This is a genomic window from Streptomyces aureus, from assembly GCF_000725495.1.
Taxonomy (GTDB): domain Bacteria; phylum Actinomycetota; class Actinomycetes; order Streptomycetales; family Streptomycetaceae; genus Streptomyces; species Streptomyces aureus_B.
Map to the genome: position 1 here is coordinate 1 of NZ_JNZD01000005.1, position 57,219 is coordinate 57,219.

50 protein-coding genes (1 of these 50 only partly in view) are annotated in these 57,219 nt (G+C 72.3%); 26 read left to right on the forward strand and 24 right to left on the reverse strand.

Annotated elements, in window-relative coordinates:
• Window positions 1–249: 249 nt before the first annotated feature.
• Window positions 250–2,346, forward strand: a complete 2,097-nt coding sequence (locus IO36_RS10030; protein WP_037618646.1) for a molybdopterin oxidoreductase family protein — start codon at window positions 250–252, stop codon at window positions 2,344–2,346.
• Window positions 2,347–2,364: 18 nt separating this feature from the next.
• Here IO36_RS10030 and IO36_RS44315 read toward each other — a convergent pair whose 3' ends face one another.
• The 3 genes from IO36_RS44315 to cutA all read right to left on the reverse strand — a co-directional run bounded on the left by IO36_RS44315 (window position 2,365) and on the right by cutA (window position 3,603).
• Window positions 2,365–2,556, reverse strand: a complete 192-nt coding sequence (locus IO36_RS44315; RefSeq protein ID WP_078943106.1) for a twin-arginine translocation signal domain-containing protein — start codon at window positions 2,554–2,556, stop codon at window positions 2,365–2,367.
• A 193-nt stretch (window positions 2,557–2,749) separates the two neighbouring features.
• A complete protein-coding gene (locus IO36_RS48025) occupies window positions 2,750–3,205 on the reverse strand; it encodes a gamma-glutamylcyclotransferase family protein (protein ID WP_037619339.1) in 456 nt (151 codons plus the stop codon).
• 71 nt (window positions 3,206–3,276) lie between these two features.
• Complete coding sequence (gene cutA / locus IO36_RS48030; protein ID WP_037619340.1) at window positions 3,277–3,603, reverse strand: divalent-cation tolerance protein CutA; 327 nt, start codon at window positions 3,601–3,603, stop codon at window positions 3,277–3,279.
• Between the two features lie 176 nt (window positions 3,604–3,779).
• On the opposite strand from cutA, the gene IO36_RS10045 reads away from it, so the two are divergent.
• From IO36_RS10045 to IO36_RS10055, 3 genes are all read left to right on the forward strand, one after another.
• On the forward strand, window positions 3,780–5,426 hold the full coding sequence (locus IO36_RS10045; protein WP_037618647.1) for a M4 family metallopeptidase: 1,647 nt from the start codon (window positions 3,780–3,782) through the stop codon (window positions 5,424–5,426).
• 498 nt (window positions 5,427–5,924) lie between these two features.
• Window positions 5,925–6,443: a hypothetical protein gene (locus IO36_RS10050; RefSeq protein ID WP_037618648.1), complete on the forward strand. Its 519-nt coding sequence runs from the start codon at window positions 5,925–5,927 to the stop codon at window positions 6,441–6,443.
• Window positions 6,444–6,610: 167 nt separating this feature from the next.
• Window positions 6,611–7,234, forward strand: coding sequence for a class F sortase (locus IO36_RS10055; protein WP_037618650.1), 624 nt, complete (start codon window positions 6,611–6,613; stop codon window positions 7,232–7,234).
• A gap of 84 nt (window positions 7,235–7,318) precedes the next feature.
• On the opposite strand, the gene IO36_RS10060 is transcribed toward IO36_RS10055, so the two are convergent.
• From IO36_RS10060 to IO36_RS42995, 4 genes are all read right to left on the reverse strand, one after another.
• Entirely contained in the window at window positions 7,319–8,101 is a 783-nt protein-coding gene (locus IO36_RS10060; RefSeq protein WP_037618651.1) for a sulfite exporter TauE/SafE family protein, read from the reverse strand.
• A gap of 111 nt (window positions 8,102–8,212) precedes the next feature.
• Window positions 8,213–8,860: a response regulator transcription factor gene (locus IO36_RS10065; RefSeq protein WP_037618653.1), complete on the reverse strand. Its 648-nt coding sequence runs from the start codon at window positions 8,858–8,860 to the stop codon at window positions 8,213–8,215.
• 20 nt (window positions 8,861–8,880) lie between these two features.
• Entirely contained in the window at window positions 8,881–10,176 is a 1,296-nt protein-coding gene (locus IO36_RS10070) for a sensor histidine kinase (protein WP_037618654.1), read from the reverse strand.
• A 10-nt stretch (window positions 10,177–10,186) separates the two neighbouring features.
• Window positions 10,187–10,771: a hypothetical protein gene (locus tag IO36_RS42995; RefSeq protein WP_051900274.1), complete on the reverse strand. Its 585-nt coding sequence runs from the start codon at window positions 10,769–10,771 to the stop codon at window positions 10,187–10,189.
• A gap of 318 nt (window positions 10,772–11,089) precedes the next feature.
• On the opposite strand from IO36_RS42995, the gene IO36_RS10080 reads away from it, so the two are divergent.
• From IO36_RS10080 to IO36_RS10100, 4 genes are all read left to right on the forward strand, one after another.
• Window positions 11,090–12,364 (forward strand): NAD(P)/FAD-dependent oxidoreductase, encoded by a 1,275-nt coding sequence (locus IO36_RS10080; protein WP_037618655.1) that lies wholly within the window; start codon window positions 11,090–11,092, stop codon window positions 12,362–12,364.
• A complete protein-coding gene (gene nirB, locus IO36_RS10085) occupies window positions 12,364–14,961 on the forward strand; it encodes a nitrite reductase large subunit NirB (RefSeq protein WP_037618656.1) in 2,598 nt (865 codons plus the stop codon). Before IO36_RS10080 ends, nirB begins: the two co-directional genes overlap by 1 nt.
• Window positions 14,958–15,320 carry a nitrite reductase small subunit NirD gene (gene nirD, locus IO36_RS10090; protein ID WP_037618658.1) on the forward strand — a complete coding sequence of 121 codons (363 nt, stop codon included), beginning with the start codon at window positions 14,958–14,960 and terminating at the stop codon, window positions 15,318–15,320. The genes nirB and nirD overlap by 4 nt, the downstream gene beginning before the upstream one ends.
• Before the next feature lie 508 nt (window positions 15,321–15,828).
• Window positions 15,829–16,920 (forward strand): hypothetical protein, encoded by a 1,092-nt coding sequence (locus IO36_RS10100; protein WP_037618661.1) that lies wholly within the window; start codon window positions 15,829–15,831, stop codon window positions 16,918–16,920.
• Here the strand turns inward: IO36_RS10100 and IO36_RS43000 are convergent.
• The 7 genes from IO36_RS43000 to IO36_RS10135 form a co-directional block, all read right to left on the reverse strand.
• Complete coding sequence (locus IO36_RS43000; RefSeq protein ID WP_158997281.1) at window positions 16,887–18,395, reverse strand: hypothetical protein; 1,509 nt, start codon at window positions 18,393–18,395, stop codon at window positions 16,887–16,889. The two genes, IO36_RS10100 and IO36_RS43000, sit on opposite strands and share 34 nt — an antisense overlap.
• Before the next feature lie 110 nt (window positions 18,396–18,505).
• Window positions 18,506–20,245, reverse strand: a complete 1,740-nt coding sequence (locus IO36_RS10110; protein ID WP_037618662.1) for an LCP family protein — start codon at window positions 20,243–20,245, stop codon at window positions 18,506–18,508.
• Window positions 20,246–20,463: 218 nt separating this feature from the next.
• Window positions 20,464–20,991 (reverse strand): hypothetical protein, encoded by a 528-nt coding sequence (locus tag IO36_RS10115; RefSeq protein ID WP_158997283.1) that lies wholly within the window; start codon window positions 20,989–20,991, stop codon window positions 20,464–20,466.
• Window positions 20,992–21,062: 71 nt separating this feature from the next.
• Window positions 21,063–22,841, reverse strand: coding sequence for a trypsin-like serine protease (locus tag IO36_RS10120; protein WP_245173229.1), 1,779 nt, complete (start codon window positions 22,839–22,841; stop codon window positions 21,063–21,065).
• Window positions 22,842–23,159: 318 nt separating this feature from the next.
• The gene (locus tag IO36_RS10125; RefSeq protein ID WP_158997285.1) at window positions 23,160–24,623 is read right to left on the reverse strand and encodes a hypothetical protein; all 1,464 of its coding nucleotides are present in this window, start codon (window positions 24,621–24,623) and stop codon (window positions 23,160–23,162) included.
• Window positions 24,624–24,854: 231 nt separating this feature from the next.
• A complete protein-coding gene (gene ppdK, locus IO36_RS10130; RefSeq protein WP_037618666.1) occupies window positions 24,855–27,596 on the reverse strand; it encodes a pyruvate, phosphate dikinase in 2,742 nt (913 codons plus the stop codon).
• 451 nt (window positions 27,597–28,047) lie between these two features.
• The gene (locus IO36_RS10135; RefSeq protein WP_037618668.1) at window positions 28,048–29,250 is read right to left on the reverse strand and encodes an ROK family transcriptional regulator; all 1,203 of its coding nucleotides are present in this window, start codon (window positions 29,248–29,250) and stop codon (window positions 28,048–28,050) included.
• 143 nt (window positions 29,251–29,393) lie between these two features.
• On the opposite strand from IO36_RS10135, the gene IO36_RS45840 reads away from it, so the two are divergent.
• On the forward strand, window positions 29,394–31,172 hold the full coding sequence (locus IO36_RS45840) for an MGH1-like glycoside hydrolase domain-containing protein (RefSeq protein ID WP_425535519.1): 1,779 nt from the start codon (window positions 29,394–29,396) through the stop codon (window positions 31,170–31,172).
• The gene (locus tag IO36_RS10145; protein ID WP_037618670.1) at window positions 31,169–33,106 is read left to right on the forward strand and encodes an amylo-alpha-1,6-glucosidase; all 1,938 of its coding nucleotides are present in this window, start codon (window positions 31,169–31,171) and stop codon (window positions 33,104–33,106) included. The genes IO36_RS45840 and IO36_RS10145 overlap by 4 nt, the downstream gene beginning before the upstream one ends.
• A gap of 173 nt (window positions 33,107–33,279) precedes the next feature.
• On the opposite strand, the gene dusB is transcribed toward IO36_RS10145, so the two are convergent.
• A complete protein-coding gene (dusB, locus tag IO36_RS10150) occupies window positions 33,280–34,434 on the reverse strand; it encodes a tRNA dihydrouridine synthase DusB (protein ID WP_037618672.1) in 1,155 nt (384 codons plus the stop codon).
• Window positions 34,435–34,531: 97 nt separating this feature from the next.
• On the opposite strand from dusB, the gene IO36_RS10155 reads away from it, so the two are divergent.
• The gene (locus IO36_RS10155) at window positions 34,532–35,992 is read left to right on the forward strand and encodes an MFS transporter (RefSeq protein ID WP_037618674.1); all 1,461 of its coding nucleotides are present in this window, start codon (window positions 34,532–34,534) and stop codon (window positions 35,990–35,992) included.
• Window positions 35,993–36,112: 120 nt separating this feature from the next.
• On the opposite strand, the gene IO36_RS10160 is transcribed toward IO36_RS10155, so the two are convergent.
• On the reverse strand, window positions 36,113–37,195 hold the full coding sequence (locus IO36_RS10160; protein ID WP_078943108.1) for a helix-turn-helix transcriptional regulator: 1,083 nt from the start codon (window positions 37,193–37,195) through the stop codon (window positions 36,113–36,115).
• A 101-nt stretch (window positions 37,196–37,296) separates the two neighbouring features.
• Between IO36_RS10160 and IO36_RS10165 the strand changes: the two genes are divergently transcribed.
• From IO36_RS10165 to IO36_RS47675, 4 genes are all read left to right on the forward strand, one after another.
• Window positions 37,297–38,727: an MFS transporter gene (locus tag IO36_RS10165; RefSeq protein ID WP_037618677.1), complete on the forward strand. Its 1,431-nt coding sequence runs from the start codon at window positions 37,297–37,299 to the stop codon at window positions 38,725–38,727.
• Between the two features lie 192 nt (window positions 38,728–38,919).
• Window positions 38,920–39,126, forward strand: coding sequence for a hypothetical protein (locus IO36_RS10170; RefSeq protein ID WP_037618679.1), 207 nt, complete (start codon window positions 38,920–38,922; stop codon window positions 39,124–39,126).
• A 126-nt stretch (window positions 39,127–39,252) separates the two neighbouring features.
• Window positions 39,253–40,053 carry a hypothetical protein gene (locus IO36_RS10175; RefSeq protein WP_245173197.1) on the forward strand — a complete coding sequence of 267 codons (801 nt, stop codon included), beginning with the start codon at window positions 39,253–39,255 and terminating at the stop codon, window positions 40,051–40,053.
• A gap of 148 nt (window positions 40,054–40,201) precedes the next feature.
• Window positions 40,202–40,885, forward strand: a complete 684-nt coding sequence (locus IO36_RS47675; protein ID WP_245173198.1) for a Fic family protein — start codon at window positions 40,202–40,204, stop codon at window positions 40,883–40,885.
• Between the two features lie 162 nt (window positions 40,886–41,047).
• On the opposite strand, the gene IO36_RS10185 is transcribed toward IO36_RS47675, so the two are convergent.
• Complete coding sequence (locus IO36_RS10185) at window positions 41,048–42,430, reverse strand: glycine--tRNA ligase (protein ID WP_037618681.1); 1,383 nt, start codon at window positions 42,428–42,430, stop codon at window positions 41,048–41,050.
• Window positions 42,431–42,627: 197 nt separating this feature from the next.
• Here IO36_RS10185 and IO36_RS10190 point away from each other — a divergent pair, with 197 nt between their 5' ends.
• From IO36_RS10190 to IO36_RS10205, 4 genes are read left to right on the forward strand one after another with little or no spacing between them, the layout of a single operon-like run.
• Entirely contained in the window at window positions 42,628–43,590 is a 963-nt protein-coding gene (locus IO36_RS10190) for a metal ABC transporter substrate-binding protein (RefSeq protein ID WP_037618682.1), read from the forward strand.
• A gap of 17 nt (window positions 43,591–43,607) precedes the next feature.
• Window positions 43,608–44,375, forward strand: coding sequence for a metal ABC transporter ATP-binding protein (locus IO36_RS10195; protein ID WP_037619352.1), 768 nt, complete (start codon window positions 43,608–43,610; stop codon window positions 44,373–44,375).
• Window positions 44,375–45,277: a metal ABC transporter permease gene (locus IO36_RS10200; RefSeq protein WP_037618683.1), complete on the forward strand. Its 903-nt coding sequence runs from the start codon at window positions 44,375–44,377 to the stop codon at window positions 45,275–45,277. The genes IO36_RS10195 and IO36_RS10200 overlap by 1 nt, the downstream gene beginning before the upstream one ends.
• 58 nt (window positions 45,278–45,335) lie before the next feature.
• Window positions 45,336–45,752 (forward strand): Fur family transcriptional regulator, encoded by a 417-nt coding sequence (locus tag IO36_RS10205; RefSeq protein ID WP_037618684.1) that lies wholly within the window; start codon window positions 45,336–45,338, stop codon window positions 45,750–45,752.
• Window positions 45,753–45,781: 29 nt separating this feature from the next.
• Here IO36_RS10205 and IO36_RS10210 read toward each other — a convergent pair whose 3' ends face one another.
• From IO36_RS10210 to IO36_RS47350, 5 genes are all read right to left on the reverse strand, one after another.
• A complete protein-coding gene (locus IO36_RS10210; RefSeq protein WP_037618685.1) occupies window positions 45,782–46,321 on the reverse strand; it encodes a YcxB family protein in 540 nt (179 codons plus the stop codon).
• 75 nt (window positions 46,322–46,396) lie between these two features.
• Window positions 46,397–47,242, reverse strand: coding sequence for an isoprenyl transferase (locus tag IO36_RS10215; RefSeq protein ID WP_037618686.1), 846 nt, complete (start codon window positions 47,240–47,242; stop codon window positions 46,397–46,399).
• 124 nt (window positions 47,243–47,366) lie between these two features.
• Entirely contained in the window at window positions 47,367–48,113 is a 747-nt protein-coding gene (recO, locus tag IO36_RS10220) for a DNA repair protein RecO (RefSeq protein ID WP_037618687.1), read from the reverse strand.
• 96 nt (window positions 48,114–48,209) lie between these two features.
• Window positions 48,210–48,434, reverse strand: a complete 225-nt coding sequence (locus IO36_RS10225; protein WP_037618688.1) for a hypothetical protein — start codon at window positions 48,432–48,434, stop codon at window positions 48,210–48,212.
• Entirely contained in the window at window positions 48,431–48,589 is a 159-nt protein-coding gene (locus IO36_RS47350) for a hypothetical protein (protein ID WP_167347388.1), read from the reverse strand. The genes IO36_RS10225 and IO36_RS47350 overlap by 4 nt, the downstream gene beginning before the upstream one ends.
• A gap of 240 nt (window positions 48,590–48,829) precedes the next feature.
• Here IO36_RS47350 and IO36_RS10230 point away from each other — a divergent pair, with 240 nt between their 5' ends.
• Together IO36_RS10230 and IO36_RS10235 are read left to right on the forward strand one after the other, a co-directional pair.
• Window positions 48,830–49,663, forward strand: a complete 834-nt coding sequence (locus tag IO36_RS10230; protein ID WP_037618689.1) for a helix-turn-helix domain-containing protein — start codon at window positions 48,830–48,832, stop codon at window positions 49,661–49,663.
• On the forward strand, window positions 49,645–49,866 hold the full coding sequence (locus IO36_RS10235; protein WP_037618690.1) for a DUF397 domain-containing protein: 222 nt from the start codon (window positions 49,645–49,647) through the stop codon (window positions 49,864–49,866). Before IO36_RS10230 ends, IO36_RS10235 begins: the two co-directional genes overlap by 19 nt.
• Before the next feature lie 19 nt (window positions 49,867–49,885).
• On the opposite strand, the gene IO36_RS10240 is transcribed toward IO36_RS10235, so the two are convergent.
• Together IO36_RS10240 and IO36_RS10245 are read right to left on the reverse strand one after the other, a co-directional pair.
• Entirely contained in the window at window positions 49,886–50,413 is a 528-nt protein-coding gene (locus IO36_RS10240) for a protein-tyrosine phosphatase family protein (RefSeq protein WP_051900285.1), read from the reverse strand.
• Window positions 50,414–50,444: 31 nt separating this feature from the next.
• On the reverse strand, window positions 50,445–51,176 hold the full coding sequence (locus IO36_RS10245) for a FadR/GntR family transcriptional regulator (protein ID WP_245173200.1): 732 nt from the start codon (window positions 51,174–51,176) through the stop codon (window positions 50,445–50,447).
• A 279-nt stretch (window positions 51,177–51,455) separates the two neighbouring features.
• Between IO36_RS10245 and IO36_RS10250 the strand changes: the two genes are divergently transcribed.
• The 5 genes in view from IO36_RS10250 to IO36_RS10270 are tightly spaced (at most 19 nt apart) and all read left to right on the forward strand, a layout consistent with a single transcriptional unit that may run on beyond the window.
• Window positions 51,456–53,084, forward strand: a complete 1,629-nt coding sequence (locus IO36_RS10250; protein ID WP_037618692.1) for an ABC transporter substrate-binding protein — start codon at window positions 51,456–51,458, stop codon at window positions 53,082–53,084.
• Window positions 53,085–53,103: 19 nt separating this feature from the next.
• Complete coding sequence (locus IO36_RS10255) at window positions 53,104–54,063, forward strand: ABC transporter permease (RefSeq protein WP_037618694.1); 960 nt, start codon at window positions 53,104–53,106, stop codon at window positions 54,061–54,063.
• Window positions 54,063–56,039, forward strand: coding sequence for a dipeptide/oligopeptide/nickel ABC transporter permease/ATP-binding protein (locus IO36_RS10260; RefSeq protein ID WP_037618696.1), 1,977 nt, complete (start codon window positions 54,063–54,065; stop codon window positions 56,037–56,039). The genes IO36_RS10255 and IO36_RS10260 overlap by 1 nt, the downstream gene beginning before the upstream one ends.
• Entirely contained in the window at window positions 56,036–57,127 is a 1,092-nt protein-coding gene (locus tag IO36_RS10265) for an oligopeptide/dipeptide ABC transporter ATP-binding protein (RefSeq protein WP_037618698.1), read from the forward strand. Before IO36_RS10260 ends, IO36_RS10265 begins: the two co-directional genes overlap by 4 nt.
• Window positions 57,124–57,219 carry the 5' portion of a dihydrodipicolinate synthase family protein gene (locus IO36_RS10270; protein WP_037618699.1) on the forward strand. 840 nt of this gene lie beyond the right edge of the window, so only the first 96 of its 936 coding nucleotides appear in the window; its start codon is at window positions 57,124–57,126; the stop codon falls past the right edge of the window. The genes IO36_RS10265 and IO36_RS10270 overlap by 4 nt, the downstream gene beginning before the upstream one ends.

Below are 57,219 nucleotides of genomic sequence, written 5' to 3' on the forward strand. Positions count from 1 at the left end.
CGCTCCCCCGAGCTCTCGGCTTCGCTCGAGCAGGGGGCACCCCCATGACGCCGCCGGGCCGCCCTCCGGGCGACGACGCGAATTGTCAGACAGGCCCTAGACCGCGTCCCCGGGGAGCGCACAGGAGCCCCGGGCCGGGAGAAGTCCCGGAGGACCTCACCGCGGGAGCGGTGCGGACGGGAGGTGTCCGCCCCGCCCGTGTAACGCCCTCCTGCCCGGCGCGTAACACGCCCGCCGCAGGCTGGGGCCATGACCGCCTCCGTGACGCCCACCCACTGCCCGTACTGCGCCCTGCAGTGCGGGATGAACCTGACGCCCGTGCCGGGCGGCGGGGTCGCGGTCGCCGAACGCGCCGACTTCCCGGTGAACCGGGGCGCCCTGTGCGGCAAGGGCCGCACGGCGCCGGCGCTGCTGTCGTCCCGGGTGCGTCTCACCTCGCCGCTGGTCCGCACCGGGGGTGTCCTCGTGCCCGCGGGCTGGGACGAGGCACTGGCCCGGATCGCCGAGGGCCTCGCCCGCACCCGCGCGGACCACGGGCCGGACGCGTGCGCGGTGTTCGGCGGCGGCGGGCTGACGAACGAGAAGGCCTACGCCCTCGGGAAGTTCGCCCGGGTCGTCCTCGGGACCTCGCAGATCGACTACAACGGCCGTTTCTGCATGTCGTCCGCGGCGGCGGCCGGCATCAGGGCGTTCGGGCTCGACCGGGGGCTGCCCTTCCCGCTGGAGGACGTCCCGCGGACCGGCTGTGTGATCCTCGTCGGCTCCAACCTGGCCGAGACGATGCCGCCCGCGCTGCGGTTCGTCACCGAGCTGAAGGAGAACGGCGGCACCCTGATCGTCGTCGACCCGCGCCGCACCCGCACGGCCGAACAGGCCGACCTGCACCTGGCACCGCGCCCCGGGACGGACCTGGCGCTCGCGCTCGGGATGCTGCACCTGATCGTCGCCGAGGGGCGCACGGACGAGGAGTACGTCCGGGACCGCACGAGCGGCTGGGAGGAGGCGCGGGCGGCGGCGATGGCGCATTGGCCGGAGTACGTGGAACGGATCACGGGGGTGTCCGTTCCCCTGCTCCGCCAGGCCGTGCGGATGTTCTGCGAGCCCGGGAACGCGATGGTCCTGACCGCCCGCGGACCCGAGCAGCAGTCGAAGGGCACCGACACGGTGGGCGCCTGGATCAACCTGTGCCTGGCCACCGGGCGGGCGGGCCGGCCGCTGTCCGGGTACGGCTGTCTCACCGGGCAGGGCAACGGGCAGGGCGGGCGCGAACACGGCCAGAAGGCAGACCAGTTGCCCGGGTACCGCAAGCTCACCGACCCGGCTGCGCGCCGTCATGTGGCCGAGGTGTGGGGCATCGACCCGGACACGCTGCCCGGGCCCGGCCGGAGCGCGTACGAACTCCTCGACGCGATGGGGACGGACATCCGCTCCCTGCTGCTGATGGGCTCGAACCCGGTGGTGTCCGCGCCCCGCGCCGCGCACGTCGAGGAACGCCTGCGGTCGCTGGACTTCCTCGCGGTCGCCGACGTCGTCCTCTCCGAGACGGCCGAACTCGCGGACGTCGTGCTGCCGGTGACCCAGTGGGCCGAGGAGTCGGGCACGACGACGAACCTGGAGGGCCGGGTGCTGCTGCGCCGGCGGGCGGTCGACCCGCCCGAGGGGGTGCGCGGCGACCTCGACGTCCTGCACGGTCTCGCCGCGCTCCTCGGGGTGGAGAAGGGCTTCCCCACCGATCCGGGTGAGGTCTTCGAGGAACTGCGCCGGGCGAGCGCGGGCGGCCCGGCGGACTACTCCGGGATCACCTACGACCGGCTGGCACGGGAGAACGGCGTGTTCTGGCCATGCCCGGCGGACGACGACGGCGCAGACGGCCCGCAGCACCCGGGCACGCCCCGCCTCTTCCTCGACCGGTTCGCCACCGAGGACGGCCGGGCGCGCTTCGTTCCCGTGTCTCACCGGCCCGTCGCCGAGGAGCCGGACGACGAGTACCCGGTGCTGCTCACCACCGGCCGGGTGGTGGCGCAGTACCAGTCGGGGGCGCAGACGCGGCGCGTCGACGAACTGAACGCCGCCGCGCCCGGCCCGTTCGTGGAGATGCATCCGCGGCTGGCCGAACGGCTCGGCGCGGCGGACGGGGACGCCGTGACGGTGGTGTCCCGGCGCGGCCGGGCCGTGGCACCGGCCCGGATCACGACGGCCATCCGCCCGGACACCGTGTTCATGCCCTTCCACTGGCCCGGGGAGGGCCGCACCAACACGCTCACCAACCCCGCCCTCGACCCGGTCTCCCGGATGCCGGAGTTCAAGGCCTGCGCGGTCCGGCTGGAGGCGGTCCGGAAGGACTGAGAACGTCGGCGGAGCCGGTCAGCGGGGGTCCCGCCCCGATGGCGCGGAATTCCCCGGGGTCCCGGGCGCGCCCGTCGGGGCGGAGCCGGAGTTCCCGCCCGGCTTCGGGTCCTTCGCCGAGCAGGAACTGATGCCGACGCCCAGGGCGGCGCCGACGGCCGCCCCGCTGAGCGCGAGGACACGTCGTCTGGTCAAGTCGCGGTCGGTCATGGCCGGACCCTAGGGGCGACGGCGGCCCCGGCCCCGGCGGCGCACACGACGGCCACCCGCACGGGTGCACGACGGGTACGGCGGCGACGGCCGACACGCGCCACGCCGGTCAACCGCCTGGGCGTTCACGGCGGTCGACCGCGCGCTCCCCTCAGCCCTCGGCGCGGTCCCTGCCGGCCTCCGCTCGACCCGCTCAACCCTCCGCTCGGGCCCCTCGGGCCTCCCGGCGGGCCGGGGCGGAGGTCCGGGCTCCGCGCCAGTCGCCGTGCTCGATCGGGGTGCCGCCGGACCGCAGGCGGGCGGCCACCGCGGGCGCGGCCACGTACACCCAGGCCCGGACGACGGTGACGCCGTCCGCGAGCACGGCGTCCCGCGCGACGCGTTCGTAGAGGCTGCGCGCGTCGCCCGGCACGTACTCCTCCAGCGCGTCCAGTTCCGCGAGGAGTTCCGCGTACGACCCGGGCCTCGCGGTCACGATCTCGCCGAGCACCGAGCCGCCGGGCCCGTCGACGGCGTACGGGTATCCGGGGCCGGCGTAGAGCACGAGCCCGCCCATCCGTCCCGGTTCCTCGGAGCGGGTGCGGCCGCGCAGGAACAGGTCGTGGTTGTGCTCGCCGGGGCGCAGGGTGCCGTAGACGAAGAAGGGCAGTTCGGGCTCGCCGGGCGGGTCCGGATGGTTCGCAGGCGGGTCCGGCCGGTTCAGGAGGGGGTCCGGGTGGTTCAAGGGGACGTCTCCTGCTCCACCCAGCGCAGGTAGTCCGGGCTGCCCGCCACGACCGGCGTCGCGATGATCTCGGGCGTGTCGTAGTCGTGCGCCTCCAGGAGGTACGCCTCCAGCGCCGGGTAGCGCGCCTCGGTCGTCTTGAACTGGATCCGCCACTCGGAGGCCGTCTCCACGGCTCCCTGCCAGCGGTAGACGGAGACGACGGGTCCCGAGATCTGCGCGCAGGCCGCGACGCGCGCCGCCACCGCTCCCCGGGCCAGTGTCTCGGCCTTCTCCTCCGCGTCCGTCGTGGTCAGGACGGCCAGGCAGACCGGCAACTCCATGATCGCCTCCATTCGTGAGGGTACGGAAACGATTCTCGCCGCATCCGGTACGCACCATGCGGGGGGTATGGACATGACATGTCATGCACCTTTAAATCGGATGCAGCTCTCAGCGACTCCCCCACGGGCCCCACCCCCCACATGCCCTTCCCCAAGGCATCTTCCCAAGGAGACCGATGAGTCGAATACGGCACATCCGAGGTTCCTCCCTCGCGGCCGCCGGAGCGGCCGTGACCACGGCCACCCTGCTGGCCGCCGCGCTCGCCCCGGCCGCGAGCGCCGACAGCGGCCGGCCGAGCAGGACGACCGCGATCGAGCACGCGGCCTCGGCGCTGACGGCCCACGCGACGGCCCTGGGCCTCACCTCCGCGCAGCACACCACCGTCCGCGACGTCGTCGTCGACAAGGACGGCACCCAGCATGTGCGCTACGACCGGACCTACCGTCAACTGCCCGTGCTCGGCGGCGACTTCGTGGTGCACCTGACCCCGGACGGCACCTACCGGGGCGCGGACCGCGCGACACGGAAGGGCATCTCCCTGAGCAGCGTCACCCCGGAGCTCTCGGGCTCGAAGGCGGCCGGCCTCGCAGTGGCCGCGCTGCGGGCCGCCAACCCCGGCGAGACGCTGAAGAGGGTGACGGCGAGACCGCGGCTGGTCGTCGACGCCCTGCACGGGACGCCCAAGCTGGCCTGGCGCACCGACGCGGTGGCCCAGGACTCGCTCGGCAACCCGGTGGCCCGCACGGTCCTGACCGACGCCCGCACCGGCGCGCGGATCGACGCGTGGGACAGCGTCGAGACGGTGACGGGCGACGGCAGTTCGCTCTACAGCGGCACGGTTGCGCTGGAGACGACGCAGTCCGGCTCGTCCTACCAGCTGAAGGACCCGACGCGCGGGAACACGTACACGGGCGACGCGGCGAACAAGACGGACCTGTGCATCTTCGGGATCTGCTTCAGCCGGGCTCCCGCGACCCTGTTCACCGACGCGGACAACCACTGGGGCACGGGCGCGTCCGGCGACCGCTCCTCCGCGGCGGTGGACGCGCAGTACGGCACGAACGAGACCTGGGACTACTACAAGAACGTCCACGGCCGCACCGGCATCGCGGGCGACGGCAAGGGCTCGTACAACCGCGTCCACTACGGCAAGAACTACAACAACGCCTTCTGGGACGACACGTGCTTCTGCATGACCTACGGCGACGGTGACGGCTCGACGTTCGGGCCGCTGGTCGCCCTGGACGTCGCCGGGCACGAGATGTCGCACGGGGTCACCTCGAAGACGGCGGGGCTGACCTACTCGGGCGAGTCCGGCGGTCTGAACGAGGCCACGTCCGACATCTTCGGGACCATGGTGGAGTGGTACGCGGACAACGCCTCGGACCCCGGTGACTACCTGATCGGCGAGGAGATCGTCCGTCCCGGCTTCGGCAAACCGGCCCTGCGGTTCATGGACAAGCCCTCCAAGGACGGCAACTCGGCCGACTGCTGGAGCAGTTCGGTCGGGAACCTCGACGTCCACTACTCCTCGGGCGTCGCCAACCACTTCGCCTATCTGCTCTCCGAGGGCAGCGGGGCGAAGACCGTCAACGGCGTCGCCTACGACTCCCCCACCTGCAACGGCTCCACGGTCGCCGGCATCGGCCACGACAAGGTGGGCCGGATCTGGTACCGCGCGCTGACGGTCTACATGACCTCGTCGACGAACTACGCCGGAGCGCGCACCGCCACGCTGAACGCGGCCAAGGACCTGTACGGGGCGGGCAGCGCCGAGTACGCCGCCGTGGCCGCCGCCTGGTCGGCGGTCTCCGTGGGCTGACCGCCCGTCGGTCCGGGCTTCCTGTGTCGCCGTGGGCAGACGCCGTCAGGTTCGTCTGCCCACGGCTTCGCCATGAGCATGTCCGCCCCGGGCGGGTCCTAGTCCTCCCGCGCCGGACGACACCCGCCCCCGCCCGCGCCCACCCTCCCGGCGGCGACGGAAACGCGTTCGAGCGGGCGTTTCGTCCTCTCCCGCCGCACCGGCACCCCGAGGGACCGCGAGCGCGGCCGGGCGGTCCCGGGTCACCCATTCACACCCTCGGACCGCCCCGTTCGGGTCCCCGTGCCCCGTACACCGGGTTCACACCGGTGACCTGCCGGAATGCCGGGGGTTCCACCCCGTCCGGCGCACCGCCTGACACCCGTTCACATCATTTCTGACGCTCCATCAGAGAGCGCCCGCGGCCCGGTGCCACTTACCTCGGAAGGGCAGGGGCACGACCTACGCTGCGGCACCTGGGGGTGCCGCGGGCCGGGCCCCCTCGGAGGAGCTGGCACGATGCGACGTACCGCCCGGCTGCTGACCGGTACCGCGCTAGCCGTAGCCGCCGCGGGCCTGGCCGCCGCGCCCGTGTACGGCGGGGACACCGGGAGTCTGGAGGTGTACCCCTCCAGTGTCGTCCCGGGCGCCGACGTCACCGTCAACACGGCCGCGTGCGGCTCCGACGGCACCGCGAGCGGGGACGCGGACGCGGTGGGCGGCGGTACGTTCACGCTCGCCGCCAGCGCGCACGAGCACGAGGCGATCGGCCAGTTCCAGGTGCCGCCGAGCGCGCAGCCGGGGACGTACGAGATCGTCGCGACCTGCTCCCACGGCCGGCACGTCACCGGCGACCTGCTGGTGACCCTGGCCGCCACGCGCGAGCAGGTCGAGCCGCGCGGGCATGTGAACACGGGTGTCGGCGGCGCGCTGGGCCCCGACCCCGTTCAGACCGCGGCGGGAGTGGCGGCGCTGGCCGTCGCCGCCGCGGGCGGTACCTGGCTCCTGCATCGCCGGGCGAGAGGCGACGGGATCTGACGGACACCCTCCGCTGTCCGTCCGCCGGTACCGCCGTCCCTCCCCCCTCCGTGGCCCGACGCCCCTCGTGGCCCGGAGGGGGAAGGGACCGGCTTCGTCAGCACATCCCCGGCCGTCACGGGTGCCGGCCGGTCCCGTCCCCGGAAGGGAACCGTGAGGAGGCTCGCGTGCGCCGGGTCAGCAATGCCGTCATAGCGTCGGTCACCCTCGTCGCCCTGTGCTCGGGCGCCTGGCTGCTGGGCAGCGGCGCCGAGGCGCACCCGCCGCCCCAGCCGTCCCCGGCCCAGGCGGCTGCCTCCGGGGGCGCGGCCCGGTCGGCCGCCCCCGCCCTGCCGCACTCCCCGCCGGACCGCATCCGCATCCCCTCGATCGGCGTGGACGCCCCGCTGATCGGGCTCGGCCTCACCCCGCAGGGCAGCCTGGACGTGCCGCCCGCGCGGAAGAAGAACCTGGCGGGCTGGTACGAGGCCGGGACCAGCCCCGGCGAACGCGGCACGGCGATCGTGGCCGGGCACGTCGACAACGCGGAGGGCCCGGCCGTCTTCTACGACCTCGGCTCGCTCCGCAAGGGCAGCACGGTGGAGGTCGACCGGCTCGACGGCAGGACGGCCGTGTTCACCGTCGACGCGGTCGAGGTGTACGACTCCCGGTCCTTCCCCGACGCGAAGGTGTACGGCGCCGCGCGCCGGCCCGAGCTGCGGGTCATCACCTGCGGCGGCGGCTACTCGCGGACGACGGGCTACCAGGGGAACGTGGTCGTCTTCGCCCACCTCACGGGCAGCCACCACTAGGGCCTGTCTGACAATTCCCGTCTGCCCGGCCCTCGTCCTGCCGGGCCGCGGAGCCTCGCCCGCCGTTCCGGCCCGGCTCCGGACTCAGGCGAGCCACTGCTGGTAGGCCATGTTCGCCACCAGGGCGAACACCACCGTCAGCAGCACCGCCCGGACGAAGCCGCTTCCCTGCTTCAGCGCGGTCCGCGCCCCCAGCATGCCGCCCGCCAGGTTGAACAGGGCCATGAGCGCGGCCAGCTCCCAGAACACCGTGCCCTTGAAGGCGAAGGTCGCGAGGGCGCCCGCGTTGGTGCAGCAGTTGACGATCTTGGCGGTGGCGGAGGCCGTCACCAGGTCGAGGTGGAGGAGCGCGGTGAGGGCGAGGACGAGGAAGGTGCCCGTGCCGGGCCCGATCAGCCCGTCGTAGAAGCCGATGCCGAGGCCCGCGAGCCCGATCGCGGCGAGGACGCGGCGCGCGCTGACAGGGGTGGTCGGCGGCGCCGTGCCGAAGGCGGGCCGCAGGATCACGAAGGTCCCGACGGCGAGCAGGACGACCATGACGACCGGCTTGAGGACGTCGGTGCTGAGCCCGGCCGCGACGAAGGCGCCCGCCGTCGAACCGGCGAGGGCCGCGAGCCCGATCCGTACGGCCAGGCGCACGTCCACGGGCGTCTTGCGCACGTACGTCACCGCGGCGCCCGTGGTGCCGACGATCGCGACCGCCTTGTTCGTGCCGAGCGCGAAGGCCGCCGGGGTGCCGGCGGGCAGCCCGAGCAGCATGGCGGGCAGCAGGAGCAGCCCGCCGCCGCCGACCACGGCGTCGATCCAGCCGGCCGCCAGTGCGGCGGCACAGAGTACGAGCATCATGGTCAGCGATATGTCGGGCATGATCGCGACCTTAAGCGACGGGTGCGTGTGCGGTGCACGGACCCCGGGAGGCTTGAGCGTCTCCAGAGGTTCGGGCGGGAATCGCCTCGCGTGGTCCGGCCCGGCGTCCGGTCAGTTCACCGAGTCCAGGTAGCGCAGGACCGCGAGGACCCGCCGGTGGCCGGTGTCCGACGGGGGCAGGTCGAGCTTCAGGAAGATGTTGGCGATGTGCTTCTCGACGGCACGCTCGGAGACGGTGAGGGCGGCGGCGATCGCGTGGTTGGTGCGGCCCTCGGCCATCAGCTCCAGCACCTCGCGCTCGCGCGGTGTCAGGGCGTCGAGGGCACTGGCGCGCCGGCTCGCGCCGAAGAGCTGGGAGACGACCTCGGGGTCGAGGGCCGTGCCGCCCGCCGCGACCCGCTCCATGGCGTCCACGAACTCGCCGATGTCGACGACGCGTTCCTTGAGGAGGTACCCGAACCCCGCCGGATCGCCGAGCAGCCGGGTGGCGTACCGGGTCTCCACGTACTGCGAGAAGACCAGCACCCCGGTGCCGGGGTGCTCCTCGCGCAGCCGCACGGCCGCCCGGATGCCCTCGTCGGTCTGGGTCGGGGGCAGCCGGATGTCGACGACGGCCACGTCCGGCCGGTGCTCGGCGACCCGCTCCAGCAGGGACTCCGCGTCGCCCACGGCCGCCGCCACCTCGACCCCGCGCAACTGGAGGAGCTGGACCAGGCCGTCCCGCAGCAGGGCCGAGTCCTCGGCGATGACGACGCGCATGGGGCTCCCGTCCACCAGGGTCAGCAGGGCAGTTCGACGGTGACCACCGTAGGCCCTCCCGGCGGGCTGTCGCAGACCAGCGTGCCGTCGACGGTCCGCACCCGGGCCAGCAGACCGGTCAGGCCGGAGCCTGCGCCGATCACCGCTCCCCCGCGCCCGTCGTCGGACACCCTCAGCCGCAGCAGCCCGTCCCGGGCCGTCACGGTGACGCCCGCCCGCGCGGCCCCGCTGTGCTTGACGGCGTTGGCGAGGAGTTCCGCGGCGCAGAAGTAGGCGATCGACTCGACCGCCGGGACCGGCCGCGACCCGATGGCGACGTCCACCTCGACGGGCAGCGCGCTGTCGGCGGCGAGGGTCGCCAGCGCCGTGTCCAGGCCCTGGTCCAGTACGGGCGGATGGATGCCCTTGACGAGATGGCGGAGGTCGGCGATGGCCTGCCGGGCGTTGCCCTGCGCGGTGTCGACGACGGCGAGGATCCGTTCCTCGGAGGCCCCGGCGCCGATCAGCTCCCTGATCATCGTGAGGTGCATCGCGAGGCCGACGAGCCGGGCCTGGGTGCCGTCGTGCAGGTCGCGTTCGATGCGGCGCAGGGTCGCCGCGGCGTCGTCCACGGCCTGGGCGCGGGTCTCCTCCAGGGTGCGGATCCGCCGGTCGGCCGGGTCGGGGCCGAGCAGCGTGGCGATCCAGGACCGGTGCGGGGCGAGCGCCTGGCGCAGCAGCCAGGCGGCGCTCGCGAGGAGCAGCAGTCCGACGGTCACCGGGATCAGCCAGCGCGGCCAGGTGTCGACCTGGAACCCGAAGAACTCCAGCGACACCCGGCGCTCCGTGCCGTCGGCCGCCCGCCGGGTGTCGTAGTTCCAGTGTTCTAGGACGGGGTGGAGGGTGAGCAGGACGCCCCAGGCGTAGCCGACGATCACGGCGAGCCAGCCGAAGACGGCGGTGAAGGGGGCGGCCAGCGCGCAGGCGACGGCCCGCCAGCCGGCGCGGTCGGCGAGCAGCGCCCGGCGCCGGCCGAGCACCCCGGTGCCGGGGCGGCGCCCGGGTTCCTCGATGTCCAGGCCCAGCAGGTGCCGGGCCAGGGCGCGTTGGAGCGTGCCGAGGGCGAGGGCCCCGCGGACGGTGGCGGCGATCAGCCACAGTCCGAGGGTGGTCACCGACAGCGCGCCGCCGACCAGCAGGCCCACGAGCGTGAGGACGAAGCCGGCCAGGGCGAGCGGGAAGGCGATCAGCGCGTAGAGGAGGGCCGCCAGGGCCCGCCGCCCGAAGGGGAAGCCCAGGACGGCGCGCAGGCGGTTCACGGACCCCGACCGGTTCATGGACCCCAACCTAGGAGAGGAGCGCCGCCGCGAGGCGGAGCTGGACGGCGGCCATGGCCCGGCCGAGCCACGGCATGAGGAGCAGGAAACCGCCCGCTCCGACGAGGGCGTGGAAGGCCCAGGCACCGGCGAAGGTGGGGCCGCCCCAGGAGTCCGCGTAGTCGGAGCCCGCGCGCAGCGGCCAGCCGAGGTTCATCGGCACGATCGACCAGCCGTACACGGTGACGGCCAGGACGAGGAGGTTCAAGGGGGCCGCGAGCAACGCGTGGGCGAGCCCTCTCGCGGGCGCCGGCGGCCCCGGGGTCCCGGGCAGGCCCAGGAACCGCTGGGCAAGACTCCGCTGCCACCGCCCGGTCGGGGCGCCCACGAGCGACAGCGGGACGCAGACGAGCCCGGCCGGGAACGCCAGCAGCGCGTAGTCGACCCGCCGCCAGGTCCCCGCCCGGAACGGCTCCCGCACGACCCTCCAGACCTGGACGGATGCCTCGTCGCGGACGGGCGACTCGTTGCGGACGAGCGGCGACTCGTCGCGGACGGGGGCGGTCCCCGGCCGGGGGTCGTACTCGGGATGCCCGGGTGTGCGGGTGGTCGCCATCGCTGATCCCTTCGTCGTGGACGGGTGGGTCGAGGCGTCTCGTGGACGGGTACGACCCTGGACCGGGGCGGGTCCGGCCCTGAACCGAACGGGTCCGGCCCTGGACCGGGACGGGTCCGGCCCTGAACCGAACGGGTCTCGCCCTGAAAAGGATTCCGTTCCGGGGCGTCCCGGGCGATGGTGTCCGCACGTGGACCGGGGGTTCGGTTCACCCCACCCCGGCCCTCACATCGCCGCCCCGCTCCCGCTGAGGGCAGCGTTCCTCCCGGGAAACAGAGGTGATGCCACCGGGTAACACCGGCACCGCACGGTGGGGTCATGACCTCGAATGCGCGTGTGGTGGTGATCGGCGCCGGGCTCGCGGGCGTCCGGCTCGCCCGGCGGCTCGGTGAGCTCGGCAGGCCCGCGCTGCTCGTCGGCGAGGAGGAGCACCGGCCCTACAACCGGGTACTGCTCGCCGAGGTGCTGGCCGGACGCTACGAACCGGAGGTGATCTCCCTCCCGGCCCCGCCGGAGCTGGTCCGCGCCAAGGTCACCGGCATCGACCGCGCCGCGCGGACCGTGCGCTGCGCGGACGGCACGGAGATCGTCTACGAAACGCTGGTCCTGGCCACCGGCTCCAACCCGGTGCTGCCCCCGCTGCGCGGTCTGTTCACGGACCTCCACCGCGCGGGGCACGGCGCCCCCGGCCACGGACTGCCCGAGGGCGTCCACGCGTTCCGCACGATGGACGACTGCCTCGGGCTGTCGAAGGCGGTGCGGCCCGGGGTACGGGCGGTCGTCGTCGGCGGCGGTCTGCTGGGGGTCTCCGCTGCCCGGGCGCTCGCCGTGCGCGGCGCCCAGGTGGTCCTCGCCCAGCAGGCCGAGCGGCTGATGGAGCGCCAGCTCGACCCGGGCGCCTCGAAGCTGGTGCTGCGGCATCTGCTGGACCTCGGCGTCGAGGTGCACACCGAGTGCCGGGTACGGGACGTGCGCTGCCTCGGCGGCGCGGTCCGCTCGGTGGAACTGGCCGACGGCTACGCGCTCGACGCCGATCTCGTGGTGCTTGCCTGCGGGGTGCACCCGCGGGCCGGTCTGGCCAAGGAGGCCGGACTCGCCGTCCACAAGGGCGTCCTGGTCGACGACGAACTGCGCACCAGCGACCCGCACATCCGGGCCGTCGGGGACTGCGCCCAGCACGCCGGCACGGTCTACGGCCTCGCCGCGCCCGCGCTCGAACAGGCCGACGCGCTGGCCGAGTCGCTCGCGGGCGACGCGAACGCCCGCTACACCGGCACCCGTTCCCTGACCCGGCTCACCCTGACCGGACGGGACACCGCCACCGGCCCGGCGGCCACCGGCCCCGCGCCCTTCGACCTGGCCGCGTTCGGCGAGACCGAGCCGCGCCCCGGCGACGACGTGGTCCAGATCGCGGACGCCACCCGCGGGACCTACCGCAAGGTCGTCGTCCGCGACGACCGCCTGGTCGGCGGGGTCCTCGTCGGCGAACTCGGCACCGTCGGCGCGCTCGCCCGCGCCTGGGAGGGAGCAGAGCCGCTCCCCACGAACGGCGCCCCTCTGCTCCACCTGCTCACCAACGACGGAGGCTCCTGATGACTGCCACCCCGGGGGCCACCCCCACGATCGTGCTCGTCGGCCACGGCATGGTCGGCCAGCGCTTCCTCGAGGCGCTCGCCGAACGCGGTCTGACCGCCACGCACCGCGTGGTCGTGCTGTGCGAGGAACCGCGCCCCGCTTACGACCGGGTCGCCCTCACCTCGTACTTCTCGGGCCGGACGCCCGAGGAACTCTCCCTGACCGACATGGAGTTCATCCGGGAGCACGGCATCGAGCTGCGCCTCGGCGACCCGGCGGAGTCGATCGACCGCGCGGCCCGCGAGGTCACGGCCCGCTCCGGTCTCGTCGTCGGCTACGACACCCTGGTGCTCGCCACCGGCTCCTTCCCCTTCGTCCCGCCGGTGCCCGGCAAGGACGCCGAGGGCTGTTTCGTCTACCGCACGATCGAGGACCTGCTGGCCATCGAGGAGTTCGCGAGGTCGCGGGCCACGACGGGAGCTGTGGTCGGCGGCGGACTGCTCGGCCTGGAGGCCGCGGGCGCTCTCAAGGGCCTCGGACTCACCAGCCACATCGTGGAGTTCGCGCCCCGGCTGATGCCCGTACAGGTCGACGAGGGCGGCGGGGCCGCGCTCCTGCGCACGATCGAGAACATGGGCCTGGCCGTCCACACGGGGGTCGGCACCCAGGAGATCCTGGTCGGCGACGACGGCGCGGTCACCGGGATGAAGCTCTCCGACGGCTCCGAACTCGCCGCCGATCTGGTGGTGTTCTCGGCCGGTGTCCGCCCCCGCGACCAGCTGGCCCGGGACTGCGGCCTGACGGTCGGCGAGCGCGGCGGCATCACGGTGGACGAGCAGTGCCGTACGGTCGCCGACCCGCACGTGTTCGCGATCGGCGAGTGCGCGCTGGCGACGGACGGCCGCGTGTACGGCCTGGTGGCGCCCGGCTACGAGCAGGCGGAGACGGCGGCCGCGACGATCGCCGAGGACGAGCGGGCGTTCACCGGCGCGGACCTGTCCACCAAGCTCAAGCTCCTCGGCGTCGACGTGGCGTCCTTCGGCGACGCCCACGGCACCACCGAGGACTGCCTGGACGTCGTCTACTCCGACTCCCGCGCGGGCCTGTACAAGAAGCTGGTCATCGGCCGGGACGGCACGCTGCTCGGCGGCATCCTGGTCGGCGACGCCGAGGCGTACGGGACCCTGCGGGCGTTCACCGGCTCGGTCCCGCCCGTCTCGCCGGAGTCGCTGGTCCTGCCGGCCGGGGCGGGCGCCCCCGTGCAGCTCGGCCCGTCCGCGCTTCCGGACGAGGCGGTCGTCTGCTCCTGCCACAACGTCACCAAGGGCACGATCCGCGGCGCGGTCACCGAGCACAGCTGCACGACGGTCCCCGAGGTCAAGAAGTGCACCAAGGCCGGTACGGGCTGCGGCAGTTGCGTCAAGGTGCTCGGCCAGCTGGTCACCGCCGAGCTGGAGGCGAGCGGCGTCGAGGTCGACAAGGGCCTGTGCGGCTGCTTCGGGCAGACCCGCGAGGAGCTGTACGAGATCGTCCTGGCGCTCAGGATCACCTCGTACCGGACGCTGCTGGACCGGTACGGCCGCGAGGACGCGCGGGGCGGTGACGGCTGCGAGGTCTGCAAGCCCGCCGTCGGCTCGATCATCGCCTCGCTGGCCCCCACGATCGGCGCCGAGGGCTACGTCCTGGACGGCGAACAGGCCGCGCTCCAGGACACCAACGACCACTTCCTCGCCAACCTCCAGAAGAACGGCTCGTACTCGATCGTGCCGCGCATCCCGGGCGGCGAGATCACTCCCGAGAAGCTCATCGTGATCGGCGAGGTGGCCCGGGACTTCGGGCTCTACACGAAGATCACCGGCGGTCAGCGGATCGACCTGTTCGGCGCCCGGGTGGAGCAGCTCCCGCTGATCTGGGCCCGGCTGGTGGACGCCGGCTTCGAGTCCGGGCACGCCTACGGCAAGTCGCTGCGGACGGTGAAGTCCTGTGTCGGGCAGACCTGGTGCCGCTACGGCGTGCAGGACTCGGTCCGCATGGCGATCGACCTGGAGCTGCGCTACCGGGGTCTGCGCTCCCCGCACAAGCTGAAGTCGGCGGTCTCCGGCTGCGCCCGCGAGTGCGCGGAGGCCCAGTCGAAGGACTTCGGCATCATCGCCACCTCCAACGGCTGGAACCTGTACGTCGGCGGGAACGGCGGCGCGACCCCGCGTCACGCGGACCTGCTGGCCCAGGATCTGGGCGACGCCGAACTGGTCCGGCTCATCGACCGCTTCCTGATGTTCTACATCCGCACCGCGGACCGGCTGGAGCGCACCTCGACCTGGCTGGAGCGGATCCCCGGCGGCCTGGACCACGTCCGCGAGGTCGTCGTGGAGGACTCCCTCGGCATCTGCGAGGAGCTGGAGTCGCTGATGACCGCGCACGTCGCGAACTACCGCGACGAGTGGGCCGAGACCATCAACGACCCGGAGAAGCTGAGCCGGTTCGTGTCCTTCGTGAACGCCCCCGACACCCCGGACCCGGTCGTCGGCTTCGTGGCCGAGCGCGACCAGATCAAGCCCGACCTGCCGCTGCTGACCATCGGCACCCGGCCCCTGGAAGGAAGTGCCCAGCGATGACCCTCGCGCCCGAGACGACCGGGACCACGACGGCCCCGTCGGTCCAGCTCCTGCTGGAGAACGACTGGTTCACGGTCTGCGACCTGACCCTGCTGACCCCGGGACGGGGCGTCGCCGCCCTTCTCCCGGACGGCCGGCAGGTCGCCCTGTTCACCGACCGCGCGGGACGGACGTACGCCATCGACAACCGTGACCCGTTCACCGGTGCGGCGGTCCTCTCCCGCGGGCTGACCGGCACCCACCGGGGCCGCCCGTACGTGGCCTCCCCGCTGCTCAAGCAGCGCTTCGACCTGGAGTCCGGGCGGTGCCTGGACGACGAGGAGGTGCGGGTGGCGACGTACGAGGTAAGGGCGGCCTGAGCCGGGCCGGGCCGACGGGGGCGGCCCGGCTCACGGGGGGGGCGGGCCCGGCTCACGGGGGCGGGCCCGCAGCCGCGTTTGCGGGGTGCTCCGACCGGGTGAACAGTTGAATATGCGGGCCCGCAACGGATGAAGCAAGCACCCCGCAAGCGCATCTGGAGCCATCATGGCCAGAACCTCCAGGCGGCGCGCCGTCCATCACGTCAACGCATCCTTCCTGGCCGTGACGCTCGCGTTCCCCGTGGGTCTGACGGCCACGGCAGCGGTCCTCCAGGCTCCCGGCGCGAGCGGAACGTCGGCCGTCGGGACGACACCGCCCGGGACGACACCGCCTTCCCCGCAGCCGGACACCTCGCTCCCCCCGTCGACGTCGAGCCCCACGCCCGCACCGGACGGCGGGACCTCCGCATCGAGCGGCACCGCGTCGGAACAGGGGAACACACCGTCCCCTGACCGGTCGTCACCGTCACCGCGCTCCGACGACCCGGGCCGGGGTGACACGGACCCCGTGACGCAGCAGAGGAAGCAGATCGACGCCACCGCGACCCGTCTGAACGGGACGAAGGACGAGGTTCCCGAAGAACTCGCGCCGACCGTCGACGAGTTGGCCACCACGCTCGAAGCGGTCAAGGATCCCGGCACCTCGCTGCGGGACAGACAGGGTGTCATCGAGAGCGTCGGCCACCTGACCACGGCGCTGAAGGCGACCGGCGACGACGCCACCCCTCCGCGGTTGCGGAAGGAGCTGACCTCCCTCGTGCGGCAGATGTCCTCGGCACTGAAGGCGGGTCACGACGCGCAGGCGCCGGCCGAGGAGCGGTCCTCCGACCTCGTGATCATGCAGCGCACGGCGGCCGCGCTGGACCTGATCTGCGACCCCCGGACCCCGGCGAAGCTTCGAGGACAGCTGCTGGCGATCTCGGCAGGGCTGAGCGGCGCGGTCGCGGGCGGCCGTCAGACGGCCTCGCTCCGCGGGTTCGAGGGACAGATGGGCATCGTCCAGTCCGACGTCGCCGAGGCCCAGGAGGCGTCCCCCGCGAGTGCCGCGGCGGCCATGCGTCCGGAGCACCGGGACGAGCTCGTCCAGCTCGTGCACGACCAGAACGAGAAGCTGCGGGTGGCGGGCGATCCCCAGTCGTCGTCGAAGGACCGGGCCGAAGCCGAGAAGGACATGCGGGACCGGTCCGCCCGCATCAGCGACAAGCAGGAGGAGACGGCGGCGGCCCGGGGGCGGTCGGAGGACCCTCTCGGCAAGGCGGCCGAGGTCTGCACCAACGCCATCTTCAAGTCGCCGTCCGGGAGCGAACTGCCCGAGGAGCTGAAGGACCTGGTTCCCGGCAGCTGGCGCCCGCAGGGGGTCAAGGACTTCTGGACGAGCAAGGAGAAGAGCAACACCCTGCTCGACGTCCTCGCCGAGCTGCGGAACGACCAGAGCGTCAGCGCACCGATCAAGATCGCACCGCTCATGACCGGGCTCGCCCGGGTCGTCCCGAGGAGCGACCTGTTCTCCACCATCGGCGAGCGGGCCTCGTACTGCCTGTCGACCGCCACCTACCTCGACGAGGACTACGGGGTCAGCGTCGGGACCTGGCTCGAGTAGCCCGGCGGCAGCAGCGGGGTGGGCGGAGCCAGCAGTTCCGCGAGGGACACCTCGGAATTCGCCTCCGCCCGCGCGGCCCCGTACCGCCCCCATTCCCTCTTCTCCTTCTTCACCCCGCCCGTCCTCCCTGTGAAGTCGTACGGGGAGATCAGCGAATCGGGGATGCGTCCCGGGGACCAGAAGGCCGTCACATAGCGCGGCTTTCGCGTCAGATTGACAAGATTGTCGTTGTGCCACACTCTGCCGTGGTAATAGATCTGCTGGAGGCAGCCCGTTTCCGGGTCGCAGTAATATCGCCTGTCGTACTTGTCCCAGGAATAGTGGGGAATCCTGAACTCCGCCACATCGATCTTCCCCCGGTCCTTCCTCATGTACGAGATCGTCAGATTGACGCCCAGGAGGTCGTACTTGGCGTTCTTGGGCACCTGCACGACATGCTTGCGCGTGTACTCCTCCCCGACCTCGAGCCGGTTGCCGGGGCCGTAGAAATGCCCGCTGCTGATCGTCGTGTAGGTGAGCCGGCCGACGTAGAGTTCCGATTCCCCCGTGTCCTCGCCCCGCAGGCCCGCACTGTCCCGCCACTCCCGCGTCAGGTCCCTGTCGGGAGGATTCTCGGAGTACACGGCCCCTCTGCCGGAAACCGTGTAGCTGTCGTTCAGGATGTACACCGGAATCCCGCCCGTGTTCTTCATGGAGAGCGTCAGCGGCACCTGGAGGAACCCGAGGGAACGGTCCGTCCTCGCTTTTCCGAATTCGGCCTTCAACGTGAGGTGCATCGGCGCCGCCGCGGGCTGGTACATGGTCGAGTACGCGAGGCTGACGCCGGTCAGGAGCGCGGTGAGGACCACTCCGGCCGCGAACCGCTTGGGCTGGGGGACCTCCTTCCACGACCTGTCGCGGACGAGGAGGCACAGCGCCCACAGGGACCAGCACCACAGGAGCATGAAGACCGGCACATACGGCGTGAACTCCGTCTCCTCGAGCCACATGAACACCAGCAGACTGTCGGTGGCCAGCGCGATGAGCACGCCGAGCAGGACGATCGCCCCGGAGCCGCGGAACTGCCGTTTGCCCCCGTAGTCGAGTGCCGCGACGGCCGCCGCTCCCAGCACGGCACCCGACAGGACGAACATGATCCCGTTGAGCCGCTGCGCGAAGGTCAGCGCCCCGAAGGCGTCCGGCCAGCCGACGACCGCGCCGAGGACCATGGAGGCGAGCAGCCCGGCCACCAGGAGCACGGTGACCACGTGCCGTCGGCCCGGACGGTCGGGCCACGTCCCGCTGTCGCCCCCGCGCCAGCAGAGGGTCGCCGGATCGTCCAGATCCAGGTCCTCCGGGTGACCCAGGCGCCCGATGATCCTCCGCAGTTCACCCGCCGACCAGGCGTGGCCCACCGTCTCCTCGCCCACGACGACCCGCCGCAGCCCACGACTGTCCGGTGGCTCGACGACGACCCAGGGACGGATGCTCCTCATGATCCCCAGGCTGGAACCCGCGAGGGCCCGGTGCACCCGGGACTACCCCGATCGGCCCCCGGGACCGAGCGGTTCCCGGGGCCCGCCCGGTCCGCCCCGCCCGCCCGGCGTCAGCCGACGCACTCCTTCTTGTCGGCGTGCGACTGCGGGACGTCGGCCGGGGGCTTCGCCGGGCCGGTGACGGGCACCCCGGGGCCCTTGAAGTCGCCTCCGAGGGTCAGGGTCATGTCGGTGCCCGCCCGTGAGCCGTCCGTGCCGGGGTGCAGCGCCGAGGCGGACAGGCCCATCATCGCGGCGAGGGCCCGGGCCTGGTCGGCCTGGTCGGGGCGGTAGGCCAGGGTCGTACGCTCCTGCCGCGCGCCGGGGGCGTTGCCGCCGTTGGTGGAGTGGGCGACGCCCTCGGTGTTCTGAAGCCACTCCAGGGTCGTCTGCGCGGAGCCCTGGGGGCCGCCGCCGTTGTAGACGGTGACCCGGATCCGCGACGGGTCCGCCTTGGGGCCCTTCAGCCTGGCGTCGGACGCCTTGGACTTCTTGGCGACCTCGGTCAGCGAGACGTCGTTCTTGAGCGCCGAGAACAGCGCGGGCGCCCGGGTCCCGTCGACCACGACGGTCCGGTGGTTCTTCCCCTCGGCCGGGTTGTCGACGACCGGCAGCGTCGTGAAGGTGATGTGCTCGGGATCGACCTGGTTGAGGTCCTTGGCGAGGGCGGTGAGCTTGTCGACACCGCCGATCCCGGTGTCCACCGTGAGCGACTTGGTGGCCGCGTTCGCCAGTTTGAAGAGCTTGCGGGGATCGGACAGGGTGTTGCCGGACTTCATCCGGCGGATCATCGAACCCAGGAACTGCTTCTGCAGGTCGATGCGGTCCAGATCGCTGCCGTTCTTCAGCGAGTGACGGGTCCTGACGAACTGCAGGGCCTGCTCGCCCTGGACGGTGTGGGGGCCTGCGGGCAGCCGGAGATGGGAGCCCTGCCCCCGCTCGTCCGTGTCGTCGATAGCGTGGGTGAGGCAGATCGGTACGCCCCCGACGGCCGTGGAGAGGGTCTTCACGGCCTCGAAGTTGACCAGGATGAAGTGGTCGACCGGCAGGCCGGTGAGCGCGGTGACGGTCCGCATGGTGCAGCCCGGGTCGCGGCCGGCCTGCCCGAGGCTCTCGTTGAAGCGCGGACTGTACGTCGCCTTGGGCGTCCCCCTGACCGTCCGGACGGAGCCGTCCTTCTGCTTCGTCGGACAGTCCGGGATGCCGGTGACCATGTCGCGCGGGATGCTCATCGCCGTCGCGTTCGACCGGTCCTTCGCCACGTGGAAGAGGATCGTGGTGTCGGCGTGGCCCACGCTGCCGGCGTCCCCGTACTTCCCGCCCAGGCCGATGCGGCTGTCGGTGCCGATGACCAGGATGTTCACGGCGTCGTCGCTGGTCGCGTTCTTGCTGCCCGCGGAGCCGACGTCCACCGTGCTGATGTTGCCGTTGAAGTGCCGGTAGAGCAGATAGGCCCCGGTGGTGCCCGCGACCAGCACGAAGCCGAGGGTCCCCGCGGTCCACATCAGGACCTTCCGCTTCGTGGACCGCTTGGCCTTCCGCGCCCTCCCCGCGCCACGGCGACGGGCGCCCCCGCCCGCACCGCCGTCCCCGGCGCCCTTGGCGCTCTTGGCGCCGCCCTCGTCCGGCTCCGGGGCGGACCGCCGGGACCCCTCGCGGCGGGCGCGACGGCCTCCCTGCTCCGGCACGGTCGGGGTGGCCGGGGCGGCCGGGGCGTCGCCGGTGCCCTCCCGCAGCCGGTACTCCCCCGTCACGGGGTCGAGGACCCACTGGTCCGCAGGGTCGATGTTCCTGCCGCCTCGCGTGCCCACGGTCCTCCATCTGTGCTGTCTCGCCCCTGCCGGGGTCCTGCCACCCGGCCCGTACCGGATCCGCCCCGCGGCCGGCCGCGGGACATCCGTACGGACCTTCGAACGCGGCCGATGGTTGCCTCGGGGTGACGTACAACAACACTGCTGGACAAGGGGCTTGGAGTGTGCTGCGGCGACGGGCAGCTACGCGGGTGAGGACCCGGGCGCGGGGCCCCTCCCTACGACCGCCGGTCCACCCGGAAGTTCTCGCGGGCGGTGAACGCCACACAGGCACCGACGGAGGCGACGCAGCTCGCGAACGAGAGCAGGTCACGCTGCGAGTCCTCGACGGCCACCTCGTACTGGGCCTTGGTCAACGCGACTTCCCTGGAATGATGGTTGCGGCCGTACTCGGCCCAGTACCGGTCGCCGTACGACTTCGGGCCGGACAGTTCGGGGTCGCCGTGGGCCAACGACAGGACGAACGAGGCGACGGCCGTCAGCACCAGCCCGAGGAGCACCCGGCGCAGGGGCCGGGGCAGCCCCTTCTCGAAGACCGGCCACAGTGCGACTTCCACGTCGTTCAGCCGCAGGCGCACGCCGATGGCCACCGGCACGAGGACGACGACCCCGACCACGACGAGGATCGCCCACCCGGTGCCGTCCACCGGTGACGGCCCCGGCAGCCAGGTGACCGCGACGAACAGCAGCAGGGCGACGGCGAGCGCCGCCGCGAAGACGCTGTGCACCCTGAAGGATCCACTCACGCCCCGGAGGGTCGCACACTCGTCCGAACCCCGTCGCCCTTTTACCCCGAGCCGCTGTCCGTCGGTGCCGCTCAGCCCCAGATGTCGTAGTACTGGAAGCCGTTGCCGACCGAGACCCGGGCGGAGAAGATCTCCGAGGTGGCCTTGTTCGTTCCCTTGTAGAGGTAGAGCGTGCCGCCGGGGGTGCGGGCCAGGAAGTCGGCGATGCCGTCACCGGTGATGTCGCCGACCGCGTCGAAGGCGTTGTAGCCCGTCCAGGCGCTGCGCACCTTGATCCGCGAGGAGAAGGCCTCGGAGCCGGTCTTGCCGGTGCCCTTGTACAGGTACAGGTCGCCGGTGCTCGCCTGACGGGCCAGCAGGTCCGCCTTGCCGTCACCGGTGAAGTCACCGTGACCGCGCACGGAGTTGTACTGGTTCCAGCCGGTGCGGACCGAGTAACGGGTGCCGAAGGTGCCGTTGCCCTTGCCCGGGTAGACCCACATCGTGCCGCCGGAGTCCACCGACAGCAGGTCGGGCAGGTAGTCGCCGTTGACGTCGCCCGGCGTGATGACGCGGGTGCGGGTCTTCCAGCCGGTGGCGATCTTCGTGTCGGTCCAGGAGCCGCTCGTGCGGGCGCTGTTGAGCACGAAGTGCTCCCAGTACACGTCACCGGTCGAGGCGACCCGGTAGACCAGGTCCTGGAAGCCGTCCCGGTTCAGGTCGGTCTGGGTGACCAGGTTGACGCCGCCCCAGTTGCCCCAGGAGGCGCGGGCGCCGAAGCCGGTGCCGGTGCTGTTGGAGTCCTTCTCGTAGCCGGTCTTCGTGGAGGCTTCCCGGACGAAGAGGTCGGCCCTGCCGTCGGGCTTCTTGTTGAAGATGCTCAGGCTCGTGTCGTCGATGTGGGCGTAGGCCTGACCGACGTAGTAGACGGCCAGCTTGGTGAAGACGCTGGAATAGCCCTTCGCCACACAGTCCTTGACACCCCAGGAAACCACCCCCACGACCCGTCCGGCCACCACGAGCGGGCCCCCGGAGTCACCGTTGCACGCGGCGCTCGTCCCGGTGTCGCTCCCGCTCTGCGTGCCCGCGCAGACCATCGACTTCGGAGCGAAGGACGTGTCGTAGAGGCCGGAGCACGTGCTGTCGGCGTGGACGGTCAGCGTGGTCGACCGCAGTGTCTGGGAGAGGTCCTGCACGGTGGAGCTGGTGCGGCCCCAGCCGTAGACCTTGGCCTTCGTGCCGACGGCGTACGAGGTGGTGTCGCCGGCCTCGACCATGCGGATCGGTGTGGCCTTGACCGGGGCGGCGAGGGTGAGGACACCGAGGTCGCTCTCGTTCCTCCGCACCTCCTTGTCCAGCGGGGCGTAATTCGGATCCTTCCACTGGCGCAGCACGCCCGTGGCCTGGCCGCCGTGGAGGTTCGTGGTGCCCCCGGAGTCGGTGGTGGGCAGCTGGTCGGTGCCCGTGACGACGGCCCCGTTGGCCTGCCAGTTGTACAGATTGTTGTCGCCGTCCATGAGGCAGTGCGCTGCCGTCAGGATCTTCGTCGGGGCCACGACGCTGCCGCCGCAGAAGAAGCTCACGTCGTCGGCGGTGGTGTCGGTGGTGCCCCGGTCGTCGTGGTACCAGAGCTGGGCCATCCAGGGGGCCGTGGTGATCGCGGTCGTGGTGCCGCCGATGACCTTCGGGTCGACACCCGAGGTGCTCGTGCCGGCGCTCAGCGACTCCTTGTCCGCCGTCCGACCCGCACCCCCGTCCCCCGCGAGGGCGCCCGCGACGCGCTTCTCCAGGACGGAGAGCGAGGGCGAGGCGATGACCGGCTTCGCCGTCGGGGCGGGCAGGGCGGTGGCCGCACCGGCGGAGGAGGTCATCAGCGCGGCGCCGACAGCCGCGGCGATGCCGGCTGCGGCGACGGGCAGGGCGAGGCGTATCCGGCGGCGGTGACGCCCGCTGGACCGAGACGTGGTCAAGACAGTCCCCCAGAGGAACATGAGACGGATGGGAACGCGGAGCGCGTTCTCCCCTCTCAGCGCCGGAGGGCGCGGGTTCGTCACCGGAAGTTCACGGGGTGTCCACAGCACGGCCGCCGGCGCTCGCCGGTCGCCACCCGGGCCGACTGCTCGTGACACCTCACCGACGGCTTCCGTCCCCGGCCCGTTCGGGGGTCCCTCCGGCCCCCGGACGACGGTTCAGTCGCCGGCGCGGGAGCGGCGGGAGAGCGCTGCGGCCGCGCCGGCGGCCAGCGCCAGCGCGCCGGCCGCCCAGGCGATCCAGCCGCCGGAGACGAAGCCGGACCCCCCGCCCGCGGAGCCGTCCTGCGCCAGCCGCAGGGTCAGCGCCGCGCTGTCGTTGGAGGCGTCGGGGTCGAACCCCTCGAAGAACTCCTCCGTCTGGATCCGGCCCGTGGAGACGGCCGGGGTACGGGGGCCGATGGCGACGGTGAACGACAGGGCGTGTCTGTCTCCCGGGGCGGGGTCGCCGAAGTCGCACTCGTAGGTGGTCCAGCCCAACCGGGGGCCGCGGTAGGACCCGTCCGTGCCCGGCACGTGGCAGCCGTCCGGGATCTTCGTGGCCTTCGTGCCCGGCGGCAGCTTGACAGTGACCGAGAGGGCGACGTCGTCGTCGAGGAGGTCCTCCACCAGCGCCGGCCCCCGGTCGACCACCGTGACGTGCAGCGTGGCGTGACCGCCGGGCCGCCCGGTGGCGGTGTCCCCGGTGACGGCGAAGTCGGCGTGGTTGACGCTGTCGACGTAGGTGGTGAAGGACGGTTCGCTGTTCCCGTCGGACGGCGTCGCGCCGTCGGGGACCAGGGTCAGCGGGGTCCCGGGGCCGTTCGCCGGGGCGGCGCCGGCCAGCGGGGTGAACGCGTAGATGATCTCGTCGTGCAGTGCCTCGTCGCCGACCTCGACCCGCAGCGGCGACGACAACGCGTACCGCCGGCCGGGCTCCACCGGGGTGGGGAAGTCGCACAGGGTCTCGTGCACGATGTGCCCCCCGCGGCCGCTCGCGGACACGTCGCGGCAGTTGGCCCAGGAGCCCTGGAGGTGCAGTCCGGCGGTGGTGTCGATCCGCAGCTCCACCCCCTTGGCCGCCGGGAGTCGGCCGGTGTTCCACACGGTGAGCGGAAAGGTCAGCATGTCGCCCGGCACGTGGTCCGGCTCATCGGCGAACGCGCTCACCTTCAGGTCCGTCCTGCCGTTGGTCAGGGTGACGTGGTCACCCGTGACGGTGGCGTCCGACGCCGTGCCGGAGACGGTCATGGTGCCGCTGCTGCCGATGGCCGCACCGGGCTTCGGCACCAGCGTGATGGCGTGGTAGTCCGAGGTGGCGGAGGCCAGGTCCAGCGTGCAGAGGTTGCCGTCGCAGTGCTCCGACGGTGCCGGCTCGGCGAAGTCGGCCACTCCGGACAGGTCGACGGTCAGATGGACGTGGTGGACCGCGCCCTCGCCGGCCACCTTCCACCGGTAGGCCACGAACGCGTTCGGCGGCTCCGACCCGATGAAGAGCTCGTGCTCGACGAAGCGGACCGTCATCCCTCGTGCGCCGTCCGCCGCGTCGGCGTGCGCCGGACCCGTGCCGAACAGCCCCGCCATCAGCGCCAGCGCGCCCGCCGCCGCTGTCGCGACCGCGCGCACCCATGATCTTCGTGCCATCCGCCCCGGACCTTCCCGTGCGCCGGGAGGGTCCCGGCCCACCGTGCTGCACAGGTGTGACCCGCGAGGTTCGGAGAAGGTTGCGGCGGGGCGCAGGTGTCCGTGCCGCCGTGCACGAAAGGGCGGCACCCCCGCACAAGGGTGCCGCCCCTTCCGTGAGCCGGAGCCGCCGCCCATCGGTCTTGAGGGTCGGGGACAGGCGGCGGCTCCGGGGTCTTGTCGCCGTCCGGGCTAGCGGTGGTCGCTGCCCTTCGAGCTGGAGGCCGCGCGGCCCGCTTCCAGGCGCGCGACCGGGATGCGGAACGGGGAGCAGGAGACGTAGTCCAGACCCACCTCGTGGAAGAAGTGGACCGACTCCGGGTCGCCGCCGTGCTCGCCGCAGACGCCGAGCTTGATGTCGGGACGGGTCTCGCGGCCCGCCTTCGCCGCCGCGGCGACCAGCGCGCCGACGCCGTCCTTGTCGATGGTCTCGAACGGGCTGACGCCGAAGATGCCCTTCTCCAGGTACGCCGTGAAGAACGAGGCCTCCACGTCGTCGCGGGAGAAGCCCCACACCGTCTGGGTCAGGTCGTTGGTGCCGAAGGAGAAGAACTCGGCGGCCTCGGCGATCTGGCCCGCGGTCACCGCGGCGCGCGGCAGCTCGATCATCGTGCCGATCGACAGCTTGAGCTCGGTGCCGGTGGCGGCCGAGACCTCGGCGATGACCTGGTCGGCCTCCTCGCGGACGAACTCCAGCTCCTGGACGGTGCCGACGAGCGGGATCATGATCTCCGCGCGCGGGTCGCCCTTGGCGTTCTTGCGCTCGGCGGCCGCCTCCGCGATGGCCCGTACCTGCATGGTGAACAGACCGGGGATGACGAGGCCGAGGCGCACACCGCGCAGGCCGAGCATCGGGTTCTGCTCGTGCAGCCGGTGCACGGCCTGGAGCAGCCGCAGCTCGTTCTCGTGCGGCTCCTGGCGGGACTCGGCGAGGGCGACGCGGACCGACAGCTCGGTGATGTCGGGCAGGAACTCGTGCAGCGGCGGGTCGAGCAGGCGGACGGTGACGGGCAGGCCGTCCATCGCGGAGAACAGCTCCACGAAGTCCTTCTTCTGGAGCGGCAGCAGCTGGCGGAGGGACTCCTCGCGCTCCTCCTCGGTGTCGGCGAGGATCAGCCGCTCGACCAGCTCGCGCCGGTCGCCGAGGAACATGTGCTCGGTGCGGCACAGGCCGATGCCCTGGGCGCCGAACCGGCGGGCGCGCAGCGCGTCCTCGGCGTTGTCGGCGTTGGCGCGCACGCGCAGGCTGCGCTTGCGGTCGGCGAAGGCCATGATCCGGTGAACGGCCTCGACGAGCTCGTCGGCGTCGTCCGCGCCGGCGTGCATCCGGCCCTCGAAGTACTCCACGACCGGGGACGGGACGACGGGGACCTCGCCCAGGTAGACCTTGCCGCTCGACCCGTCGATCGAGATGAGGTCGCCCTCCTCGACGATGTGGCCGCCCGGCACCGTCATCCGGCGGCGCTTGGTGTCGACCTCCAGCTCCTCGGCGCCGCAGACACAGGTCTTGCCCATGCCGCGCGCGACGACGGCCGCGTGGGAGGTCTTGCCGCCGCGGGAGGTCAGGATGCCCTCGGCCGCGATCATGCCGTCGAGGTCGTCGGGGTTGGTCTCACGGCGGACGAGGATGACCTTCTCGCCGGAGCGGGACCACTTCACGGCGGTGTAGGAGTCGAAGACCGCCTTGCCGACCGCGGCGCCCGGGGAGGCCGCGATACCGCGGCCGACCTGCTCCACCTTCGCCTTCTCGTCGAAGCGGGGGAACATCAGCTGCGCGAGCTGGGCGCCGGTGACGCGCTGGAGCGCCTCGGCCTCGTCGATCAGTCCCTGGTCCACCAGCTGCGTGGCGATGCGGAAGGCCGCGCCCGCCGTGCGCTTGCCGACGCGGGTCTGGAGCATCCAGAGCTGGCCGCGCTCGATGGTGAACTCGATGTCGCAGAGATCCTTGTAGTGGTTCTCCAGGGTCTCCATGATCCCCATGAGCTGGTCGTACGACTTCTTGTCGATCGACTCCAGCTCGGCGAGCGGGACCGTGTTGCGGATACCGGCGACGACGTCCTCGCCCTGGGCGTTCTGGAGGTAGTCGCCGTAGACGCCCTGGTGGCCGGAGGCGGGGTCGCGGGTGAAGGCGACGCCGGTGCCGGAGTCGGGGCCGAGGTTGCCGAAGACCATCGAACAGATGTTGACGGCCGTGCCGAGGTCGTGCGGGATGCGCTCCTGGCGGCGGTACAGCTTGGCGCGGTCGCCGTTCCAGGAGTCGAAGACCGCCTTGATGGCGAGGTCCATCTGCTCGCGCGGGTCCTGCGGGAAGTCCCGGCCGGCCTCGGTCTTGACGATCTTCTTGAACTTGGTGACGAGCTTCTTGAGGTCGGCCGCCTCCAGGTCCGTGTCGACGCTGACCTTCTTGAGGGCCTTGGCCGCGTCCAGGGCCTCCTCGAAGAGCTCTCCGTCGACGCCGAGGACCGTCTTGCCGAACATCTGGATCAGACGGCGGTAGGAGTCCCACGCGAAGCGGTCGTCGCCCGACTGCTTGGAGAGCCCGAGGACGGACTTGTCGGAGAGTCCGATGTTCAGGACCGTGTCCATCATGCCGGGCATGGAGAACTTGGCGCCGGAACGGACGGAGACGAGCAGGGGGTCGTCGGCCTGGCCGAGCTTCTTGCCCATCTTGGCCTCGAGGGCCTCGAGGTGCGCACTCACCTCGTCACGCAGTGCCGCCGGCTCCTCGCCGCTGTCGAGGTAGGTCTTGCACGCCTCGGTGGTGATGGTGAAGCCGGGCGGGACGGGGAGACCCAGGTTGGTCATTTCGGCGAGGTTGGCACCCTTGCCCCCGAGCAGGTCCTTGAGGTCCCTGTTGCCCTCGGTGAAGTCATAAACGAACTTCGCTCCGCCAACGCCGTTTCCGGGTACGTGGGGATCTTTGTTTTCCGACACGAGTCTCGACTCCTCGACGTCGCGGTGGCTGCCCTGACGACGGGGAACATACCCAGATCGAAGGCGTCTGGGTACGTCCACTTGCGCGTCATGCGCCTGTAACCACTCGTCCGCCACCAGATCCAAAGTCAAGGGTTGGCAAGTCATCGGGGGCGCATGTTTTCACTTCTTGAACGCATGACGCCCCAGAGGCCGCCTGGAGCGCTCACATGAGCATGCTTCAACACGTCTGAGTTTAATCGATGAACGATCAGACGGTGGCACTGAGTGCCACCCCTTAGGGAAGTGCAACCGCCCAAGATCCGCTCATCTGAGCGTGACCCCTATCAAGGGTGGCGAGAATCACGCCCTGGGAGGGGACAGATTTCATGATGCGGACCGGGATCCGGACACGACACACGGAGATACGCGCACGACACCCGGACGTCTCACCCGGATGCCGTACCGGGCCTCACACCCCGAGGGCCGCCAGCCGCTCCTCGGCCCGCTCGGGCGCGTACAGGTGCTCCACGACCAGCGCCCCCGCACCCACGAGCCCGGCCCGCTCCCCGAGCCGGGAGGTCACCACGTCCAGATGGGCGGTGGAGCGGGGCAGCGCCCGCTGGTAGAGCAGTTCCCGGACCCCGGTGAGGAAGGGGGTTCCGGCCAGATCCCCGGCGATCATCAGCACGCCCGGGTTGAGCAGGGTCACCACGGTGGCCAGGACGTCCCCGACCCGCCGGCCCGCCTCCCGGGCGAGGGCCGTCGCCTCGGGATGCCCGGCCGCCAGCAGCTCCCGCACGTCCGAGCCGGACGCGGCCGGGACCCCGGACTCCGCGAGCCGGCGCGCCACCGCGCCACCGCTGGCGACGGCGGCCAGACAGCCGTACGACCCGCAGCGGCACAGCGCCTCGGCGCCCACCCGGATGTGCCCGATGTCCCCGGCGCCGCCGTCGACTCCCCGGTAGACCGAACCCCCGACGACCATCCCGGCCCCGATACCGGTGGAGACCTTGACCAGCGCGAACGCCGAGCAGTCGGGGTAGCCGGCGCGCTGCTCCCCGTACGCCATGGCGTTGGCGTCGTTGTCCACGAGAACGGGGACGCGGGTGGCGCCGGCGCCCGTGTGCTCGGCGAAGGCGCGGCCCAGCCGGCCCCTTATGTCGTAGCCGTCCCAGCCGGGCATGATCGGCGGCTGGACCACGCGTCCCGTCTCGCTGTCGACCGGGCCCGGCACCGCGAGCCCGATGCCGCAGACGGCGTCCGCGCTCCGGCCGGACTTGGCGACCAGTTCGGCGAACCAGCGGCCGAGTTCGCCGAGGACCGCCTCGGGGCCGTCGTCGATCACCAGGGGACCCGCGTGCTCGGCGAGGATCTCCCCGGTCAGGGTGAGCACGGCCGCCCGGCCGTGCCGGGTGTCGAGGTCGGCGGCGAGGACGACCGCGTGCTCGTCGTCGAACTCCAGCGTGATGGAGGGGCGTCCGCCGAGCGGCGAGTCGACGGGGCCGCCCGCGCCCTCGCGGAGCCAGCCCGCGCGGAACAGCCGGTCCAGCCGGTGGCCGACCGTCGCCCGCGACAGACCGGTGGCCCGCTGGAGCGCCCCGCGCGTCGTCGCCCGGCCGCTGCGCACCAGTTCGAGCAGCTCTCCGGCACTTGCCTGGTTCCCGGTCTTCACGGTCCTCCCCGCCCTTTCCGTCCCGCACACCCTCTTGCGTTCCCCAACTCTGCATTACATATTGAGTTTTGCGTGTTAAATAGACGTAACCCTACGGCAGACACTGCCGAACCGGTCGGCCGGACGTCTTCGGGGAGACCTGAGTGGACAGCACAACCCAGCTCACCGCCCTGCACAGGGGACCCGTGCACCCCTTGAGCGCCGTCGGCACTCCCGCACGCGCCTCCGGTCCCCCGGACCCCTCCGACGCGGACGGGATCGCCGGGGGCGGACCGTCCGTATACGGTCCCGGCGGGGCGCCGGCATCGCTGCACCTCAGGGCCTCCCGGGTGCTGGAGGACAACTGGACCGGAACGTCCACGGTGCCCTCGCGCGGCCTGTATCCGCACCAGTGGTCCTGGGACTCCGCGTTCATCGCGATCGGCCTGCGTCATCTGTCCCCGCTGCGGGCGCAGACCGAACTGGAGACCCTGCTCGGCGCGCAGTGGGCCGACGGACGTGTCCCGCACATCGTGTTCAACCCCTCCGTCCCGCTCGACGCGTACTTTCCGAGCCCCGACTTCTGGCGCTCCTCGACCGCCGGACGCGCCGCGGGCGCCCCGCGCACGGTACAGACGTCGGGCATCGTGCAGCCACCGGTGCACGCGCTGGCGGTGTGGCTGGTGCACCGGGCGGACCCGGGCCTGTCCAGGGCCCGTTCGTTCCTCTCCCGGATGTATCCCCGTCTCGCGGCCTGGCACCGCTATCTCCTGCACCGCCGGGACCTCGGCGGCGGGGGTCTCGCCAGCGTGGTCCACCCCTGGGAGCAGGGCATGGACAACAGCCCCTGCTGGGACGGCCCGCTCGGCCGCGTCACCCCGGCGCCGGCCCGCTCCTTCCGCCGTGCCGACCTCGACCACGGCGCCCCCGAGGACCGGCCGACGGATCTCGACTACGGCCGGTACGTACGGCTGGCGGCGGACTACCGCGACCGGGGGTACGCCGACGGCGGGGGCGCGTTCGCCGTCGAGGACCCCCTGTTCAACGCCCTGCTGATCGCCTCGGAACACGCGCTGGCCCGGATCGCCCGGGAACTGGGGGCCACGGGGACCGCCCGGCACGCGCGCGCCGAGCGGCTGACCGCGGCGCTGGTGGAGCGGCTGTGGGACCCGGCGGAGGGCATGTTCTTCTGCCGTGACGAGCGCGGCGGGCAGGACACCCCGGACGCCCGGCGGGACGACGGGAACGAACCAGGTGACGTCGGGCACGGTGGAGGCCGGGGGCCCGGCGGAGGCAGCGGGCGCGGCGCAGGCCGGGGGCCCCGCGAGGGCAGGGTGCGCGGGGCGCTGATCCGGGAGCGCAGTGTCGCCGGGCTGCTCCCGCTCATCCTGCCCGCGCTGCCGCGCGAGATCGCCGCCACGCTCGTACGGACGGCGTGCGGGCCGCACTTCGGGCTGGGCGGGGCGGCCCGTCTCGCCCCCAGTTACGACCTGACCGGCGAGGCCTTCGACCCGCACCGCTACTGGCGGGGGCCCGCCTGGTTCAACACCAACTGGCTGCTGGAGCACGGCTTGCGGCTGCACGGGGAGCACGGACGGGCCGACGCGCTGCGGGCCGCCCTGCTCGACACCGCCGGGGAGTCCGGGTTCGCGGAGTACGTGGACCCGTTCACCGGCGAGGCCTGCGGAGCGGCCGGCTTCAGCTGGACGGCGGCGCTGACGCTCGATCTGCTGCACGAGCCCTCCGGGGCGGAACCGGTCGTGTCCCCGTGGGGGCGCGACGCGTTGACCGACACGGCACACAGCACCACCAGCACTGCCGGCACTGCCGGCAGTGCCGGCACTGCCGGCACTGCCGGCACCAGCGTCGCGGCCGGCACCGCCGGTGGCGGGCGGCGCGCACGCGAGTTCGGAACGGACGCCAAGGGAGGGGACCGGGGATGACGGACCGGCATCATCTGCTCGTGCACGGAGGGACGTTCGCCGCCGTGGGCGACGGCGGGGACATCAGCGGAGTGCGGGGCGGCAGTTCCCCGGACGGACTGTTCGTACGGGACGCCCGGCACCTCAGCCGCTGGCAGCTGACGGTGGACGGAGCGGTGCCCGAGGCGCTGACCCCGGTCGCCGCCGGTGACACGGCGCGCTGTGTGCTGGTGCCGCGCGGCGGTCGCAACGAACCGCCCGCCTACACGCTCTTCCGCGAACAGGCCGTCGCCGAGGGCTCGTTCGTGGAGGCGCTGCGCGTCACCAGCAACCGCCCGACGGCCACCACGGTCCGGATCGCGGTCACCGCGGACGCCGACTTCACGGACCAGTTCGAACTGCGCTCCGACCACCGTACGTACGCCAAGACGGGTGTCGTGCGCCAGCGCCAGGTCCTGGACGACGGGGTGGAGTTCAGCTACCGGCGCGGGGAGTGGCGGTCGCGTACGACGGTCACCTCCGAGCCCGCTCCGGACGGTGTGGAGGAGACGGGTACGGGCGCGCGCCGCCTGGTGTGGACGCTCGACCTCGAACCGCACGGCTCGGCGGAGCTGGCGCTGCGCGTGGCGGCGCGTCCGCACGGCGCGACCCAGGAACCGCGCGTTCCCGTCTCTCCGGCCGCGGCGGGCGAGCAACTCCTGGCTCTGGAGGACGAGTTCGCGCAGGGAGTGCCCTTCCCCACCGGCTGGCCCGAGCTGGCCGCGGCCTGTGCGCGCGGCCTGTCCGATCTGGCCGTCCTCCAGGTGCCGGCGACCGGCCCTGACGGCGAGGAGCTGCGGGTCCCCGCGGCCGGGGTCCCCTGGTTCCTCACCCTGCTGGGCCGGGACGCCCTGCTCACCTCGCTGTTCGCGCTGCCCTACCGGCCCGGGCTCGCGGCGGCCACGCTGCCCGCGCTGGCCGCCACCCAGGCGGTCGAGGCGGGAGCGGGGGCGGTCGCCCAGCCCGGCAAGATCGTGCACGAGGTGCGGCACGGCGAGCTGGCCCACTTCGGACAGGTCCCGTACGGGCGTTACTACGGCTCGGTGGACGCGACCCCGCTGTTCCTGGTGCTGCTCGGCGCCTACACCGAGCAGACCGGCGATCCGGCCCTGGCCCGGAGACTGGAGCCCAACGCCCGGGCGGCGGTCGGCTGGATGCTGGACCACGGCGGGCTGACCTCGCGCGGCTATCTCGTCTACCGCGCGGACGGCGGCGGTCTCGCGAACCAGAACTGGAAGGACTCCCCCGGCGCCATCTGTTCGGCCGACGGCAGCCGCCCCACCGGCCCGGTGATGGCGGCGGGCGCGCAGGGGTACGCGTACGACGCGCTGCGCCGCACCGCCCAGCTGGCCCGCACGGTCTGGGACGACGAGGTCTACGCGGCGCTCCTGGAACAGGCAGCCGCCGATCTGCGCGACCGTTTCCAGCGGGACTTCTGGATGAGCGAGCACGCCTTCCCGGCGCTGGCGCTCGACGGCGACGGCCGCCACGTCGACGCGCTCGCCTCGGACGCGGGGCATCTGCTGTGGTCCGGACTGCTGGACAAGGAGTACGGCGAACTGGTCGGCCGCCGGCTCCTCGAACCGGACTTCTTCTCCGGCTGGGGGGTGCGCACGCTCGCCGCCGGGCAGCCCGCGTACCACCCGCTGTCGTACCACCGCGGTTCCGTCTGGCCGCACGACAACGCGCTGATCACCCTGGGGCTGGCCCGGTACGGACTGCACGACGAGGCCCGGACGGTGGCGCACGGGCTCGTGGACGCGGCCACGGCCGCGGGTCACCGTCTGCCCGAGGTCATCGCGGGGTACGGCCGTGACACCCATGCCCAGCCGGTGCCCTATCCGCACGCCTGTGTCCGGGAGTCCCGTTCGGCGGCGGCGCCGCTGGCCCTGCTGGCCGCGGTGGGCGGGGCCTGATCCTGCCTCGTCCGGACCGGTCCTGCCCGGACCCTTCCGGTCGAGGCCCCTGGTCCACGGCCGGGAACCGGGCGCCGGGGGACGGCGTCCGGGCCGTCCGGCGCGCGTACGGGCGGCGCGCGCCGGACGGGTGCCGAACGGTGTCGGACGGGTGCCGGGCGGGTGCCGGCGGATCAGCCGCCGGAGGTGTCCAGTTCGGCGTCCTCGGACACGCCGGCGCAGTCGTAGGGGTCCTTCAGCCAGCCGTCCGGCAGGACGACCCGGTTGTTGCCCGAGGTGCGGCCGCGGGGGCCGTCGGCGCCCGCGGGCCACGGCTGGTCCTGGTCCAGCTCGGCCAGCCCGTCGGAGAGCTCGGCGAGCGAGGAGGTGATCGCGAGACGCTTGCGCATCTCGGAGCCCACCGCGAAGCCCTTGAGGTACCAGGCGACGTGCTTGCGGAAGTCGATGACACCGCGCGTCTCGTCGCCGATCCACTCGCCGAGGAGCGTGGCGTGGCGGACCATGACCGCGGCGACCTCGCGCAGCGTCGGCCGCGCGTAGTCCTCGGGGCGGCCCTCGAAGGCGGCCACCAGATCGCCGAACAGCCACGGCCGGCCGAGGCAGCCGCGTCCGACGACGACGCCGTCGCACCCGGTCTCGCGCATCATCCGCAGCGCGTCGTCCGCCGACCAGATGTCTCCGTTGCCGAGGACGGGGATCTCCGGCACATGCTCCTTGAGGCGTGCGATGGCGTCCCAGTCGGCGGTGCCGCCGTAGTGCTGGGCGGCGGTGCGGCCGTGCAGCGCGATCGCCGTCACGCCCTCCTCGACGGCGATGCGTCCCGCGTCCAGGAAGGTGATGTGGTCGTCGTCGATGCCCTTGCGCATCTTCATCGTGACCGGCAGGTCCCCGGCGCCGCTGACCGCCTCGCGCAGGATCGCGCGCAGCAGGTTGCGCTTGTACGGGAGGGCGGAGCCGCCGCCCTTGCGGGTGACCTTGGGGACCGGGCAGCCGAAGTTCAGGTCGATGTGGTCGGCCAGGTCCTCTTCCGCGATCATGCGGACGGCCTTGCCGACGGTGGCCGGGTCGACTCCGTAGAGCTGGATCGAGCGCGGCTTCTCGGTCGCGTCGAAGTGGATCAGCTGCATGGTCTTCTCGTTGCGCTCGACCAGCGCCCGGGTGGTGATCATCTCGCTGACGAACAGTCCCTTGCCGCCGCTGAACTCGCGGCACAGCGTGCGGAACGGCGCGTTGGTGATCCCGGCCATGGGGGCCAGGACGACCGGCGGCCGGGCCGTGTGGGGGCCGATCGAGAGCGAGGAGTTCACGGTGGACGTGGGCGTGGGCATTCCCCCATTGTGGCGTACCGGGCCGGATGCTCGCGCGGAAGATCGTGTAGTGGTCATTAGTTAGACACACTATCGAAAGAGACGTAGGCTGAGGGGCATGCCTGAGCTCAGCCATCGCCATCGGATGCTCGTGCTCGCGATCTGCTGCATGAGCCTGCTGATCGTGAGCCTCGACGTCACGATCCTCAACGTCGCGCTGCCCTCGATGCAGCGCGAGCTGCACGCGAGCGTCGCGGGCATGCAGTGGGCCATCGACGCCTACACCCTGGTGCTGGCCTCCCTGCTGATGCTCGCGGGATCCACGGCCGACCGTATCGGCCGCCGCCGGGTGTTCATGACGGGCCTGGTGCTGTTCACCATCGGCTCGGTGCTGTGCTCCCTGGCCCCGAACCTCGACACTCTCATCGTCTTCCGGATGGTCCAGGCGGTCGGCGGCTCGATGCTGAACCCGGTGGCCATGTCGATCATCACCAACACCTTCACCGACCCGCGCGAACGGGCCCGCGCGATCGGCGTCTGGGGTGCCGTGGTCGGTATCTCCATGGCCGCCGGTCCGCTGGTGGGCGGGCTCCTCGTGGACACCGTCGGCTGGCGGTCGATCTTCTGGATCAACCTCCCCGTCGGCCTCGCCGCGCTCCTGCTGACCCTCCGCTTCGTCCCCGAGTCCCGCGCCCCGAAGGCCCGCCGCCCCGATCCGGTCGGCCAGCTCCTCGTCATCGCCCTGCTCGGCTCCCTGACGTACGCGATCATCGAGGCGCCCACCTCCGGGATCGCCCACACCCTCGCCTTCGGCGCGATCGCGCTCGCCGCGCTGCTCGGCCTGCTCTGGTACGAGCCCCGGCGCGACGAACCCCTCATCGACCTGCGCTTCTTCCGCTCGGTTCCGTTCAGCGGGGCCACCGTGATCGCGGTGAGCGCGTTCGCCGCGCTCAGCGGCTTCCTGTTCCTGTCGACGCTGTACCTGCAGAACGTGCGCGGTCTGAACGCCCTGCACGCGGGCCTGTGGATGCTGCCCATGGCGTTCCTGTGCTTCGTCTGCGCGCCCTTCTCGGGCCGTCTGGTCGGCAGCCGCGGTCCCCGGCCGTCGCTGCTGATCGCCGGCGTCGCGATGACGGTGAGCGGCGTGCTGTTCGCCGCGTTCGAGGCGGAGACGTCGAACGTCACGCTCGTCCTCGGCTACGTCTTCTTCGGCCTCGGCTTCGGCTTCGTGAACGCGCCGATCACCAACACCGCGGTCTCCGGCATGCCCCGCGCCCAGGCGGGCGTCGCCGCCGCAGTCGCCTCGACCAGCCGGCAGATCGGCGGCACGCTCGGGGTCGCCGTCATCGGCGCGGCCCTCGCCTCCGGCATCCGGGCCGACGCCTACCGGGAGTCGTTCGTCGCGGCCTCCCGCCCCGGCTGGTGGATCATCACCGCCTGCGGTGCGGCCGTCCTCGTCCTCGGCCTGCTCAGCAGCGGCCGCCGGGCCCGCGCGTCGGCCGAACGCACGGCCGCCCTGCTGGAGACCCCGGAGATCCGGGACGTGGAACTACGGGCCAAGGACACGTCGGCGGCCTGACGCGGCGCAGGGGCCCGGGGGGCGGGGCCGGGGGCCGGGCGAAGGGGTGCCGGGCGCGTCCGGCCCGGGGTGTCCGCAGGGGAACACCCTGGGTGGCGCCCGCAGCGGGCCGCCCCGGGCTCAGGCCACCCACACCGGCCGGGATTCCGTCCCTGCACCCGTCCCGGCCTCCGAGGCGGATTCCGCACCGGCCTCCGTCCCCGCCTCCAGCGCTATCGCGTGCAGCCGTTCCAGTCGCTGCCGGCTCTCCTCGTCGTGGGCCGGGTACGCCACCATGCGGGCGCCCAGGTCGGGGGCGAGCCACAGGTCCGTGTGGTCGAGGGTGACCAGGCCGACGTACGGGTTCACGAACTTCTTCGTCTTCCCGCGGGTGGCGGCCACCTCGTAGCGGTCCCAGTTCTCGCGGAACTCCGCCGACTCGGTCCGCAGCCGCTTCAGCAGCGTCTTCCAGGCGGGCTCCCCGAGGTGCCCGGCCATCGACGCCCGCAGTTTCGCGGCCATCAGCCGCGTGGTCTCGTCGAGCAGGACGATCGACGCGCGCCACTCCGCGTTGGTGTAGGCGAGCAGCACGCAGTTGCGGTCGGCGGGCGGGACCGCGTCGAGGTCGCGCATCATCAGCCGGGCGTAGGTGCGGTTGTACGCGAGGATGTCGTACCGGCTGTTCTGGATGCAGGCCGGAACCGGCTCCAGCTGCGCGAGGATCCGGCGCAGCGCCGGGGTGATCACCGGGCACTGCGCGGCGGGCGTGGGGTCGACCGCCCCGGCCAGCTGGAAGAGGTGGGCCCGCTCGCTGGAGTCCAGCAGCAGGGTGCGGGCCAGCGCGTCGAGGACCTGCTCGGAGACCTGGATGTCACGGGCCTGCTCCAGCCAGGTGTACCAGGTGACCCCCACCGCGGAGAGCTGCGCGACCTCCTCGCGACGCAGGCCCGGCGTGCGCCGCCGGCGGCCGCGGGGCAGCTGGACCTGCTCGGGCGTGATGCGTTCACGGCGGCTGCGCAGGAAGGTGGCCAGTTCCTGCCGCCGGATCTCCCCCGCCCCGGACGCCGCTCCGACGGCCGCCCCGGACGCCGCTCGGACGGCCGCCCCCGCCCCGTCCGGCCGCTCGGGCTCGGGCTCCGGACGAACCGCGCCCCGCACCGGGCCGTTCGACGCCGGTCGTGCGGGGTCTGTTGCTGTGGTGGTCCGCCGTGCCATCGTCGTCATGCCTCCAGCCTGCCGCTCGGCGCAGCCTGTTGCCAGGTAGTGCTTGTACCAGGATAAAGAGACTCTGGTACCCGTCTGAGCGCCGGAGAAGTCTGGAGGACGTGACCGAAACCGGAACTCTCACCACCACCGTCCGCGCCCCCGCCGCGCCACCCGCCCTCGGCGGCCTCGGACTCTTCACGGTGCTGCTCGGCGCGGCACTGCCCCTGATCGACTTCTTCATCGTCAACGTCGCCCTGCCCACCATCGGACAGGACCTGCACGCGAGCGAGGCCGTCCTCGAACTCGTCGTCGCCGGCTACGGCGTCGCGTACGCCGTCCTGCTCGTCCTCGGCGGACGCCTCGGCGACCTGTTCGGACGCCGCCGGCTCTTCCTCGGCGGCATGGCGGCCTTCGGCCTGACCTCCCTCGCCTGCGGCCTCGCGCCCACCGCCTGGACCCTGGTGGCGGCACGCGTCGCCCAGGGCGCGGCGTCCGCCGCGATGCTGCCGCAGGTCCTCGCCACCATCCAGGCGGCGACCTCCGGCCCCCGCCGGGCCAAGGCCATGGGTCTGTACGGCGCCACCGCCGGCCTGTCCATGGTGGCCGGGCAGATCCTCGGCGGTCTGCTGGTCGCGGCCGACATCGCCGGCACCGGCTGGCGCTCGGTGTTCCTCGTGAACGTGCCCGTCGTGGTGCTCGGCCTCGTCCTGGCCCGTCGCGTCGTCCCCGAGACCCGCTCGCAGCGCCCCGAGCCGATCGACGCTCCCGGCACGGTGCTGCTCGCCGTCGCGCTGCTGGCGCTGCTCGCCCCGCTCACCGAGGGCCGGGCGGCGGGCTGGCCGCTGTGGACCTGGGTGTCCCTGGCCCTGTTCCCGGTCGCGGCCGGCGCCTTCTACGGCGTCGAGCGCCGTGCGGACCGCCGTGGCCGCACCCCCCTGGTTCCGCCGAGCCTGTTCGAGCTGACCTCGCTGCGCCGGGGGCTGATCATGATGGTGCCGTTCTCCATCGGGTTCAGTGGCTTCATGTTCGTGGTCGCCGTGGCCCTGCAGCGCGGTGAGGGGCTCGGTCCCGTCCCGGCGGGTCTCGCCCTCGCACCCATGGCCGTCGTCTTCTTCGCGACGTCGCTGTGCGGACCCCGGCTGATCGCCCGCTTCGGCACCCGGATCGTCACCGCGGGCGGACTGATCCAGGGCGTCGGTCTGGCCCTGATCGCGCTGGCCGCCTGGCGCTCCTGGCCGGACCTCGGGGTGGTGCAGCTGCTGCCCGGGGCGGCCGTCGCCGGAGCGGGTCAGGCACTCCAGCTGCCCGTCCTCATCCGGATCATCCTCTCCGAGGTGCCGGCCGCGCGGGCCGGTGTCGGCAGCGGCGTCATGGCCACGACCCAGCAGGCCTCGCTCGCCGTCGGAGTGGCCACCCTCGGCACGCTGTTCCTGTCCCTGGTCCCGTCCCACGGCATGCGGGACGCCCTCGTGACGACCCTTCTGGTCCAGCTGGCCGGCGTGGCCCTGACCACCGCGCTGAGCCTGCGGCTGCCACGCACGATCAGCTGAACTCCCGTTCCGTGGGCGGGGATCGGCCGCGCCGCCCCCATCGGCGGCGCACCGGCACCGGCGGCCCTTCGGGCCCCGCCGCACGCACCGGGCCGGCGGTCCCACCGAACTCACCGCCGAAGAACCCCCGTTGATCTTCACCTTGCTGCACACTCCTTGCTGCGCAGACGAAGCGGAGAACCAGGAGGTGTCATGCTTCAGATCAATACGAGCAAGGTGAGCCGCTGGGACCAGCACGGCCGCGAACACACCGTCCACGTACAGCGGGCGGGCGTTCAGCGGACCATCCGGTGCGAGACGTGCGGCTGGCGCAAGAACACGCAGTTCCTCCCCTGGCTGAAGGCGGAGGAGCACCTGGCCGAGGAGCACCAGGCGACGGTGGACCCGAAGGAAGCGTGAGCGGGTCCGGGGAGCCTTGAGGACATCTGAAGGGGCTCGAGGGCACCCGGAGAAGGACCCTGGGGCGCCCGAAGGGGCCCGCCCCGGAAAAGCGTTGGCCGGTCCGGGCGTTCGGAGCGAGACTGAGTGCTTTGCCCTGGCGGACGAGAGACAGGACCGGCACTGACCTACAACCGGGACACCCTGCCCTTCCCCGGCAACCGCGTAGCTCGCGTCACCCTCGCGACCACCTCCGACTGGAACGAACTCGACCCCGGCCGGCACCCCTTCGTCTGGGACGACGAGGAGGAGGCCCGCCTCCACGCGCTGATCCGCCCCTGGGTGCCGCCCGTGCTCTCCGGTTTCGCCGGCCGGTGGGAGTGCGAGCGGTGGTGCGAGGAGCAGGTGGACGCGATCATCCGGGAGCGCTACGGCAGTTGGGCCTTCGGCTGGAACTGGGACGACCGCTACGGCGGGCATGTCGACGGGTGGGCCGGCGCGTACACCTCGGTCACGACGCCCGACGCGACCGCGGCCCGCGCCTCGATCGCCCTGCTGAACTGGCGGAGGTCGCTGGAGTGGCTCGCCCGGCGCTTCGCCGAGCTCGCGCCGCCGCCCGACGCCTCCCCCGAGGACCGCAGCTGGCATCTGGAGCGGGCCTGCGTACGGCTGGTCACGCTGGCGCTGGACACGGGCTCGGACTACTGGGAGGGGGCGGCCCGCCGGCTGCTGCGCTGGTTCCTCACCAGCACGGGGATGGACCGGGCCGAGGCCGGCCGGGTCGTGGAGGCCGCGATCGGCGGCCGGTTCCAGAGCTGGGTCACCCCCGCGCCCACGCTGATCGACTCGGTCGGCGAGAACGTCGCCGTCGCCCTCACCGGCCACCTCCCCTACCAGGACCACCGCGAGCGGGCCGACCTGGAGGACTTCCATGACCGGCACCGCTGACAGCCTCGCGGTCTGGCTGCGGGTACGCCGCGAGACGGACTGGCACGGAGCTCCGGCACTACTGCCCCGACCGTCCGCACCACCCGGGCCGTCCAGGCCACCCGAGTCGTCCGCAGCACCCGGGCCACCCGAACCGTCCAGGCAGCCCGTGCCGTCCGCACAGCCCGAGTCGTCCGCGCCAATCCAGCCGTCCGCGCCGCCCGAGCCGTCCTCGCCAACCCGGCCGTCCGCGCCGTACGGGCAGCCCGAGTCGTCCGCGCCGCCCCGCCCGCCCGCACCGCCCGGCTCGTCCCCCCGCGACGGTTTCCGGGCCTGGTGCGCCGGGCCCGTCCGCCGGCGCGATCCCGTCCGTGCCGAGCGTCTGCTGCGGGCCCACGGCCTGTGCCTCGCCGACGCCCGGCGCCGCGCTCCGCTCGGCTTCGCGCTGCTGGCCGGCTGGCAGTGCGAGGTCCTCGGGGTGCCGCGGGCGCCGTTCCGTACGGGGGACGCCCACGCGAAGGGCGGGCGCGAGCGCTACAGCCTGACCGCCCGGACCCGGGAGGACTTCGCCGCCTGTCTGCGCGAGGCGGCCGACCCGGACATCCCGCTCGCGGGCCGGGCGGCGCGCGCCTACCTCGACGTGGCGTTCTTCCATCCGTTCGACGACGGCAACGCTCGTGCGGCCCTGCTGACCCTGGTCCACGTCCTGGCCCGGGAGGACGTCGTCCTCCCGGAGGTGGGCCCGCTCCAGACGACCCGCTACGCGGACGACCCCGAGGGCGCCGCCGACCTGGCCACCCTCATCGGCGTGCTCCACCGCCGCGGCGGCACCCCCGCGCCCGCACACCGGTGACCGACCGGGCCCGCACCCGGAGCCGGGCCGCCCGCCCGCACACCCGTGATCAGGGCCGCTCCCACGCCCCTGTCCCAGGACGCCCGCGCGCCCGTGCCCCAGGACAGCGCGAAGCCCCCGGTTCCCTGCTCGGGAACCGGGGGCTTGGTGAGTGCGCCTGGGTCAGCAGCCGACGAGGCGGGCGGCCAGGTAGCCCTCGATCTGGTCGAGCGAGACGCGCTCCTGCTTCATGGAGTCGCGCTCGCGCACCGTGACGGCGTTGTCGTCGAGGGTGTCGAAGTCGACGGTGACGCAGAACGGCGTGCCGATCTCGTCCTGACGGCGGTAGCGGCGGCCGATGGCGCCGGCGTCGTCGAACTCGATGTTCCAGTTCTGGCGCAGCGCCGCGGCGAGACCCTTGGCCTTCGGGGACAGGTCCGCGTTGCGGGACAGCGGCAGGACCGCGACCTTCACCGGGGCGAGGCGGTGGTCGAGACGCAGCACCGTGCGCTTCTCCATCTTGCCCTTGGCGTTGGGGGCCTCGTCCTCGACGTAGGCGTCCAGGAGGAAGGCGAGCATGGCGCGGCCGACACCGGCGGCGGGCTCGATGACGTAGGGGGTCCAGCGCTCCTGGGCCTCCTGGTCGTAGTAGACGAGGTCCTGGCCGGAGGCCTTGGAGTGCGCGCCGAGGTCGTAGTCGGTGCGGTTGGCGACGCCCTCCAGCTCACCCCACTCGTTGCCGCCGAACTGGAAGCGGTACTCGATGTCGGCGGTGCGCTTGGAGTAGTGGGAGAGCTTCTCCTGCGGGTGCTCGAACCACCGCATGTTCTCCTCGCGCATGCCGAGACCGGTGTACCAGTTCCAGCGCTGCTCCATCCAGTACTCCTGCCACTGCTCGTCCTCGCCCGGCTTGACGAAGAACTCCATCTCCATCTGCTCGAACTCGCGGGTGCGGAAGATGAAGTTGCCGGGCGTGATCTCGTTGCGGAAGGACTTGCCCATCTGGGCGATGCCGAACGGCGGCTTCTTGCGCGCGGCGACCTGCACGTTGGCGAAGTTGGTGAAGATGCCCTGGGCGGTCTCGGGGCGCAGGTACGCGACGGAGCCGCTGTCCTGCGTCGGGCCGAGGTGCGTGGAGAGCAGGCCCGAGAACTGCTTGGGCTCGGTGAAGGTGCCCTTGTTGCCGCAGTTGGGGCAGTTGAGGTCGGCGAGGCCGTTCTCCGGGAGGCGGCCGTGCTTGGCCTCGTAGTGCTCCTCCAGGTGGTCGGCGCGGAACCGCTTGTGGCACGAGGTGCACTCGGTCAGCGGGTCCGTGAAGGTGGCGACGTGACCGGAGGCGACCCACACCTCGGGGGCCAGGATCACGGACGAGTCGAGACCGACCACGTCCTCGCGCGACGTCACCATGTAACGCCACCACTGGCGCTTCAGGTTCTCCTTGAGCTCGACACCCAGCGGTCCGTAGTCCCAGGCGGCCTTCTGGCCACCGTAGATCTCACTACAGGGGAAAACGAAGCCACGGCGCTTGCTCAGGCTGACGATGGAATCGATCTTGTCGGCGGCCACGGTGCTCTCTTCATTACGAACGGACGGCAGCGAATGCTTCAGGTTACCGGCGTCCGCCACCCCCGCATCAAATCGGTTCCCGCGCTGGGCCGCTTCCTACCCCTTCGGTCCGCTTGATGCCGGTTGCCGCGCGGCCCGCGGACGGCCGCGGACGAGCTTGTTGACAACCGTTTCCACTTTTGTTGAAAATGACTGTCATGAACGTACGACGACGCCTCATATCCGGGGCCGCGTCCGTGGCCGCCTGCGCCCTCGGTCTCGGCGCCCTCACCGGCTGCTCCGGTTCCGCCTCCGCCGACGGCCGCGGCGACGGCAGACTCGACGTGGTCGCCTCGTTCTATCCGCTCCAGTACCTCGCCGAGCAGATCGGCGGGTCGCACGTGAGCGTCACCAACCTGACCCGGCCCGGCCAGGAGCCGCACGACCTGGAGATCAGCGCCCGCGAGACCGCGCGGCTCCAGGAGGCCGACGCGGTCCTGTACCTCAAGAACCTCCAGCCGGCCGTCGACGACGCGGTGGCCCAGTCCGGGGTGAGGACGAAGATCGACGCGGCCACGCTGACGACGCTGGAGAAGCACGGCAACGAGGTCGGCGGACACGCGGCCGCCCACGACCACAGCGAGGGCGAGGACACCGGCGCCACCGACCCGCACGTCTGGCTCGACCCCGTGCGCTTCCGTCAGGTCGCCGAGGGCGTGACGGCCGCGCTGAAGAAGGCCGACCCGGAGCACGCGGCCGACTACGCCACGAACATGGCGGCGCTGGGCAAGAAGTTCACCGCGCTCGACACCGACTTCCGCGAGGGCCTCGCGGACACGAGGACCAAGACCTTCATCACCACCCACGCCGCGTTCGGCTATCTCGCCGAGCGCTACGGGCTCACCGAGGAGGCCGTCAACGGCCTGGACCCCGAGTCGGAGCCCAGCGCGAAGCGGGTGAAGGGCCTGGAGAACCTGGCGAAGGCCGACGGCGTCACGACGGTCTTCTACGAAACGCTGGTCAGCGACCGGACGGCCGGCACCATCGCCCGGGACGTGGGGCTGCGGACGGACGTCCTCGACCCGCTCGAGGGCATCACCGGGAAGTCCAGGGGCAGCGACTACATGCAGGTCATGCGGTCGAACCTGAAGGCGCTCCAGACGGCTCTGGGAACGAAGTGATCACTGTGGAGGACGTCGTGAGCGATTCCGTCGTGTCCCTGCGCGGTGTCCGGGCGGAGCTCGGATCGCGCCCGGTCCTGCGTGGCATGGACCTCTCGGTGCGGCGCGGGGAGGTCGTCGCGCTGCTCGGTGCCAACGGCTCCGGCAAGTCGACCGCCGTGCGCAGTGTCATCGGCCAGGTCGCCGTCAGCGCCGGCGAGATCGAGATCTTCGGCGTTCCGCGCCGCCGCTTCCGCGACTGGCACCGGGTGGGCTACGTCCCGCAGCGGACCACGGCCGCGGGCGGTGTGCCGGCGACGGTCACCGAGATCGTCGCCTCGGGCCGGCTGTCCCGCGCCCGCTTCGGCATCCTGCGCAAGGCCGACCACGCGGCCGTACGGCGGGCCCTGGAGCTCGTCGGGATGGCGGACCGCGCCAAGGACTCCGTGAACGCCCTGTCGGGCGGACAGCACCAGCGGGTCCTCATCGCCCGCGCGCTGGCCTCCGAGCCCGAACTGCTGATCATGGACGAGCCGATGGCGGGCGTGGACCTGGCGAGCCAGGAGGTGCTGGCCGCGACCCTGCGCGACCAGGTCGCCCAGGGCACGTCGGTGCTGCTCGTCCTGCACGAGCTGGGCCCCCTGGAGCCCCTGATCGACCGCGCCGTCGTCCTGCGGGACGGCTGCGTCCTGCACGACGGCCCGCCGCCGCGGGCGGTCGGCCAGCACGCGCTGCCCGGCCACGACCACGTGCACCCGCACGCGGCCCACGACGCCGAACCCCTCCGGACGGGACTGCTCAGCTGATGGACATCCTCGACTACGCCTTCATGCAGCGGGCCCTGCTCGCCGCCGTCCTGGTGGGCGTCATCGCGCCCTCCGTCGGCATCTACCTCGTCCAGCGCCGCCAGGCCCTGATGGGCGACGGCATCGGCCATGTGGCGATGACCGGCGTCGGCCTCGGCTTCCTGCTGTCCACCTCGCCGGTGTGGATGGCGACGGCGGTGTCCGTGCTGGGCGCCGTGCTGATGGAGCTGATCCGCTGGTACGGGAAGACCCGCGGGGACATCGCCCTGGCCATGCTCTTCTACGGGGGCATGGCGGGCGGCGTCATGTTCATCAACCTCGCGCCGGGCGGCTCGAACGCCAACCTGACCTCGTACCTCTTCGGCTCGCTGTCGACGGTGAGCGAGTCCGACGTGACGGCGATCTGTCTGCTGGCCGCCTTCGTCGTCCTCGTCACCCTCGGACTGCGCCGGCAGCTGTTCGCGGTCAGCCAGGACGAGGAGTTCGCCCGGGTGACGGGTCTGCCGGTGCGGGCCCTGAACCTGCTGACGGCGGTCACCGCCGCGGTCACGGTCACCGTCGCGATGCGCGTGGTCGGCCTGCTGCTGGTGAGCGCGCTGATGGTGGTGCCGGTGGCGGCCGCCCAGCAGCTCACCCGGAGCTTCGCGGCGACGTTCGCCGTCGCGGTGGCGATCGGCGTGAGCGTGACGATCGGCGGCACGGTCACGTCGTTCTACCAGGACGTCCCGCCCGGCTCGACCATCGTGCTGCTGACGATCGGCGCGTTCGTCGCGCTGACGGCGCTGGCGTCGCCGCTGGCCAGACGGCGGGCCCGCGCGGTGGCCGCGGCAGGGGCCGCCGGGGATCCCGCCGAGTGCGCGATTCCGGCCGCCCGCGGCCCGGAGAGCACCGTCGGCGTCTGACCGCGCCCTGCCCGGACTGGCACAATGGCCGGGCAAGGCCAGACGCGAGGAGGCAACGGTGACAACCGCTGGATCGCCCGTCCGGGGCCGCTCCACCCGGCAGCGTGCCGCCGTGGCGGCGGCGCTCGACGAGGTGACCGAGTTCCGCAGCGCGCAGGAGCTGCACGACATGCTCAAGCACAAGGGCGACTCGGTCGGGCTCACCACCGTCTACCGCACGCTCCAGTCCCTCGCCGACGCCGGCGAGGTCGACGTCCTGCGCACCTCGGAGGGCGAGTCCGTCTACCGGCGCTGCTCCTCCGGGGAGCACCACCACCACCTCGTCTGCCGCGTCTGCGGCAAGGCCGTGGAGGTGGAGGGCCCGGCGGTGGAGAAGTGGGCGGAGGCCATCGCCGCCGAGCACGGCTACGTCAACGTGGCGCACACCGTGGAGATCTTCGGCACGTGCGCGGATTGCGCTTCGGCGAAGTCCTGAGACCCCTCTCCGGGGGGCGCAGCGGGGGCTCAGACACGGGTCAGATTCTGGTCGAGGATCGCCCGCAGCCGGTCCACGTCCCCGGGGGCGCGAAGGGCCCGCTTGGGCAGCAGGGTGAGAGCGTCGGAGGCCGCCTCGGGGCCGAACACGACGAAGACGGTCCTCGTCTCCCGGTAGCGGTTCCGGACGCCCCACCCGCGCACCCTGGTGCCTTTGTCCGTGGTCGTCGTCACCCCGGCGTCGGTGACCGTCATGCGGGTGGTGCCGTGGGACTCCGCGAGACGGTGCAGTCCGCGGCCCAGGGACACCGGCACGAACCAGACCGCGACCAGGACGAAGAGCAGCCCGCCCAGCCTGATCACCAGCGCCGTCGTGTGACCCTCGCGCCACGAGGGCCAAGCACCCATGCAGACGAAGGCGACGAGGGCGACCAGCCCCCAGATCACCTTCGGGCCGTTCTCGCCGGCGCGGAACTGCGTCCGCACCGCCGTCGTGAAGTCTCTGCTCGTCGGCCGGTACTCCAGCTCGACGGCATCCGTCCGCTCCGGCTGCCCCGCACCCTCGACCACGGCCCCTCCCCCGGTTCTGTGGTGATGGGCCGTGATCGTAGCGCCGGATGCGGACGATGCAGCCGGTGAAGGGAGTTACGAGCCGTCGCCCCGCATGGCCTTCTCCATCGCGAGCAGCTGCTCGTTCGGGACGGCGCCGCCGAAGCGGCGGTCGCGCTGGGCGAACTCGACGCAGGCCCGCCACAGGTCGCGCCGGTCGAAGTCCGGCCACAGGACGTCCTGGAACACCATCTCGGCGTAGGCGCTCTGCCAGAGCAGGTAGTTGGAGGTGCGCTGCTCGCCGCTCGGGCGCAGGAACAGGTCCACGTCCGGCATGTCCGGGTAGTACATGTACTTCTGGAGGGTCTTCTCGGTGACCTTGGACGGGTCCAGGCGGCCGGCCTTCACGTCCTCGGCCAGCGCCTGCGCCGCGTCGGCGATCTCGGCGCGGCCTCCGTAGTTCATGCAGAAGTACAGGGTCAGCGCGTCGTTGTCCTTGGTCTGCTCCTGGGCGATCTGGAGCTCCTTGGCGACCGACTTCCACAGCTTGGGCATGCGGCCCACCCAGCGCACCCGGATACCGAGTTCGTCGAGGGTGTCGCGGGTCTTGCGGATGAAGTCCCGGTTGAAGTTCATCAGGAAGCGCACCTCGTCCGGCGAGCGCTTCCAGTTCTCGGTGGAGAAGGCGTACAGGGAGATGCTGCCGACGCCGACCTCGACCGCGCCCTGGAGCACGTCGAGGACCCGCTCGGCGCCGACCTTGTGACCCTCGGTGCGGGGCAGCCCGCGCTCCTTGGCCCAGCGGCCGTTCCCGTCCATGACGATCGCGACATGGTTCGGGACGAGCTCGCCCGGGAGTTTGGGCGCGCGGGCACCGGAGGGGTGCGGTTCCGGTGCCTTGTACTCGCGGCGCCGACCGCCCAGGATCCCGCGTACGACCATCTGCTTCTCGTCTCCCTCTGACGTGCTCGCGTGCGCCGGGCGCTCGTCTCGCTCCGCCTGCTGATTCGTTGCCGCTCTCGCGCGCGTGCGCCGCGCGCCACCGCCCGGCCTCGCCGGGTGGCGCCTACTTCTCCACGTACCGCAGGGAACGCAGTCCGCGCTCCAGGTGCCAGTGCAGATACGCCGACACCAGCCCGCTGCCCTCCCGGACGTGCCGCGGCTCGCACGCGTCCGCGGTCTCCCAGTCTCCCGTGAGCAGCGCGCCGAGGAGTTCGAGGGCCTGAGGCGAGGGTACGACGCTGCCGGGCACCCGGCAGTCGGCGCATACGGTTCCTCCCGCTCCGACCGAGAAGAAGCGGTTGGGTCCCGGCATGCCGCATTTGGCACAGTCGCTGAAGCTGGGCGCGTAGCCGTTGACCGCGAGGGAGCGCAGCAGGAAGGCGTCGAGGACGAGGTGCGGTTCGTGCTCGCCGCGGGCGAGGGTGCGCAGTCCGCCGACCAGCAGCAGGTACTGCTGCACGGCCGGTTCCCCCTCGTGGTCGGTGAACCGCTCGGCGGTCTCCAGCATCGCGGTGCCCGCGGTGTACCGGGCGTAGTCGGTGACGATGCCGCCACCGTACGGAGCGATCGTCTCGCTCTGGGTGCACAGCGGCAGCCCGCGGCCGATCAGTTCACTGCCCCGCGCGAAGAACTGCACGTCCACGTGCGAGAAGGGTTCGAGGCGGGCCCCGAACTTCGACTTCGTCCGGCGGACCCCGCGCGCCACCGCCCGCACCCGGCCGTGACCGCGTGTGAGCAGCGTGATGATCCGGTCCGCCTCACCCAGCTTCTGGGTGCGCAGCACGATGCCGTCGTCGCGGAACAGACTCATGCGGCCCATTCTCGCCTACGGCACGGACGCCCCGGCCCGGACGGAGCGGATTGTGTCCGGGACCTCTCCGGGGCCACCCCGCCGCGCCCCGGCGCCTCACAGCACCTCGCCGCGGCTGCGCGCGTTGACGTACGCGGTCGCCGCCCCGATCCGCTCCGCCGGGGTGGCCTGCCGCACGGTCTCGGGCAGGCAGTCCCACTCCCGGCCGCCGCCGAGCGGTCTCAGCTGTACGTAGGGCCCCTCATGGCCCATGACCACGCCGACCCGGCCCGTGCGGGTGTCGACCGCGCAGGAGCCGGTCGGCGGCGCCGCCGCCCTCATCGCAGGGCCGCCGCGAGCCGGGCGGCGACCTCGACGGAACAGCCGCCGAGGAGGACCAGGGGGCAAGGGGTGTCGCGTGCCACGCTCGCCGGGTCGATCCGCAGGGACGGCAACGTGATGCCGGCCCGCGCGAGCGCCGTCCGTAAGTCCTGCACAGTGTCCTCCGCCTCTTCGACGCGGTGCGTCGAGTACCGCCGACCGTCAGGTGGCGTGTCCGCGTGGGTTCGTCCTTGCGCCGGTACATGTCGTGCGTGTGCTCGTGCGTGTTCTTCGTTCACCCTGCTCCACCGGCCCTCGTCGATTTCACGCTTCGCATCTTCATGGTGACGCTCCGCATCTAGAATCGACAGGGTCCCGTCCGCTACAAGCGCGGTGCAGTGCAGGGAGGTTGGTCCATGGCCAACGGTTCACGGCAGGCCGCCTGGGAATTTTTCGGTTCAGAACTGAAACGACGCAGGGAGGACGCGGGTTTCACCCAGGTGGAACTGGGATCCCGGGTCTTCGTCTCCGGCGGCTATATCGGCCAGTTCGAACAGGCCATCCGCAAGCCCCAGTTGGACGTCGCCCAGCGCATCGACTCCCTGCTCGGAAGTGACGGCTTCTTCGAACGGATGTGGCACAAGCTCATCGACGACCAGCGGTACGCGGGCTATTTCGCGGCGGTCGTCGAACTGGAACGGACGGCGACCCGGATCGCGGAGTTCGCCCCGGCCCTGGTGCCGGGTCTTCTGCAGACGGCGGGGTATGCGCGGGCCGTCATGCTGGCGGGCAACCCGTTCTCGACCGACGAGTACGTCGAGGAGAAGGTGAGCGCCCGCCGCGAGCGGGCGCGCATCCTGGACGACACGCGGACGCCGGTCTACTGGGTGATCCTGCACGAGCAGGTGCTGCGGGTACCGGTCGGCGGACCGGCGGTGATGGCGGAGCAACTGGACCACGTCATCGGCCTGGTGCGACAGCGGCGCGTGCTCGTGCAGGTGCTGCCCTGCGCGGTCGGGGCGTACCCGCTCATAGGGCAGATGGTCCAGCTCATGGAGTTCGCCGACGCCCCGCCCACCGCCTATACAGAGGCCGTGTATTCGGGCAATCTCCTTGACGAACCGGCCCTGGTTCAGCGCGTGCAGGACGCATACGATCTGCTCAGGGCCGCCGCACTGCCGCCGGACGCGTCCCTGTCTCTGATCGAATCGGCGTCGGAGGACCACAGACGATGCGCGAGTACGACCTGAGCCTCACCCAGTGGCGCAAGAGCACCTACAGCGACGACAACGGCGGCAGTTGCCTCGAAGTCGCCGACGCCGTCCCCCATGTCGTCCCCGTCCGGGACAGCAAGCTGCCGGACGGCCCCGTGCTGCTGATCGGCGCGCAGGCGTGGACCGCGTTCGTCGCCGGTGCGGTCAGGGCCGGGACGGGAAGTACCGGCGGGGCGTGACAGGCGTAGCGGGCAGGGCCTAGGAGTCGGCGCCGGGAGGGTCCGGGAGCGGCCGGCCGGGTAGCTCCGGGGTGCCGAAGCGGCGTACGTACGCGCGCTGCCAGGGCGTCTCCACCGCGTGCCGGTCGTAGTGCCTGCGTACGTACGCCACCGCGTCCTCGGGGGGCACACCGTCGAGGACGGCGACGCAGGCCAGGGCCGTGCCGGTGCGGCCCCGCCCGCCGTAGCAGGCGATCTCGACGCGCTCGCCCGCGGCCCGCCGCCAGGCGTCGGTGAGCAGGGAGCGGGCGCGCGTCCGGTCGGCGGGCAGCCGGAAGTCGGGCCAGCGCAGCCAGTGGGCCTCCCAGGGGACCGGCGGCGGCTCCTTGCCGAGCAGGTACACGGCGTACGCCGGGGCGGGACCCCCGTCGGCCGGCAGCGGACGGCGCAGCCCCCGGCCCCGGATCAGCCGTCCGGAGGGCAGCGCGAGCACACCGGGGGCGTCCGCGTCCCAGGTGTCGCCGCCGGCCGGGGAGCCGGGTGAGGAGTCGGGTCGTATGTCGGCCATGGGGCCAGCCTAGGACGAGCGCGGGCCCGTCTCAGCTCACTCCGCGGGCGCCCTGGGCGGCGCGGGCCTCGATGCCCCGGAAGTGGTCGGCCATGGCGCGCCGGGCGCCCTCGACGTCCCGGACCCGCAGCGCGGTCAGGATGTCGCGGTGGCGGCGGGCGGTCACCTCCGGGGTGACGTCCTCGGTCCAGCCGCGCACCGCGGCGACCCGCCGGAAGACGGTCCAGAACGCGCCGAGCAGCTGGGGGACGAGCGGGTTGCCGAGCGAGGCGTACAGCAACTCGTGGAACTCGCTGTCGAGTTCGGGGAAGGGGCGGCCGTCGTCGCCCGCCGTCTCCATCTCCGTGACGACCGCTTCCAGCCGGTCCAGCTCCTCCTCGGTCAGCACCTCGGCCACCCGGCTTATCAGGCCCTCCTCCAGCACCTCGCGGACCTGGAGGATCTCGGCCAGCGCCCCGGTGGGATCGTCCGGACGGGCGAGCGTGCGAAAGGTCAGTCCGTCGACGAACGGGGTCATCGACGCCTCACCCACATAGGTGCCGTAGCCGTGCCGGATCTCGACTATGTCGAGCGCCTGGAGGGCCTTGAGCGCCTCGCGGACCGAGTTGCGGCTCACCCCGAGATCGTTCATCAGCTCGGTCTCGGTGGGCAGCGGAGCCCCGGCCGGAAGTCCCTGGTCGAGGATCAGCTGCATGACCTCGCGCTGGATCTGGCTGCTCACCCGGCGCTCGGGCCGGCGCCGGTTCCCGGTCTCCTCAGGCATGCGCCAGATCGTACGCTCGCTGGACATCGGACGTCCCACCTCCGGGCTGATTAAACGCCAAGTTCGGCCAACTACCCCTGTTTCATACCGCCATTGGTCGCGCCTGTGGAAGATACGCCATTCGTGTGCGGCCCCTTGACCCCCTCCGCGCCCTTTCCTATGGTCGCGCTGCCCCCCATGACGTAGGACGTCGTATCTCCTGCTTCCCGGGCCTGTCCCACCGACCGCTCCACCGCCCCACCGGACCGCTCGACCGGACCACTCCCAGCTGGAGGAACCGTGCGCGACGTGAACCCCACCCCGGCGCCGCCCCGCCGGTCTTTCCTGAAGTACGGCGGGGCCCTCGGCGCGGCCGCCGCGCTCTCCTCGGCGCTCGGCGCCTGCTCGTCCGGACCGGAGTCGACGAACGACACCGGCGACACGGGCGGCGGCGCGAACGCCACGCTGACCGCCGTGATCGGCTACGGGAACGACGGCAGCTGGGACCCGACGCAGACCGCGTCCGCGTTCTGCATGGCCGCCAACAACCACATCTACGAGGGGCTGCTCGACACCGACCCGATCTCCCGCGAGCCGTACGCCGCCCTGGCCACCCAGGTGCCGGCCGATCTGACCGGCACCTCCTGGAAGTTCACGCTGCGGTCGGGAGCCACGTTCCACGACGGGACGCCGGTCACCGCCGACGACGTGGTCTTCGTCTTCGACCGGATCCTCGACCCGAAGACGCAGACGCTCGCCAAGGGCTTCTTCGCCCCCTGGCTGGAAGAGGTGCGCAGGATCGACGCGCGGAACGTCGAGCTGGTCCTCAAGTTCCCCTTCCCCGAGGGCGTCTCCCGGCTCACCCTGGCGAAGATCATGCCCAAGCACGTGTTCTCGCGGCCCGGCGCCTGGGACGACGCGATCAAGGGCAAGGCGATCGGCTCGGGCCCCTACCGGCAGACCGCCCACCACCCGAAGTCCAACACCACCTTCGAGGCGTTCGCCGCCTACAACGGGCCGCGCAAACCCGCCTTCAAGAAGATGAACTGGCTGACCATAGTGGACGCCGCGCCCCGCGTCGCCAGGATCTCCGGGGCGAGCGCCGGGGCCCAGATCGCCGACAACATCCCTTACGCCAACATCGCTCGGCTCCGCACGGGCGGCATGACCGTCCAGGGCGGCGCGGGCATGAACAACCTGTTCTTGATGTTCAACACCCGGCACAAGCCCTTCGACGACGTCCGCGTCCGCCAGGCGCTGCACTACGCCATCGACACCGGCAAGATGGTCGAGGTCGCCCTCAGGGGACACGGGAAGCCGTCGACCTCCTTCCTCAACGAGGCCAACCCCTCCTACCGGCCCGCGAAGACCGTCTACTCCTACGACCCGGAGAAGGCGAAGAAGCTCCTCAAGGCGGCCGGGGTCAAGAAGCTGAGCATCGAGATCCTGTCGGTGAACGTCAGCTGGATCGTCGACTGCCTGCCGACCGTCAAGGAGTCCTGGGACGCGATCGGCGTGGAGACGACCCTGTCCCCGCAGGAGACCACGGCCGTGTTCACCAAGATGGACCAGAAGCAGGACTACCAGGTGGTCGCGGCCGCCTCGAACCCCAACCAGTTCGGCCTCGACGCCGACCTGATCATGCACTACAACTACGGCCCCCAGAACCTGTGGATGGGCTACGCCCGCTGGGCCGACGACTCCGTCGCCAAGCAGCTCTTCAAGGACATGGACCGGGCGACGCGGGAACCCGACCCCGAGAAGAAGAAGACGATGATCCAGGACTACATCGACGTCGTCGCCGAACAGGCCGTGCTCTACCCGGTCGTGCACAACGAGCTGATGACGGCGTGGAACCCGCGCCGGCTCGCGGGGATAAGGCCCCAGCCCTACCCGGGCATCAACCTGCTCCAGGCCAAGTGGGTCTAGGTGACGGGAGAGTTCGTACGTGGTCGCCATCGTCAGGATCCTGCTGCGCCGCGTCGCGCTGCTGGTACCGCTGATGCTCGGCATCGTCCTGTTCGTGTTCCTGGTGATGCGGTTCTCGGACGTCGACCCGGCGTCCGCGTTCTTCCAGGGCGCCAACCCGACCCCCGGGCAGCTGCACGACTTCAGGGAGCGCAACGGACTACTCGATCCACTGCCCGTGCGCTACGCCCACTTCGTGGGAGACCTGCTGCACGGCGACCTGGGCACCAGCGCCCTCACCCGGGCGCCGGTCGCCGACCAGGTCACCACCGCGCTGCCGCTCACGCTCCAGCTCACCTTCCTGGGGCTCGGCATCGCGGTGGTGCTGGCGCTGATCGGCGGGGTCACGGCCGCGATCCACCGCGACCGGCTGCCCGACCAGATCATCCGGGTGGTGTCCCTCACCGGGGTCGCCGCGCCGGGCTTCTGGCTGGCCCTGCTGATGATCCAGTACTTCGCCGTCGGCCTGGGCTGGTTCCCGACCGGCGGCTACGTCAACCCGGCCGACTCATTGACCGGCTGGCTGAAGACCATGGCGCTGCCCGCGTTCGCCCTGTCCCTGCCGGTCGCCGCCCAGCTCACCCGGATCGTGCGCACCTCCGTGGTCGAGGAGCTCGACAAGGACTACGTCCGCACCGCGATCGGCAGCGGGCTGCCGCCGCGGGTGGTCGTCGGCCGCAACGTCCTGCGCAACGCCCTGATGAACCCGCTGACCGTGCTGGGCCTGCGCGTGGGCTATCTGCTCGGCGGGGCGGTCGTCATCGAGACGATCTTCTCGCTGCCCGGCATGGGCAAGCTGATGATCGACGCCGTGCAGAACGGCGACCCGGCCGTCGTGCAGGGCGTCGTCCTGACCACGGCCATCGGCTTCGTGGTCGTCAACCTCGTCATCGACATCCTGTATCTGCTGGTCAACCCACGGCTGAGGGAAGCGACCTGATGTTCACGCGGAAGGATCTGGCCGGTGCGCTCGCCCGGCCCGGAATCCGGCTGCGCGGCCTGCGCAGGCTGCCGCCGCTGTCCCGGATCGCGGTCTGCTTCCTGGCCGTGGTCCTGGTGACGGCCCTGTTCGCCCCGCTGCTCGCGCCGCACGACCCGCTCGACCAGCAGCCGCAGACGGACGGCACCGGGCATCCGTCGGCGGACCACTGGATGGGGCAGGACAGCCTCGGCCGGGACATCCTCAGCCGGCTGATGTACGGGGCGCGCTGGTCCCTGGCCATCGGCCTCGGCGCGACCGCCCTCGCCCTGTTCGTGGGCGCGCTGCTGGGCGCCGTCGCCGCGACCTCGCGCAAGGCGGTCGACGAGACGCTGATGCGCGCCCTGGACGTGGTGATGGCCTTCCCCGGCATCGCGCTCGCCGCCGTGCTCGTCGCCGTGTTCGGCGGCGGGATCACCGTCCTGATCTTCGCGATCGCGTTCCTGTTCACCCCGCCCGTGGCCCGGGTCGTGCGCGCGAACGTGCTCTCCCAGTACGGGGAGGACTACGTCACCGCCGAGCGGGTGATCGGCGCCCGCACCCCGCACATCGTGCTCCGGCACGTGGCCGTCAACTGCGCGGCCCCGGTGCTGGTGTTCTGCACCGTGCAGGTCGCCGAGGCGATCGTGTTCGAGGCCTCGCTGTCCTTCATCGGGGCGGGCGTCCGGCCCCCGGACCCGTCCTGGGGCAGTGTCATCGCGGACGGCAAGAACATGGTGCTGACCGGCGGCTGGTGGGCCACCGTCTTCCCGGGCCTGCTGATGCTGGTCACCGTGCTGTCGCTGAACGTCCTCTCCGAGGGCGTCTCCGACGCGTGGGCCGCGCCGGCCGCGCGGGAGGTGTCCGTACCGCCCGCCGAGGACCGGCTCGAGGCCCCCGAGCCGGGCAGCGGCACGGTCGTGGAACTGCCCGGTCTGGCGCGGGCCGCGGCCCGGCTGCGCGCCCGGGCCCGCCCGCCCGTCACGGGCGGGCCGCCGGTCCTGGCCGTCGAGCGTCTGGCCATCGGCTTCGACGGCCGGCACGGCGGCGTGGACATCGTCGACGGCATCAGCTTCGAGGTGTACCCCGGCGAGGTCCTGGGCCTGGTCGGCGAGTCGGGCTGCGGGAAGTCGCTGACGGCCCTGGCGGTGATGGGCCTGGAGCCGAAGGGCGCCCGGGTGCGCGGCCAGGTCCGGTTCCGGCAGCGGCAGCTGGTGGGCGAGCCGATGCGGGTGCGGCGCCGGCTGCTCGGCCACGAGATGGCGATGGTCTACCAGGACGCGCTGTCGTCCCTGAACCCGGCGATGACGATCAGGGCCCAGCTGGCGCAGGTGATACGGCGCGGCGGAAAGCGTACGGCGGCCGAACTCCTCACCCTGGTCGGCCTCGATCCCGAGCGCACCCTGCCTAGCTACCCGCACGAGCTGTCCGGGGGCCAGCGCCAGCGCGTCCTGATCGCGATGGCGCTGTCCCGGGAGCCCGCGCTGATCGTCGCGGACGAACCGACGACGGCCCTGGACGTCACCGTGCAGGCGCAGGTCATGGAGCTGCTGCTGCGGCTGCGCGCGGAACTGGACTTCGCCCTGGTCCTCGTCTCGCACGACCTGGCGCTGGTCTCGGCGGTCACCGACCGGGTGGTCGTGATGTACGGCGGCCAGATCGTCGAGACGGGGGTGACGGCGGACCTGGTGGAGTCCCCGGCGCACCACTACACGCGCGGGCTGCTGGGCAGTGTCCTGTCGCTGGAGTCGGCGGCGGAGCGCATGACGCAGATCCGGGGGGTCGTCCCCTCCCCCGCCGACTTCCCGGCCGGCTGCCGGTTCGCCGACCGGTGTCCGATGGCGGACGGCACCTGCCGCACGACGGCACCGGACCTCGCCGGCACCCCCACGCACACGGCAGCCTGCCATCACCCGGCCGTCGATCTGGTGACCACGGAGAGCGAGGCCGTGACATGAACACTTCCCCGGCGGAGGCGCTGGTCCGGCTCTCCGACGCGCACGTCGTCCACAAGGCGCGCAGCGGTGGGGTGTTCACCCGGGACCGGGTGTACGCCCTGACCGGCGCCGATCTCACCGTCGCGCCCGGCGAGACGATCGGGGTCGTCGGCGAGTCGGGCTGCGGCAAGTCGACCCTCGCGAAGGTCCTGGTGGGGGTGCAGCGGCCGACGTCCGGCACGGTGTCGTTCGGCGGCCGCGACCTGTGGTCGCTGAAGCCGGACGAGCGGCGCGCGACGGTCGGCGCCGACACGGGCATGATCTTCCAGGACCCGTCGACGGCCCTGAACCGCCGGCTGCCCGTGCGCCGCATCCTGCGCGACCCGCTGGACGTGCACCGGCGCGGCAGTGCCGCCGAACGCGAGCAACGGGTCCGGGAGTTGCTGGCCCTGGTCGGTCTGCCCCGGGCCCTCGCGGACGCGCTGCCGGGGCAGCTGTCCGGCGGTCAGCGCCAGCGGGTGGCGATCGCCCGCGCCCTGGCCCTGGACCCCGGCCTGGTGGTGGCCGACGAGCCGACGAGCGCGCTGGACGTGTCGGTGCGCGCGCAGATCCTCAACCTCCTCCTCGACCTCAGGGAACGGCTCGGCCTGGCGCTGGTGTTCGTGTCGCACGACATCCAGACGGTGCGCCGGATGAGCGACCGGGTGATCACGATGTACCTCGGGCGGATCGTCGAGGAGTCCCCGGCCGGCCGGGTCACCGACGGCTCCCGGCACCCGTACACCCGGGCGCTGTTCTCGGCGACCCCCGGCCTGCTGGAGCCGGTCGAGCCGATCCCGCTGACCGGACCCGTCCCCTCGGCGACCCGCCCGCCGAGCGGCTGCCCCTTCCGCACCCGGTGCTGGCGGGCGGACGGGGAGTGCGCGACCCGGATGCCGGAGTTCACGGCCGCGTCGGCGCCCGGCCACCGCTTCCGGTGCCACCATCCTGTGGAGGAGGGCCGGCCGACGCGCACGCTCGTCGCACAGGCCGAGTCCGCCACCGGGACCGCCGCCGGGGCCGCCCCGGCCGACGTTCCGCCCCAGCAGCACATCAGGGAGCCTTCATGACCTTGCCCGCCCCGCTGACCGGTGTCGTACCGCCCGTCTGCACGCCCCTGACACCGGACCGCGAGGTGGACGTCCCGTCGCTCACCCGGCTG

Bases quoted from the DNA above. Each gene is read 5' to 3' on its own strand.
- IO36_RS10030 (WP_037618646.1), top strand. From the start codon at position 250: ATGACCGCCTCCGTGACGCCCACCCACTGCCCGTACTGCGCCCTGCAG.
- IO36_RS44315 (WP_078943106.1), bottom strand. From the start codon at position 2,556: ATGACCGACCGCGACTTGACCAGACGACGTGTCCTCGCGCTCAGCGGG.
- cutA (WP_037619340.1), bottom strand. From the start codon at position 3,603: ATGGAGTTGCCGGTCTGCCTGGCCGTCCTGACCACGACGGACGCGGAG.
- IO36_RS10045 (WP_037618647.1), top strand. From the start codon at position 3,780: ATGAGTCGAATACGGCACATCCGAGGTTCCTCCCTCGCGGCCGCCGGA.
- IO36_RS10050 (WP_037618648.1), top strand. From the start codon at position 5,925: ATGCGACGTACCGCCCGGCTGCTGACCGGTACCGCGCTAGCCGTAGCC.
- IO36_RS10060 (WP_037618651.1), bottom strand. From the start codon at position 8,101: ATGCCCGACATATCGCTGACCATGATGCTCGTACTCTGTGCCGCCGCA.
- IO36_RS10065 (WP_037618653.1), bottom strand. From the start codon at position 8,860: ATGCGCGTCGTCATCGCCGAGGACTCGGCCCTGCTGCGGGACGGCCTG.
- IO36_RS10070 (WP_037618654.1), bottom strand. From the start codon at position 10,176: ATGAACCGGTCGGGGTCCGTGAACCGCCTGCGCGCCGTCCTGGGCTTC.
- IO36_RS42995 (WP_051900274.1), bottom strand. From the start codon at position 10,771: ATGGCGACCACCCGCACACCCGGGCATCCCGAGTACGACCCCCGGCCG.
- IO36_RS10080 (WP_037618655.1), top strand. From the start codon at position 11,090: ATGACCTCGAATGCGCGTGTGGTGGTGATCGGCGCCGGGCTCGCGGGC.
- nirB (WP_037618656.1), top strand. From the start codon at position 12,364: ATGACTGCCACCCCGGGGGCCACCCCCACGATCGTGCTCGTCGGCCAC.
- nirD (WP_037618658.1), top strand. From the start codon at position 14,958: ATGACCCTCGCGCCCGAGACGACCGGGACCACGACGGCCCCGTCGGTC.
- IO36_RS43000 (WP_158997281.1), bottom strand. From the start codon at position 18,395: ATGAGGAGCATCCGTCCCTGGGTCGTCGTCGAGCCACCGGACAGTCGT.
- IO36_RS10120 (WP_245173229.1), bottom strand. From the start codon at position 22,841: ATGACCTCCTCCGCCGGTGCGGCCACCGCCCTGCCCGCCCCGACGGCG.
- IO36_RS10125 (WP_158997285.1), bottom strand. From the start codon at position 24,623: ATGGCACGAAGATCATGGGTGCGCGCGGTCGCGACAGCGGCGGCGGGC.
- IO36_RS10145 (WP_037618670.1), top strand. From the start codon at position 31,169: ATGACGGACCGGCATCATCTGCTCGTGCACGGAGGGACGTTCGCCGCC.
- dusB (WP_037618672.1), bottom strand. From the start codon at position 34,434: ATGCCCACGCCCACGTCCACCGTGAACTCCTCGCTCTCGATCGGCCCC.
- IO36_RS10155 (WP_037618674.1), top strand. From the start codon at position 34,532: ATGCCTGAGCTCAGCCATCGCCATCGGATGCTCGTGCTCGCGATCTGC.
- IO36_RS10160 (WP_078943108.1), bottom strand. From the start codon at position 37,195: ATGACGACGATGGCACGGCGGACCACCACAGCAACAGACCCCGCACGA.
- IO36_RS10170 (WP_037618679.1), top strand. From the start codon at position 38,920: ATGCTTCAGATCAATACGAGCAAGGTGAGCCGCTGGGACCAGCACGGC.
- IO36_RS10190 (WP_037618682.1), top strand. From the start codon at position 42,628: ATGAACGTACGACGACGCCTCATATCCGGGGCCGCGTCCGTGGCCGCC.
- IO36_RS10200 (WP_037618683.1), top strand. From the start codon at position 44,375: ATGGACATCCTCGACTACGCCTTCATGCAGCGGGCCCTGCTCGCCGCC.
- IO36_RS10215 (WP_037618686.1), bottom strand. From the start codon at position 47,242: ATGGTCGTACGCGGGATCCTGGGCGGTCGGCGCCGCGAGTACAAGGCA.
- recO (WP_037618687.1), bottom strand. From the start codon at position 48,113: ATGAGTCTGTTCCGCGACGACGGCATCGTGCTGCGCACCCAGAAGCTG.
- IO36_RS10225 (WP_037618688.1), bottom strand. From the start codon at position 48,434: ATGAGGGCGGCGGCGCCGCCGACCGGCTCCTGCGCGGTCGACACCCGC.
- IO36_RS10230 (WP_037618689.1), top strand. From the start codon at position 48,830: ATGGCCAACGGTTCACGGCAGGCCGCCTGGGAATTTTTCGGTTCAGAA.
- IO36_RS10235 (WP_037618690.1), top strand. From the start codon at position 49,645: ATGCGCGAGTACGACCTGAGCCTCACCCAGTGGCGCAAGAGCACCTAC.
- IO36_RS10240 (WP_051900285.1), bottom strand. From the start codon at position 50,413: ATGGCCGACATACGACCCGACTCCTCACCCGGCTCCCCGGCCGGCGGC.
- IO36_RS10245 (WP_245173200.1), bottom strand. From the start codon at position 51,176: ATGCCTGAGGAGACCGGGAACCGGCGCCGGCCCGAGCGCCGGGTGAGC.
- IO36_RS10260 (WP_037618696.1), top strand. From the start codon at position 54,063: ATGTTCACGCGGAAGGATCTGGCCGGTGCGCTCGCCCGGCCCGGAATC.
- IO36_RS10265 (WP_037618698.1), top strand. From the start codon at position 56,036: ATGAACACTTCCCCGGCGGAGGCGCTGGTCCGGCTCTCCGACGCGCAC.